Raw genomic sequence first — 56,225 nt, 5'->3', positions numbered from 1 at the left:
AACACGAACGTTAAGCCTTCCAGCGTCGATGGTACTTGGACCGAAGGGTCCTGGGAGAGTAGAACGTCGCCAAGCAATGGATAAAGCCTTAGGATTTTTACGTCTCAAGGCTTTTTTACTTTATACTCTGTTATATTTTTATTGTTGTTTAATCAAAACCGCAATGATAAACGATAGCTTGGAAACTATCGAATTGCAGTTACGATAATTGTGAAAGCAACTCATCAAACCTTGCTCGCCATTCTTTATGGGTTTTCCATTTAATATCCTGATCGTCTCCTTCTCTTCTAGGGACAATATGAAAATGAATGTGGAAAATATCCTGTTGCGCTTCTGTTCCTGAGCTATTGATTATCTGGACATTCTTAATTCCTAATTTTGTGTTATACAATGAAGCCAACTTTTTAACCACGGATATTACATTTTTCATTTCGTCCTCGGGGGTATCAAAAATATCTGAGTAATGCTTTTTGGGAATAACTAATGTATGGTACTCACTTACTGGATTAATATCTAGGAAAGCATAAACATTCTCATCTTCATAAACCTTCCAAGATTTGGCCTCACCTTTAACAACTTTACAGAAAATACAATCGCGACTTGCTTCCCTTTCTTCCACTTTCGTGCCTCCTATTTTTCAAGTAGTTTTGTTTCCAATAAAGGCAGTCAAATCTAGTTTAACATTGCTGCTCGTTAACACAATATCCGCCAACGGTGTACTGCTAATTTTAATAGGTAAAGTGTTTCCCTCATTTCAAATTAAAGTGAGGATAGGAGCATATCCTTAATGTTTTGTTTGCTGCTTCATGCCCACAGCTGTCTACAGAAAAGAATGAAAGGTGCGTTCTTATTGGGTCAGGTTCGCATGCCGCTGCCTTCATTAAAATTTGTTACTCTAATTTATAGCACATATTTTTGCAATTATTTAGCTTTGTTAAAGAATAATCTTGTTTGATACTCTTCCAAATTCTTGATATAATAAAATAGGAACAAACATTCGTAAATGATGCTTGAATTGGCAGAAACTTACCACAGTTTGCGTCTGTTTAAATTTAATGTGTAATTATTGACCCAAAAAGCCGGAGGAAAGAAAACTTATGAAATTAACAATTATTAATGGTGTGCGAACTAATAATTTTAATGATGATCTTTTATTGCAAAAGATTACAGGACTGTGGGAAGAAGCTTTTAATAGTCTGACTAATCGAGATATTATTTTCTATGGTGTCTATCATGATTACGAGAGTGACTATAAAGGGGACTATACTTTAAGTGTTGGTTTTGAAGATAGCACAAGTGAATCTTCAATTGAAATACCAGATAACGCTGAATATGAAATTTTTAATGTGGATTCAGCAGAAGAACAAGGAGTTATAAACACTTGGAAGAAAATATGGGAACGTGAGAATTCTGGTACCTTGAAAAGAGCGTACACATACGATTTTGAGAAATATTATCCCAATGGGGAAATTGAGATTTACATAGCAATTAAGTAAATCAAGCAGGCGAAATTTGCAATTATATGATGGGTAACCCCAAAAGGATGGAGATCAGCTTTTTTCGAAGCCAGCAAAACGTGATGATGGAGATAAGGGAATCAAGTGTACCTATACCGAACACGACCCTTAAGCCATGCAGATCGATGGTGTTTTACCAGAAGGGCCTAGGTAGACTAGAACATCGCAAAGCAAATTCAAGCACTCACAAAGTGGGTGTTTTTTGCTCTTAGCTTCTTTTATTGATTTAAGGATTCCCAACCGGAATTCATTTTGTCGGTCAAACGAAATAATCCCCGAATATTAGGGTAGGTGCCTAAATTAAATTACATAAATTAAAAACGTGCCACTTAGGAAATAATAAGTCCATAGATAAGGCCAATAATAAAATAAGCGTTCTACAGCCGGAAGGCCATTTAACATGCTCAGCTTGCGGACTAGCTGTACAAGGTAAGAAATTGAAGAAAATGTCTGCAGGAGCTAAGTAAAATTTTAAAATCTACTCCCTCGATTATGACGGAAAGCGCCATGAAGATGGCAGTGCGCTTGTCACATCCGGCGAACCGTGGTGTACGGATCGAACACTGTGCCAGAGCTCCCGAGGCTTATCAGCAGACTCTTCGCGTATTCTTTCAAAAAGCTTGATAGTACCAATGAAACCCGATTCTTCAGAAGCGCTTTTTTCTGGGGATTGGGTTATTTTTTTGTTATAAAAATCCTCATTTATAAACGCTATTGACACGACACCAAATGGTGTCATATAATTAAAGCGTCACTAAATGGTGTCCAATTGGCAGTTTGTCATTTGAAAAGCTTGAAGCCTGAACCCGTTTCAATTGAAAATCATTTGGAGGAGGATACAAATGAGTAATGTTATCGGTGCGCAAACAACGGTGAGAGTAGAAACCCAGCCCCGAGGAAAAATAATTGCTTACTGGTCAGTCACCTTATTGCTTGCTGCAGCTGTTATGTTAAGCGGTATCGGACAATTGATGCAATATGGAGGTAACATCGAGCTAGTGACGAGTCTTGGTTACCCTTTATACATTTTGACCATTCTTGGGGTCTGGAAAGTGCTTGGAGCCATCGGTCTTGTCGTGCCAAGTTTTCCTCGGCTTAAAGAATGGGTTCATGCAGGTATCTTCTTTCTCATGACGGGTGCGGCTTTATCTCATGTATTTGCTAGCGACTATGGTGATTACGGGTTTCATATTATCCTCCCGCTTTCATATGCTGCCTTAAATATTGCCTCGTGGGCTCTGCGTCCGAAGAGCCGAATACTTTAATGGGAGGTGAAGTAAAACGGCTATCCCTTTGTATCTACCATTGATTACTACACAGAAAATACGATTTTGGAGGGGGTGCTATGAGCGATAACAACCATTCGCGGGATGTGTTTGACGCGATTGCAGATCCAACCAGGCGCCAGCTCATTCGATTAATTGCAGAGGCCGGGGAGATCCCGCTTCACGAATTAACGTCGCATTTTCAAATGGGTCGTACCGCGGTATCCAAGCATTTGACCATCCTGAAAGAAGCCGGATTGGTACATGACCGAAAAGTCGGCAGAGAAACACGATTTAGGCTTAATGCCGCTCCACTCAGAGAAATTCAAGATTGGGTCGCTTTTTACAGCAGGTTCTGGAGTATGAATATGCTTCGTTTAAACCAACTATTAGAGGAGGAAGAGGAATGAGTTTAGCATTAGCGTTAGATTTTCAATACACGACAACGATCGAGAAGCTTTGGTCCGCTTTAACCGATTCAAGCAAGCTTGCCAAATGGGTGGTCAATATCCACTCAGGTCAGGCAATGGAAAATGATTTTAAACCTATCGTAGGACACCGTTTTCAGTTTCGCACTCAGCCGACTGAATGGTGGAATGGAATTATTGACGGCGAAGTGCTTATCGTGGAAGCACCAAACCGTTTGTCCTATACTTGGGCCAGCGGAGGGGAGAAACACACGGTCACCTGGACACTTCAGGATTTAGGGAACGGAAAGGTAAACCTTCATCTCGATCAAACCGGATTCGCCAATGTTCAAGGACTTGAAGGCGCCAAGTATGGCTGGGGAAAATGGTGCGGCGAGCTTGAAAAGGTTTTGGAGCAATAAACCCTGATCATCATAAACCGGCTGCATGAGAAAATGCAGGCGGGTTTATGTCTGCTTCGGACAATTGTCATTTTGGGCAAAATAGTGAATCCATTGAAGATAGAGAACGTGAGGGGGTGTGCAGCTTAATCATCCAGTTGTAAAAAATGGACAGACCTTAAGTATCTGTACACGATGAATGATACAATGTGAATAGAAGTAAAAGTGAACATATTGGAAGGGCGTGAATCATGAGCACAGCTGATCAGGAGTACATCATAATCTCAGGAGCGAGGGAAAACAATCTCAAGAATGTGTCCTTACGCATTCCCAAACGGAAGATTACCATTTTTACCGGGGTTTCTGGTTCCGGTAAGTCATCGATCGTATTCGATACTATTGCCGCCGAATCCCAAAGACTGCTGAATGAAAACTTCAGCATGTTCGTCCGCAACTTTTTGCCGCGTTTTCCGCAACCGGATGCAGACGCGATTGAGAACCTGAGCATGGCTGTTATCGTGGATCAGAAGCGGTTGGGGGGCGGCTCTCATTCCACGATGGGCACAATAACCGATATCTCTCCTATTCTCCGTCTGCTCTTCTCCCGAGTCGGTCAGCCCTATGTTGGACAAGCGCATATGTTCTCGTTTAACGATCCGCAAGGCATGTGTCCCATGTGCAACGGGATTGGCCGCAGCTTGCGCATCGATATGAGCAAGGCCGTTGACATGTCAAGGTCATTGAATGAAGGAGCGATCTTGCTCCCCGGTTATTCGGTAGATAGCTTGGATTTGACGATGCTTGTGCAATCAGGGCCCTTCGATCCCGACAAAAAGCTGAGTGATTATCCGGAGGAGGAGCTGGACCAACTGCTGTACGGCAAGGCAAAGAAAGTGGCGACACAGTTCGGCGGTAAGACGATGAACATTACGGTGGAAGGCTGCATCGAGAAGTTTACTAATAAGTATATCAAACGTGATGTAAAGACGATGTCCGAGCGGACACAACAAACGGTTACGCCGTTCATCACCGAGGGCATCTGCCCCAGCTGCCACGGTGCGAGACTCAGTCAGGCCGCGCTCAATTGCAGAATCAATGGATACAATATTGCGGAGCTGTCCTCCATGGAGGTCGGGGATCTGATCCGCGTCATTAAGGAGATTGACGACGCGATCGCCGCTCCAATCGTCAAGTCGCTATCAGAGCGGCTGCAGCATCTGGTTGATATCGGACTTGATTACTTAACGCTGGACCGTGAGACAGATACATTGTCCGGCGGCGAGTCGCAGCGCGTCAAGATGGTGAAGCATTTGAGCGGCAGTCTGGTGGATGTCACTTATATCTTCGATGAACCGAGCGTTGGCCTGCACCCGCGTGATGTACACCGGTTAAACGAATTGCTTCTGAAGCTGCGAGACAAGGGCAATACTGTGATTGTTGTCGAGCATGATCCCGATGTGATTAAGGCGGCCGATCATATCGTCGACGTCGGCCCTCACGCCGGCAGCCGCGGCGGCTCCATCGTATATGAAGGAAGCTTTCAAGGCCTGCTGGAGTCAGGTACACTGACAGGCACCCATATGAAGCGGCCGCTCCAGCTGAAGCACAACTGCAGGAAGCCATCCGGCAAGCTGATTATCAAAAAAGCCACACTTCACAACCTTCGGAACGTGAGTGTGGATATTCCAACCGGAGTGCTTACCGTAGTGACGGGTATCGCCGGCTCGGGCAAGAGTACACTGATTAACGAGGTATTCCTTGGTCAGCATCCGGATGCGATCGTCATCGATCAATCGGCGGTAGGAGTGTCAACCCGCTCGAATCCCGCAACTTATACAGGCATTATGGATGATGTGCGCAAGGCGTTTGCTTCCGCGAACAAGGTCAGCCAAGGCTTATTCAGCTTCAACTCCAAGGGAGCCTGTGAGAATTGCCAAGGGCTGGGAGTTGTCTATACAGACCTGGCATACCTAGACAGTGTGAAGCTGCCTTGTGAAGTATGCGGAGGCAGACGTTTCAAGGAAGAGGTGCTTGCATATAAACTAGACGGCAAGTCAATTGCAGATGTGCTGGAGATGACGGTAGAGCAGGCATTGGAATTTTTTCAGCTAAAAGAGGTTGTACGCAAGCTCCAGGCTATGTGTGATGTGGGGCTAAATTATATTACACTCGGCCAGCCGCTCAGCACGCTCTCGGGCGGGGAATGTCAACGCATCAAGCTGGCAAGCGAGCTGCATAAGAAGGGCAGCATCTATGTGATGGACGAGCCTACGACCGGTCTGCATATGTCAGATATCGGTCATCTTCTGGGGATCATGAACCGCCTCGTTGACGCCGGGAATACGGTGATCGTCATCGAGCACAATCTCGAAGTGATCAGTCAAGCAGATTGGATCATCGATATGGGACCGGAAGGAGGAAGCAAGGGAGGTCAGGTGGTATTCGAGGGCACACCTTCGCAGATCATCCATGCGGAGCTATCGATCACGGGAAAATACTTGGGGTAAATTCCACATTAACTGACAAGGTTTGTCAGTGGATTGATTTTATACTTGGATTAAGAAGAGTGAAACATCCTGTAGAGATTTACAATACCGCCGTTTCGAGTGTATGCTAACCCTATTAAAGGAGGAGAAGAATCTATGATAAAACAATTGATTATCGGAGACGCCAAGCAAGAGCTTGCCGCTACACGCCGCATCCTTGAACGCTTGCCTGAGGAGCATATGAACTGGAAACCCCACATGAAATCAATGACGTTAGGCGGATTATCCACGCACTTGGTCAACCTGGTGAACTGGCAAATCGCGATTTTCCTTTCCGCTGAATTAGATCTCTCGACTTTACCGGACCGCCGGGAAGCTTTGGAGAATCGCGAAGACGTACTGAAGGAATTTGACGAGAACCTTGTCAAGCTTGAAGAGCTATTAGGCGAATGCGACGAGAAAACACTCGGGGAGGAATGGACCTTACGACACGGTGACCATGTCATCCTGCGCCAACCGCGGGCGATCGCGCTGCGCACCTTTGGATTAAGTCATATGGTCCATCACCGTGCGCAGCTCGGGGTATATTTGCGGCTGCTAGATATTCCAGTGCCAGGCCTCTACGGCCCTTCGGCTGACGATGAAAGCAAATGAACTACGAAGTGCCTGATAGACGAAGGGTATCGGCTTAACGCTGGTACTCTTTTTTTCGCGGATTAATGCTTCAGTCTCCGGAGGGAACAGAAACCGCTTAGCGAGTGTTTCTGTTTATCTCACGTAAACAAAGCGGCAAGCAGCCCGCATATACCGCTCATCACGGATCTTCACGGACAACTCCGTAATTTCTTTAATAACGCCGCTGCCGACTAGCTCATCGCCGCGAAATACGATAATAGGCGTACGATCGTTAGCAGCCGTATACAGGTGGATTTCGGATGTTAATTCGCGGAACCCTTTATAGAGCTTCGTTCGTTTCAATGGGGGTGCTCCTGACTGTTTAAGGTTATACTTGGTCCATAATGTGTTTAAAAAATAAAAAAGTGCGTTGCCATAGGCATTGCACTTTTATTTGTATGTATGTTTTTGACACGGTTTAATACAACGTAGATGACCTCGCCATCCATAATAGTAGTATAACCGATCGAAAATGATAAGTCTATACTTTTTCCTGAATTTCCCTTATTTTATTTAAGTATCGATGATCGAAAGGAGAAGCATTTACTTTGAAGATTGGACTAAAGGTTTAAAAACGAAAGAATAAATAAGGGAGCTGAGTATGGAAAATAATAAACAAAAGAACTCATACGGGTTTATTAGCAATTTGATATTTATGATTCGCGAGCAGTGGGGTTTCGAAAAGATGGGAGTCTTTGTCCCGTTTATTAGAATTCCTGCAGATATTGCAGTAGCTTTCCTAGGAATATGGATTCCCAAAATTGTGCTTGATGCCATTGTGAATTCTGTTCCCGCTTATGAATTCGTTATACATCTAAGCTTATTGTCGATGGCTATGATGGTTCTGATGTATGTCAGCTATTATACTGAACAAAGCCTATTCATGAGCTCTGTGAGAATATGGAATTTGCATTTCTACGTTAAAAAAACATGGAAAATTGTTGATATGGATTATCCTCATTTCGCATCCCCCGCAGGAAAAACAATAATTGAACGTTCCCACCAAGCGTTAAACAGGAATATCAATGTGAATATGGTTTCATTTTACCCGCATTTTGTCGAACTGATTAAAAGCATTTTTGGATTTGTTTCTTTCTGTACTATTTTACTCATACTTAATCCCATTATCATCCTTTTGCTTATGCTGAGTTACGCTGTCGATGTATTCCTTGTTTTATATATAGAAAAATGGCAGCACAAAACCAAAGATGATCGTGCAAAGATCGATCGTAAGCTTGACTATGTTATCAGCCGAACAAGCAATAGTTCTATAGCAAAAGATATCCGGATTTATAACATGAAGCCCTGGATCAACGGCATGTCGGAGTTTATGATGCAAGAAAAATACAGTTGGCAGAAAAGGATCGCATCGAAGTATTATACACAGCTGCTGTTGGAAGCTCTATTCATTTTTGTGCGAAATGGAGGTGCGTACATTTTTCTAATAGGGAAGATCCTTATTCAAGAGATCTCTATTGGAGAATTTGTGCTTTATTTTGGGGCAATAACAGGATTCGGACAATGGCTTGAACAAATAGTCAGCAGAATCGGGAAACTTTCATCAGCAAATTATAAGGTGGACGATTATCGGTATTTGATGGATATGAGCGATAAAATGAAAAGAAATGAGGGGGTATCGCTTCCGCCTAATGGTGAGCCGGTTGAAATCGTGCTTGAAAATGTCAGCTTCAAATATGAAGGCAGCGATGAACTTATTCTTGATAATATAAACTTGAAAATCCATAAAGGCGAGCGGCTAGCGGTTGTAGGCACAAATGGAGCGGGCAAGACAACATTAGTAAAACTAATTTGCGGGCTCCTGGAACCGGTTTCAGGACGTGTCCTTATGAACGGAATCGATATAAAGGAATTTAACAGAGACGAATATTATTCTCTGATTACTGCTGTGTTTCAGAATGTGTGTTTGCTGCCCGTGAGCATTGCCCAAAATATTACCTTCTGTTCAGACAATGAAATCGACTGGGATAAACTTTATAAATGTACTGAACTAGCAGACATCAAAGATAAAATCGAAAGCTTACCGGATGGTTTTCGCACACAGCTTGTACCTTCCGTGACGGATCATGGTGTTGATCTTTCGGGAGGAGAAAACCAGAAGCTCATGTTGGCACGTGCGCTATACAAGGATGCCCCGTTGATCATTCTTGACGAGCCGACAGCAGCACTTGATCCGATAGCTGAGAATCGCATGTACCTCAAATATGATGAACTGACTGTAAACAAAACAGCCATTTATATATCTCACAGGCTTTCTTCGACACGCTTTTGTGACAGAATCATACTTATTAGCGGTAAAACAATTGCGGAGGCTGGAACGCATGATGAGCTTATGGCACTAAGCGGAAGATATAAGGAAATCTTTGATATCCAGAGCCAGTATTACAAAAACAGCGTAGAGGAGGCAGCAAGTTGAAAAAGGAACCGGGAAAAAGAAGGTTAAAAAAAGATCTGCAATTAATAAAGCGCGGTTGTTCTATGATCAGGCAGATTTCACCGAGGTATTTAGAGCTGACGATGATAAAGTCATTTATTAACGCCATGATTCCTTACCTATCCATCTACATGCTGGCTGTAATCATTGACGAATTGCTGGGAAGCAGAAATCTGCACTTACTTACCCTCTACGTGGGGATAACGGTCGGCGGGACACTACTGATGACCGTACTCTCTGAATGGATATCGAAAAAATTAATGATCAGGAGCGGGATGTTTGAAGCGCAGTTTGAACATTTTCTTAATGATAAAAACCTGACAATGGATTTTACAAAGCTGGAGGATCCGAAATGTACAGAGCTGCGAGAAAAAATTATGGGGAATATGTCTGCTGCGGGAGGAGGGATTACTGCTATCCTTGGCTATGCAGCATCTATTGTTGAAAGTACAATTTCAATAATAATGGCTATCTTGATTGCATCTGAGGCCATAACAGCAACCGCTGCTGCAGGCAGTGGTATAACAGGCGTAGTGAATTCGATATGGTTTTCCTTAGTGCTGATTGTAGGAATCGTAGTTTGCATTGCCCTTACAGTAAAAAATTCGAGGACAGCTAAAAAGAAAGAATTTGAGTTGTTTCAAGACGGGGCAAAAATTAACGGGTACATCGCGTATTATAATTATTTTTACTTAGAAGATGACCAGGCCGGTAAGGATGTGCGAATTTTTGATCAGCGGAAGCTTATTATAGAGGAAGTACTTTCTAAGGGACGCTTGCCCTGGTTGAACATTGTGAATGGCACATACAGCCTGAATCAAAAATATCTCAGCCTTAATTCTGCGATCTCGGCTTTAATAGGAGGGTTTATATATATTTTTATAGGACTCAAAGCTCTCTCCGGTACGATCAGTCTTGGAAGTGTTACACAGAGTTACGCCGCGATATTCAAGCTAGTTGGTGCAGTTGGAAGTCTTTCGGTTTCGCTTTCCAAAATAAGAAGCAACAATAATTATCTTGAATTGCTATACGAATTTGTTGATTTACCTTCAGAAATGCAAGAAGGCACCGAAATTCCTGTCCTATCGGATACAGGATGGGAGATTGAATTTCATAATGTCAGCTTCCGTTATCCGTCTAGTGAAGAATATGCGCTGAAAAACCTGTCATTAAAACTAGCGCCAAACAGTCGTACGGCGATCGTAGGAATGAATGGTTCCGGCAAATCAACCATGATTAAATTACTTTGCCGGCTGTATAGTCCGGAATCGGGATACATCACACTTAATGGAAAAGACATAAAAAAGTATGATTATAACGCCTATGTAAGCCTCTATTCAGTGGTGTTCCAGGATTTTCAGCTGCTTGCTTTTCCAATAGGGGAAAATGTGGCGGTGTCGAAAGAATACGAGGAAGAAAAAGTTTGGCGGTCTCTTGAAAAAGCGGGAATTGCCGATAAAGTACGTGAACTTCCATTAATGATAGAGCAATCTATTTACAAAAACTTAGAAGAGCACGGAGTCGATATTTCAGGAGGCGAGGAGCAGAAGATCGCATTGGCACGCGCCATCTACAAGGATGCGCCGATCGTTGTGCTGGATGAGCCTACCGCTGCCCTCGACCCCATATCCGAATTTGAAGTGTATTCAAAATTTAACGAAATGATTGGATGTAAAACGGCTTTATTTGTATCCCATAGACTTTCCTCATGTCGTTTTTGTGATAAAATAGCTGTTTTTCATGATGGCGAGCTAGTACAATTAGGCACACATCTTGAATTACTAAAGAATCCGACTGGGAAATATTTTGAGCTATGGAACGCACAGGCTCAGTATTATGCGGAAAAGGGCGAAGATATTAGTCTAAACGAGATTAATTGACGGGCAGGATACGTCAGTGGTTTTGTGGAAACTATTGCGTAATGCTTATGGAAGACATTCACGCCATGATAACCTATAGTTTGCTCTTACCAGAATATACAATTTTGGAGGGATAATCCATGAAAATAGGAGCGGCTCGAGAGGCAGCAGCGGAGTGGATCAAGCATTATGCTAGTCAGGAAGCATGGTTCATGGGGGCGTATTTCAGCGGCTCGACGGTTGGTCAGCCGGATGACGTAATGATGTCATTGGGCTCCGACATTGATGTTGTCGTTGTTACCACCGAAGCAAAAGCACCTCTAAAACTGGGGAAGTTCATCTACCGTGATGCGCTGATCGAAATAACCTTCATATCGTGGAACCAGATCGCCTCTGCGGAGGAGGTACTGGCATCGTATCACCTGGCAGGCAGCTTCCGCGTGGATACCATCATTGCAGATCCAACCGGACAGCTGCGCGGCGTGCAGCAGAAGGTATCGCGCCATTTTGCCGAGAGGGAATGGGTGCGGCGCCGCTGCGAAAACGCTAAGCAGAAGATAGAACATGGGTTACAGAATATCGATCTGACTGCACCATGGCATGACCAGTTTATGTCATGGCTGTTCATGACCGGAGTCACCACACATGTCCTCCTCGTCGCAGCTGTACGCAACCCTACCGTGCGGCTTCGCTATCTGGCTGCGTACAAAATGCTTCAGGAGTTCGGGCGAACCGAATTCTATCCGGAATTGTTGAGGTTATTGGGCTGTGAGCACTGGACCCCCCAGCGCACCAGCCATCATCTGAGCGCGCTTGCCCGTACCTTCGACGCTGCAGCAGCGCATGCCAAGACCCCATTCTTCTTCAGCAGCGACATTACAGCCGCTACACGACCGATTGCGATTGACGGCAGTCGCAGCCTAATCCGCGACGGATATCACCGCGAAGCAGTGTTCTGGATCGGGGTGACTTTCGCTAGGTGTCACAAAATGCTCTCTATAGATGCCCCAAAACTACAAGTTGAGCTAGCTCCGGCGTTTGAGCAATTCGTCATCGACCTCGGCATTACTTCATCCGATAGCCTTGTGCGTCGTGCCGAGGACGTGCAGCAGTTTCTACAGCGGCTCTGGGATGAAGCTGAATTAATTATGCAAGCCAATTAATCCGGCACCAAAGTGCTACTAATTGGTGAATGATTTATCTTTCAATTATGATTATCAGACAGAACGAAGCCTTAAGCAATAGTTAACAACAATTAGAATCTACTGTACTTTTATCACCAAGGAGGCATCCACATCCTGAATACAGCTGCGGCCGGAGATGGCTAGCTGCAGCTCGGTTTCAGCGATAAGGTGTTCCAGCAGCTGCACGACGCCCATTTCTCCTGCTACGGCCAACGCATAAGCATAAGGACGGCCCAAGAGTACGGCGGAAGCGCCGAGCGCAAGGGCCTTCATGATGTCGGCGCCCCTGCGGATGCCGCTGTCCAGGAGAACGGGAACTCTTCCTCTAATCGCCTCGGCTATCGAAGGAAGACTATCGAGGGTCGCTACCGCTCCGTCCAATTGTCTTCCTCCATGGTTAGAGACGACGATACCGTCTACACCGTGCTCTACCGCCATAATGGCGTCGTCTGGATGGGTGATGCCTTTGATCAATAATGGAAGCTTCGTTTGCTTGCGAATGAAATCCAGTTCTTTCCATGTAAAACAAGTATTATTTCCTTCTTCAAGTGCCTTTTTGACAGCCGCTTTCTTGTCTTGTTCCGGAGGCTCCTTCAGCAACGCAAGAAATACGGGATCGGTAAAATAATTCCCCATCCCTTGTCCGGAAAGGAAGGGGAGGTAAGCATTGCGAAGATCCGTTTCGCGCCATCCGAGAAGGGTGGAGTCCACTGTGACGACGATGGCCGAGTATCCGGCTGTTTCGGCGCGGCTGATAAAGCTTTTGGTCAAATCGTGATTTTTGGGCGGATACAATTGAAACCACCGAACCGCATCTTTCATGGCATCTGCCACTTCTTCCATAGGCTTACTGGAAACATTGCTGAGAATATAAGGAACGCCAAGCTTTGCCGCTGCTTTAGCAGGACCGAGCTCGCCGTCGGGATGGAGAATCGTATTGACACCGATAGGCGCCAGCAGGAACGGGACCGGGAACCGGCAGCCAAATAGGGAAGTAGTCAGATCATGCTGGGAAATATCGCAGCACACACGGGGCCGGATTCGGTACTTTTGAAACGCCTCCACATTGCTCCGATTCGTATCTCCTGCTCCGGCAGATCCATAAACATATCCGAACGGTGCGGCGGCAAGCGTTTTTTTCGCCCGTTCTTCCCATTCATCAATCGAAATTGGCAGCAGCTTGGCCGCCTCATCCCCGGACTCGTAAATTTTCATCTGAATGTCTTCACTGTGCAACGTCAAATTCCCTCCGCAAACCCATTTTCTTTCAATGATAAGTAAACGTGTTTATCATCTCCGACTTATTCCTTTTTGATTCTCAAGAAAATACTCGATGTCCCCGTTTTCCCAGCAATCGAAGGGCTAAGTAGAGGCCCATGCAAACAGCGAAAAATAATAAACCGCCAATAGAACGGGCCAAAGCGGATTCGGCACCGATATATAGCAGGAAGGCAGCATATGGCTTGTACAGGATACCGACTCCGGCCAGGAACAACGTCCCGATAGCTAAAGGCTGCAGGGGGAAGATACCTCGGCATCGTTTTCTCAGAAAACTGATGTTCCAAACCAGTGCAATGCATTCCAGTGTGAAGACACCTATCGCCGCTCCGGAATAGCCGAATCCTGGAATGGCAACGAAATAATATGCGGCTGCGGCAGAGCCGATTAACCCGAAGAGAAGCCCGAACAGGGGGATCGTCTTTTGCTCGGAGGCCCATAACATTGTCGTCGTTAGCTCCCGTATCCCGGTAATGAGAGGGGCGAAGGCCAAACATCGTATCGCCTCGGCCGCCCCAAGGCTGCCGAAAATTAGATTAGACAGCTCAGCGGCATGTGCATATAGAAACATCATCGAACTGATGCCCAATATCCACCCGATTTCCAGAGATAGATTGGAACGTTCGGCAAACTCTTTGGTCTTGCCACTCTCCCAATCGGCCGTCAATTTGGGAGCAGTTGTAAACGATAGTGCAGCGGTGACCATCGTGGGTAAATAAACGATCGTCGCCGCCATTCCGAAGATTTCTCCGAACATCGCGAACGCTTCCGTTTGACTAAGTCCCGATACCTGCAGCCGATTGGGGATAATTAGGGCATCCAAAACGTCGGAGGCTGGTACAATTAAGCGGGTGAGGGTAATGGCCAGGGAGGATTGAATGAACCAGAATACGCCTGGCCCGATGACCAGCCAGCGGTAGGCGGGGCTTCTAACAGACCTGAAGCTTCCAATAGACGATCCCCTGGAATGGCAGTAAAACCAAATGATAAGAAAACCCAGTGCTATACAAGCACCTGTAAAGGCGCCGAAGACCGCTCCACCCGCAGCGGCATGAATACCATAGTTCATCCATAGGATGACTAGCAGCAGCATCGTGCCGACGCGAATGATTTGTTCTACCATTTCGGATACGGATACCATCCCATAATATTCAAGACCTTGCAGGTAGCCGCGATACAGCTGCAGAAGAGGGACGATTGCAAGAGCAGGCACCATACAGCGGAGCGGAAACGTTAATCGGTCGTCACCAAAAAAATGAGCAAGTTGGGGAGCCAGAACGAAGAACAGGATGCCCAGGCTAGTCCCCAGCATGAAGAAAGGGATCGCTATATTGTGAAAAAACCGCTGTCCTCGTTCCTGATCTTTTGCGGTCATTAGCGCCAAGGAGGTTGGAAATCCTCCGGAAATCAATGTTAGAGCGAAGCCGTATATGGAGTAAACCATCTGGTAAATGCCCGTGCCTTCAGGACCAAGCAGCCGAAATAAAGGAATACGGACTGCCAGTCCGATAAGTTTAATAAGAAAAATAGCGCTAGAACGCAGCGCTGTTTGTTTAATAAAGGCGGGAAGCTTCATCTTTTCACCCCAAAGGATTTGTCCAAATCATTATATGAACAAGCTTCTGGAGGTAGACTTCTCCGCGCCTTTTAATCGTTGATATGAATTAATATATATTTTGTTGTCCGATCCCAGCCCAAGTCGAAGGGCACACGATACCGGTCGGCGGTATGGGAGTTTACCAAAGGGTATCCGTTCGCATCCACTCCGATTACGATGGAGAAATGGTCAGTATCCCCATCCAATACATAACCGATCAAATCGCCCGGCTGTAATTTCGCGATGGCTCCATGAGGATGTTTATCACTGGGCCGGGTAACTTCCGTGAAGGTTCCTTTGCCAATGAGCCGGCCGTACCCGGAGTACAGCACGAAACGTTCAAAGGCATCCGTCTGCACCCAGGATTGGCTTCCCCCTCCATGGTATCTCCATATATTTGACATCGGCAAGCCGCCGCCTTCCTTAGCATCGCCAAGAACTTGGGAGGCAAAATTCGTACAGTCTCCTCCAAGAGGCGTATAATCCCGATATTTCCGGTTATACCGATTGTTATTTCCAGCCCCCCAGGCTAACCCCGCATATTTATTGGCGTAAGCGACCGCGCGTTCCCGATTGTACCGTCCCTTTGTCTGAGAAGCTTCATGATGAGGAGCCAGCTGGGGGAAGCCGGCCGGGGAATCAGGTATTAAATCCGGGTTCTCCTCGAGCGGATCCAGATACCATTCCTTTTTCACAATCCACTCATCCCGTTCCTTGATCAATGTAAGAGCATGCCGTGTACCAATTCCGAACGATTGAGGGGGCAGGTGATGCGATTCGTACTCGTAGGATATTTTTGCCGACTGAACCAGTGAAACCGTGGCTAGGTTGTCGTTCTTTTTGATGCGTGCAATTCGGATAACCGGCTCGGCAGAGACCAGTCGAACGCCGCGTTTCTTGGCCCAGGTCTGGATATATTTTGCACGTTTAAGCTCCATTTGATAAGCATACCTGCTCGCACTTTCGGTTTGATTGTAGTACTTCTGGATAGCTTCGGGCTGCTGATGAATGAGGAGGCTATTGCGATCCTTATACAACTGCTGTATAAATACAGTCACCTCATCCTTAACTCCACTACCCTGTATCGAATTCAAAGCGTAAGCATCCATAGGTGAAGCGATCATGGTGAACAAAACCCCGATTAGCAGAGACAAGCGCAGCACGTAGATAAATCCCCCTTAAGTTCGTTATGCCAAATAACATTCCAATCCCTCGAATCGACATTCCAAAGCAAAGGAAATCCAACATTTATCCTTCCCCGCCTGATCGGTGATATGCTAAGGGGTTCAGACCCTTAATTTGGAAGCGGAAGCTTGAGCCTGATTAAGTATAGAATACCCAGGGGCATTGAATAAACCCTTTGCCTTTATTTATATTGGTTTATCCTAAAAAGTCGGGGGAACACTGTTCATTGTACTTGATCTATTCAAATATCTAATTGGAGTGAGTACTTTGACTTATGAATGTTATTATTGTAAAAAAAGTGCAAACCATCATGATGATACGGCTCATAGTATCACCCTTTATGATAAGGACGGCCTTGAGGAAGACATCGAGCTTTTATGCAATGAATGTTACTCGGATTGGCTATTGTCTCTGAAGGGTTGAACATGGAAGAGTCTGAAGGAAGAGCTTGCCTGCGGCAGGCTCTTTTTAAACGTTACGGATAATATCACCAGGTAATCTATATCAGATGTTGTCCTTATGAAACTGATCAAGAATGATTTATAAATTTTCAGCTGAAAAGCCGCATCCGATGCGGCTTTTTCATTTTGTGGCATCAAGCTTCTGTCATAGACTGCTTATGCCCGAATTATTGATAACACTTGTCTTTGCCTATTCCAGTTCTCCCCTTTGATCATATGGTATGTAGACATTGCTAAAAGGAGGATTTATATGGCAGAACATGTGAGGGTAAGCCCACGATTCAGAAAGCTTTGCATCCAATTTGGAAGAATTTTGGGGGGAGAATCTGAGATCGATCAGGGTCCTGTTTGTTTTGTTACACGAATGACGAATCTTCGGGCGAGGATCTTGGGAAGAAGAACCCTTTCCCCATTAGTTCAAATGCAAATGTTTTCGTTTGAATCTCTTGATGCTTCGGGAAGGGCACTTTGTTTAGGCGAGACTGCGGTACATCAAAATCAGGTTAACCGATTAATGTCGAATCTTCGTAAACGCGGAATTAAAGTCACTGCGGTCCATAATCACTGGTTAAAAGAAAATCCTCGCTTAATGTATATGCATTGGGAAGCCGTTATGAATCCCGTTGTTTTTGCTAGAAGAACCAAAGAATCCATTGCATTCTTGGGTTAATTGCAGCTGTTCAGTATGAGCAGAGGAATTTTATCATAAAAGCGAAAGGAAGGATTCATATGGCTGTGAAAGTAAGTCCCCGCTTTAAAAGACTATGTAACCAATTTTCTAGCATTTTAGGTGGTACAGAGCATGAGATTACAAAAGGACCCGTATGTTTTGTCAGTAGAAATCGGAAAGTTAACGCCTCGATATTAGGAAGACGCACCACATCGCCATTGGTCCGTTATCAGCTGTTCTCTTTTGAATCCTTGGACAGTTCTGGTCGTGCATTATGTTTAGGGGAAACAGCCCTCTTTCAAAACCAAGTAAATCAGTTACTGTCCAATCTTCGCAAAAACGGAATTAAAGTAACAGCAGTTCATAATCACTGGCTGTTTGAGAACCCGCGTCTAATGTATATTCACTGGGAATCGATTGATAAGCCAGTAGATTTTGCAAGGAAAGTAAAACGTTCGATTGCATTTTTGGGATAAACTATCATCAAAAAACATCGCAGCTATTTGAGGCGATGTTTTTTGATCGGGAATGCTGAACTTTTGTTATTCTTCCACCGTTTCGAACAAATGCCTTGAAAGTTTTCGATTTATTCTTCTTTGGTTTTGAAGCTTTAACTGGCGTGCAATTGTGTAACCAATAAGAAATGTGGGAGCCGAGGTATTGCCGTCAACGGTAAAAGGGATAATGGAAGCATCGGCTACTATTAAATTTTTTACACCATGAACGCGACCTCTACGATCAACTACACCGCCGTTCTTTAACGGAGCCATCCGTAAAAAGCTTTGCTGATGATGGTTATGATCGAAATTCTCCTTGATATATTGTTCCAATTTCGAATCGTTATCAATAACGTCGAGTTCAGGCGAAATGAGCTTGTAAGACGGGTCTATTGCTTCTAATTCTGCAGCAATATTTTTTACATATATTCTAAAAATATTTTTTATTGCTTCCATATCCTCAGGATTAGCGATAAATCCTTCGTCCGCAAGCACGATTTTTAACGGGTCGTTATTTTGAATACGAATGCTTCCTCGGCTTTTCGGCCGAAGATATAGAATTGCCAATGTTAGCATGCCCTTCGAACCCAAACCTATGAGTTGTACAGCACGCCTGCCAGGTGCGGCTCCGGTAGGGTCGGGCAAGAACGCTCCTCCAGAGTATAAGCTGTTCGGGTCATTCGCGGGGAGCGCATGATCTCTAGGATTGGCAGAGAATACGGCAAAGTTGAGCGTATGATTTCTTATGCTCTTACCTACGTGCGGATTATTGAAAATCACCGGGATGCCGGCCTGCTTAAGTAATTTACCAGGACCGATGCCGGATAACATTAATAGCTGAGCACTATTGATGCCGGCAGATATAATCACTTTTTTTCTTGCGGAAGCGGTTATGCATCTGCTTTCGTGTAAAAACTGAACGCCAACAGCCTTATTGCCGGTAAAAAGAACCCTTAAAGCCGTCGATTTATATATCACTTTAAGCTTGCGTCCATTTACTCCATGTCCACCGGCAGTCATAATATCGGAAGATAAGAAAGCAGTAGAAGAGCTCTCCCTGCGGCCGTCCGGATTTTGATACAGCTGCCATCGGGTGAAGGGCCCCAGCGTTGTATTCGGATTGTTATAATCGAGAATCTCAGGCAAACCAGTGGCTTGCTCTATTGCCGTAATCAGTTTTCTTGTCATCCCCGTCGGCTCCGTGGGGGTTTGCCTTATGTCGATCCTTCCCTTAAATCCTCTTGCCGCTTTATTGCTGGTTTTGCCGTTGTACTTTTCCAAACGTTTAAAACGTCGAATTGCCCGTCTCGGAGACCACAGCGGACCTAATAGCTGTTCCCATTCTTTTAATACTGCAGGAGTAGGCCGAACATACTGCTCGCCGTTAATGGAAGAGCCGCCTCCCGACAGCCGCCCTGTAGTCCATTCGAAAGCACGATCGTCGAGCCCTTTTTGGGGAACACCTTCTCCTTGCCAAAAATATTTTGGAAAAAAATGTTCTTCAAGCTCCAGGGCCTCAGAAGAATCCCTGATCGCTTTGTCCCGGTCGTTGTTTTCGCCAGCCTCCAATACGAGAACAGATGTTCTTTTGTCATCGGTCAGTGTTTTTGCAAGAACAGCTCCCGCTGGCCCCGTACCCACAATGATATAATCGAATGTTAGTTTCCGGTTCATTTCGATTCCCCTTTCATTGGATAATGTAGGGTATTATCATTGGGCGCCTAATGTGACGATGATTGATGAAAACCATTAATGATAGCCGGATTCAGCCTCATGACTGGGTTGAAGACAGAATCGTGTGCAGTAATGCTCACCATAGCCGTCATTTATCTTCCGCTTCTTTTGGAGGATATCATGAGAATCATGCAAGCACGGAGAGTGCGGGGACCGCAGTACGGAAGATGGGATTTGGCAGGGCGGGGGAGAGATATGGTTTATTGCTGACGCCGTTATTTCTCATGACCTTCAGGCAGGATTGCTTGGGCTGGTACTAGGCTTTAGCATAGCGCGCTCCAAAAACCGGATCCAGGCTGTCTCGTTGTCCGCTCTTGCATTATGGGCCGGAATTGCGCTGCTGTTATACGCCATTCGCTTTCCGCTGCTCGGACCTTCAGTCGCTACGAGCTTCGATATCACTACGGCCATCTATATTTTATTATTTTGTTTGCTTTATAGCGCGATATGGACGGAACTCAGTCTGCGGTTATTGGCGAGATTAAGCAAGTCCGTACACGGGCTATAAAGAACGTAACGACACTGTCACATGAACAGATTAATGGAAGCTTGGCAAAGTTAGCAGCTGCCTGTTATAAACCAAAAAGAACCTGGACAGTTGTACCAGGTTCTTAAATATTGCATATAAACAGACACAATGATATAATCGGACTACGACCGTTTTTTATGGTCAAGATTGCAAAGTAAGATCATCTTACACTTTAAGTGTATCATGGGTACAAAGCTTTTGTCAAATGTTTTTCTCAAATTCATGGTTAGGAGAGATGTTGAATGAGTTCGTTGGTTCTCAGCTTCCAGGAAATCGAAAAGACGCAGCTTTTACTCGTTGGAGGAAAAGGGTTACACTTGGGGGAATTATCAAAAATGGAAGGAATCCAGGTGCCTGAAGGATTTTGTGTTACCACCTTGGGATTTCAAAAAGCCATCGAACAAAACGAAGCGTATCCTGCTTTGCTCAATCGACTAACCATGCTAAAGGCAGAGGATCGGGGCCAGATTGGTGAAATCTGCAGAAAGATCCGACAAAGCATCATGGAAGCAGAAATCCCTTCCGAGGTTGTGAGAGCAGTTACTCACTATCTCTCCCAGATTGGCGAGAAGCATGCTTATGCAGTGCGTTCTAGTGCAACGGCCGAGGATTTACCACATGCCTCCTTTGCTGGTCAACAAGATACCTATTTAAATATCATCGGCAAGGAAGCCATCTTACAGCATATCAGCAAATGCTGGGCGTCCTTATTTACGGATCGCGCGGTAATCTACCGTATGCAGAATGGATTTGACCACCGTCAAGTTTATTTATCCGTTATCATTCAAAGGATGGTATTCCCCCAGGCCTCCGGGATTCTATTCACCGCCGACCCAGTTACTTCCAACCGGAAGCTGCTTTCCATTGACGCCAGTTATGGACTTGGAGAAGCGCTGGTCTCCGGCTTGGTATCCGCTGATTGTTATAAAGTACGGGAAGGGGAAATCGTCGATAAGAGGATTGCCGCTAAAAAATTAGCTATTTATGGACGAGATGGAGGCGGAACAGAGACACTGCAGATCGATCCGGATCATCAAAAGACTCAAACGCTTACTGAACGGCAAATTTTAGAGCTGGCACGTATCGGAAGACAGATTGAAGCCTATTTTGGCTGTCCACAAGATATCGAATGGTGTTTGGCCCAAGATACGTTTTATATTGTCCAGAGTCGGCCAATCACGACTTTGTATCCGATCCCTGAAGCGAATGATCAGGAAAATCACGTCTATCTATCCGTCGGCCACCAACAAATGATGACGGACCCTATAAAACCGCTGGGTCTTTCCTTTTATCTGTTAACGACTCCAGCACCTATGCGTACAGCCGGCGGAAGGCTGTTTGTTGATGTTACGCCTAAGCTAGCTTCGCCAGCGAGCCGAGAAGCCATAATGAAAACCTTTGGACAACACGAACCGCTCATCAAGGACGCACTTATGACCTTAATAGAGCGAGGAGATTTTATAAAATTATTACCCGACGATAAAACAGCACCGATTCCCGGCAGAGGTAATACAGATATGCTTTCTCAAATCGAAAACGCTCCGACTATCGTCTCTGATTTGATGAAGATGAATCAAACTTCATTAGAGGAGTTAAAGCAAACCATCCAAACGAAATCAGGATCGGATTTGTTAGATTTTATTCTAGAAGATATCCAACAGCAGCTAAAGAAAATATTATTTAACCCGCAAAGCTCAGCTGTCATTATGGCTGCTATGGATGCTTCAGCATGGATCAATGAAAAAATGAACGAGTGGCTAGGTGAAAAAAACGCAGCAGATACGCTTTCTCAATCTGTACCGGGCAATATTACTTCGGAAATGGGTCTGGCTCTATTGGAGGTCGCAGATGTGATTCGTCCTTATCCTCAAGTTATTGATTACTTACAACGAGCAAAAGAGGATGATTTCATGGATGAATTGCTTAAGTTGGATGGCGGACAGGAGACCCATGACGCTATCAGTGCCTTTCTCAACAAATATGGAATGCGATGTGCCGGAGAAATTGATGTTACGAGAACTAGATGGAGCGAAAAACCAATGACTCTTGTCCCGTTGATTCTTGGTAACGTCAAAATCTCTGAACCTAATGCTGGACAACGCAAATTTGAGCAAGGGCTACAGGAAGCCCTGGAGAAAGAAGAAGAGTTATTGGATCGATTGAAGCAATTACCGGATGGCGAGCAAAAAGCCAAAGAAACAAAACAAAGGATCGACCTAATCCGGAATTTCAGCGGCTATAGGGAATATCCGAAATACGGCATGATTAATCGCTACTTCGTATATAAGCAGGCTTTGCTCAAAGAAGCCGAGCAACTCGCACAAGCCGGCGTTATTCGAGAAAAAGAAGATATATACTATCTCTTTTTTGAAGAACTTCACGAAGCCGTACGCACCAAAAAACTGGATTACCAGATCATCAGCCAACGAAAAGAGGAGTACAAATTTTACGAAAAACTAACTCCGCCACGTGTTATTACGTCCGATGGTGAAATCATTACAGGCGAGTACAAACGGGAAAATCTCCCGGTCGAAGCCATTGTAGGTCTGCCTGTTTCTTCCGGAGTTATAGAAGGACGTGCACGAGTCATTTTAAATATGGCCGATGCGGATCTGGAGGATGGAGATATATTGGTTACCTCCTTTACTGACCCTGGCTGGACGCCATTGTTTGTATCCATTAAAGGACTAGTCACTGAAGTCGGCGGACTGATGACCCATGGAGCCGTTATCGCACGTGAATATGGCCTGCCAGCCGTTGTAGGCGTGGAAAATGCCACCAAAATAATCAAAGATGGGCAACGAATTCGCGTACATGGGACAGAAGGGTATATTGAAATATTGTAATGGCTGAATACCCATAATGGAGAGTACACCACTGAGCATAAAAATAATGAGGCGGCTGCGGCTGCCTCTTTATTTTTTATCGAGACCTGCCCGTTCTTCCTTAAAATGAAATGATTTTATACAAAAATATAAAAATATCCAATTATGTAATTAAAAAACTTATGAGATAATGACACCGACATTAAGACGAACGGCTGATTGCCGGCAGTTTCGTCTCGAAGAAAAAGGGGGGGGACGGGAATGTAAAACAGCCGAATTTGTATCGAGGATATTTCAGTATGGAGGTGGGAAGCTGCTTGTTTTGGGTAAGTTGTCATTCCAATCTAAGGAGGTTTCTAAGATGATGAGATATTCGAAAGTATGCGCCTTTTTACTTGTATTACTTATTACGGTTTTTGCGTCAATCCCCACATTCGTATTTGCAGAAGCTCAGGGGCCGGTCGCGGATGGCAAAATCATGTATTCCCAGGATTTCGAGCAAAACACGGACGGCACCAAACCTTCACCCTCCGGCCTTCCGAGCAATCGGATCACCAGAGTCACCGACCCCTTAGGCCAGCGTGGGACGGTACTTAAGCTGTTATGGCAGAAGGATGACGATTATCGCACATCCTCGGGTACGAATCCGAGAACAGAAATCAACGTCGAGAACGGCTACGAGTGGCCGCGGGATCAAGTCGTCAGCATCGCATGGGGACAGCGCTTTGATACCTCTGTAGTCAATGCTTCCATCGCACAAGTGATCGGAGATAACGGCCCTTATTGGATGCTTAAGGCTGATGGCACGGGAAAGCTGTCTGTTATGGGCGTGAGCGGCGGCTCTGATGTTAACTACACACTGAAAACGAATGAGTGGAACGATTTTAAGGTTGAATGGAAAGGCTCGGCTTCTAACGCCTATTTTAAATTTTGGATTAACGGAGCGCTTGTTCTAAATAAAACCGGTTTATCTTTCCCGAGGGAAACCGTAAACATGCATACGAAGTTCGGGATTTACAATACGGATGAAGGGGTAAAGGCTAACAATACAAGGAACTGCTATTTGAGTAACATCAGTATCGGCAAGGATCCTGCGTCCACATCCCTGATTACGAATTTATCAGTCAAAGATTCTGCTAACGCTGCGGATTGGTCGATTCAGAAAAATCTGCAGTCCGGTCAAACCGAATACGGGGACCGTGCTTTCACATTTACTTCGGTTCCTTCCCTTGTCGCTGGATCGGATTGGATCCGAACGGCAAACGATTCGAAGGCCTATTCGTCCGACCCGGCTGTAACGTTTACAGTCACTCAAAATGCCGTCGTGTTCGTTGCCGTGAACGATATGATATCCCCCAAGCCTTCATGGCTTAACGGCTGGACAGATACGGGCGAAGATTTGGTCAACAACGAATCAACTCCGCGGACATTCAGCTTATATCAAAAGTCGTATTCAGCCAATTCGACCGTTTCTCTGGGGAATAACGGCAGCACATCGTATGGCATGTACACCGTTATCGTGAAGCCCAACTAGTCGGGCTGCGGCGATTGTCATTTTGCGGAGCTTCCGGTTTTCCGAACGTAGTTTATACGAATATAAGCGTTTCGGCAATATGTCGAAACGCTTCACTTTACTTTTGGTCATAGCTAATCGAACGTTTGAAGCGCACAGCATCTACAAAAAAATATATAATGGGTATGCATTCGGTCAAGATGAGAAAAGTCATTTCCCCATGCTTAAGCAATTCTGTTAGCTCTGGGGCAGTCCGCGCCATGAGCAAGCATAAAGCGATCATAGCTGCAGTCATCGAGAACGAGAATGGTTTATGATCCTCTAATGCAAATGTATGGGTAAGTGCGATGACAGACACGAATAAGAAAAGGCTAATTTTAATAAATAAGCTTGATAACCATACGGATATGAGGATAGGATCTAAATTTTCAAGAAACGTACCGATTCGTACGTAACTGATTAATTCAAGTTCCGGGAAAAACATGTTGGCAGATAATTTGGTTCCAAAAATCAATAGGGTCGGTATCAAATTAGCCAAAATTATAAATACGGATGTTGCCACTGCCCAAATAATCGACTTCATCGTATTATGCTTCTCGGCAAAGTAGGGGAAGAGGAACAAAATAAAGTTCATCTGGCCATAAAGAGCCATGACAATGTACATGCCGCTCCATATCCCTTTGGGTCTAAAATGGTTCGTCAATGCGATCCACATGTCCGGGTTCATAGTGCTGCCGACGAAGAGAGGGACAATTAGAACACCTACAACACTTAAGAAAAAGATGCCTTGGGCAGAGCGGAAAATAGTTTCTACTCCAGATCGCACAGCATAAGCCACGCATAGGCCGAAGAGAGATGCTACAGCCCAATCAGGGGTATTTGGTAAATACACATCGCTGATGAAATCCTGCAGCTCTCTCATTACAAACGATGCTGAGAACAAGAAAGAGAATATCATTATGGCAACGAGCGGATAATGAATCCATCTTCCGATAATTGTATGTCCGTAATGACCAAAAAATTGAGTCGGGCGCTTAAGACCTAATCGAAATGAAACATAGGTAAATCCAATACCTGCAAGGGCACCTGCAATTAAAGACAGCCATGCAGCAAAACCCGCCTTCTCAACTAACGTCCCCATTAAGAAACCGAGAATGGTTGTAAACAAGTATTGTGTAAAGAGCATATATATCTGTAATTGGGATACTCGTCCCAAATAGTTCGTCATGATTTCGTACCACCCCCAGCGATATAATTTTCAATGGACATGAAGATGCTTTGAACGAGTCGAGCCATTGTAAATTTATCCTTGAATATATATAGCGTTTCTGTCCCTAGAAAGAGGAATAGTGCCGTCCCCAGCACGATAAAGTAAGTCCTCTGCTTTCGCTGTTTTCGTTTCAGGTAAAACCATTCGTAACCAATAATGCATCCAAAAGCGATCCCGATAAGTATCATGATCAAGCCCCCGTGTCTTTAAGTGTTTGTATTCGGAGAGGATGCTTTTCCGTACCTAAATGCTTTATGAGAATTCGAGCCTGAATGTCAAACTTAACTTTTTTGGCATAAAGGTAACGCCATTGCGGTTCGATGGTCATCCATTTATTCGGATAATTCCAATCGATATATTGGCCGATTTGGAACGCATCCGAGCCTGCTTCTTGTGATTTTCTTATTGCCATAGACATGCGGTCCTGAACAAGAGTCGCAAGGTCGTGTTCAAGAACGGCCAGCTGCTTCGCGTCCAGAAAGTCGATATCAGATTCGGACGAGATGAGATCAGCGCTAGCTCTGCTTTGGATATTTATGGTGATTTGATCACCGGATAAAACCGGTTTTATCGATGTACGATTATTTTTTACCATGAAGCTAACTTCCTTCCCGTCTATTGTGGAAGGAACCGTGATCTCAGAATCCCTTACTGTCCCCTGTACCCACATTGCTCCGCGCATTTCATTCGTATCCAATGTCCCTACCATCTTTCCAAGCTTGAAAATGGCAGCTCCATCGGTACCCATCCATTGCTGAGTTTTATTTTTTTCACTAGGCACGGTTTTCATCTCAAAGCTAAGCATTGGTATGAATAGATCTCCGCCCGAGTAGGTAGCCATGAGGGCATCCTTAACGGTCGCACGGACGGTGATATGCTGTTTGGCATAGGCCACCAGGATATCTACGGGAAAACGCTCGAATACAACAGGAACTGCCATCATTTTCTTAACCTTACCCTCTGTAACGAACATGCTGGCATTGATATGAAAGCGTGGCTCGCGGGCGATAAATTCTAATACGGGCAAAATCCCTTCTTTAGCCAGAGCATTCCCTATAACGACGATACTTGTTTGTCCGAACGTAATTTTTCTTGAAAGGTCCGATTGAATAAACCGATAGGCCTCCCCGATGTCACGCCCCGTTTTCGTAATATAGGTATAGGGTTTGCCAGTTTGCCCACCGGAACCGCCGGATTGTCCTGGAATGAGGCGATTAGGCAGGGGGAAGCAGAGAGTAACCTCAATTCCAGACTCGGATTTATCAAGCAGCATCATTTTCACGAAGGCCCGGTCATTGATTTCGATAGAATTCCAGCAGCCAGTTAGCAGTAATAAAGGGCATAGCGTAATCAACGTCCATAAAGTAACGTAAGCGGGAAATTTGGACTTAATCATTACTATCCTCCTCCGAATACGACCACTTTCGAGTAACCTTTCCTTGTCTCGTTTTATTCGGTGCAGCCTGCATCGGGCGTTTTTTCATGAGCCACCACGGAGCACGAACTAGAGTATCCTTCAGATCACTCGGGACGAAAGGGGCGATCGGGGATAAATACGGCATTCCGAAGGAACGCAGATTGATAAGGTGGATGTAAAGAAATAACATGCCGCAGGCAATTCCGAACAATCCAAAGAATCCGGCTAATATCATAATTGGAAATCGCAATAAACGAAAGGCCAGTCCCAGATCGTAGTGAGGACTGATGAATGAAGCAATGCCTGTTAAAGACACAATGATCACCATTGCCGCTGACACGATGCCTGCCTGTACAGCTGCAGTGCCAATAATAAGCGCTCCAATAATGGATACCGCCTGCCCGATGGATTTGGGGATACGAATGGCTGCTTCCCGCAGTGCCTCAAAAGAAATTTCCATAATAAAGGCCTCGATTAAGGCTGGAAACGGCACAATTTCTCTGGAAGACATGACGGTGACAAGCAATTTTGAAGGAATAATCTCCGGATGAAAGGTCGTAATTGCGATATAGGTAGACGGCAGAAGCAGCGAAACGAATAGAAAAAAGTATCGGATCCATCGAATCCAGGTCGAAGCAATGAAACGCTGGTAATAATCCTCAGAGGATTGCAGCAGCGTCATTAAGGTAACCGGAGCAATAAGCACAATCGGGGTCCCGTCGACGATAATAGCTACACGCCCCTCAAGAAGTGCTGCAGCCGTGATATCCGGTCTTTCCGTATATTGCAGCTGCGGGAAAGGAGAGAAAGGAGTATCATCCAAAAATTCCTCGATAGTGCTGCTTCCCAAAACGCTATCGATGTCAATTTTCGACAACCGATATTTCACTTCATCCAGTAAATCTTTCTTGCAGAGGCCGTCAATGTAACCAATTAACACCTTGGTCTGGGTTAACGTTCCAATCCGCAGGGTCTCCGTCTTAAATTTTGGCGTTCTCAAACGTTTGCGAATTAAGGTCAAGTTAATACTGGCATCTTCTATAAAAGCCTCTCGTGGTCCCCTGATACCGGATTCGTTGGGCGGCTCTTCAATAGCACGTTTTGAATACTTGGATAGAGGGAGTTCAATTATTCTTTGTTCACCGTCTATAATAAGAACGGCCTTGCTATCCAGAATAGACGATATCCCCTCCGAAAGCGTGAACAGGAATCGGTAGTCCGAAACCGACAATTGCTTACGGTCGAAGAGCTGCTTGCGGAATTCATCGGCATTCGCCGCATCCATACGAAGAACAATCTTAAGAACATCCTCCTGCAAAGTGGTTAAATCGATCATTCCGCGCAAATAAATAATGGCGCACTCCACCACTGGACCTGCAATAAAGTTGTGGTAAGCTACATCTGAATTGTCGATCAATTGCCTACGAATCCAAGCTAACCGTTCTTCAATCGGATAAGTATCGGCCTCCACAGGCTCAGGTTCAATTTGACCGTGGTTCATATCGTTTTCTTCGCGGTGCTCAGGGTTCTGTTTCATAAACCAATGGAAATAGGTCATAAAGTACCTCACACTGATGTATTATCGGTATTAACCAATTTTTCCATTTATCGTTATTTTAAACTAAACATAAATAATCAGGTGTCTAATATGAAAATGAACAATAAGCGCTGAACGAGAACGACCAAGGGTCAGGTTTGAGATTTTCAATAAGGTCATTTATTTATGTTGGTAAGGTATTTGGGAGCCGGCTATGGTAAAATCCTCATATAAGTAATAACCGTTTATTATATCACTGAAGAGAAGAAGCGGGGGAAATGGTATTGTAAAACTCATTCCTGCAAAATAATCGAGAAAGAGGCTGCCCGATGACAACCTATTGCAAACGTTGCGTCAGCGACGAGGCTTTGGCCGATGTCAGTTTATTTGCTATTGAGAACCGACGTGAATTGCACCCTTCTTATGGTACCTTGGACATGGTCTCCCTGTTATGTTCTCATATTACGCAAGGCCATCTGATTTACATCACGAATACTGACAATCAGGTGCTCGGAATGATGACTTACTATCATGGAACGCCTGAAAAACAATTCGAGGATAAGGAAATTGCCTTCGTAAACTTTGCCATTATGGACAAAGCATACCGGGGGACACGCCTCTTTGTTAAAGGACTGTATTACATGATTGAGCTGATTATCGAAGCCCATCCGGATGTAGAGGAGCTCAGATTCAACGCCTTAACGGAAAATACATACTTATGCAGACTTTATTCCAAATTTGCGATTGCCAGCCATACCCAGGAGGGTATCCTTGGGGAAGAGACCGTATTTTGTGCTAAAATTCACCATTTAAGGACTACCTTAACTCGATATATCAAGGTATAATTGAGTAAAGAATACATTTTTTTGACACGAAATGGAGGATAACACATGTTTTTGCCACCACCTAATATCGACAAGAAAACTGGCGGTAAATTGGGGAGATTCGCTATTCTCAATGACACCCTAAGAGCAGTTCCGCAAATCCAGCCACAGCCACAACCACAACCGGCTAAGTAATGTTTTTTTTATGCCGGCCATGCACCACGGAACTGGATTTCGAGATTTATGTGAAGTTTCTGCTCCGGCATCACGCCGATTTGAACTTGCCGTACGCATTTGCCGTAAAGCTCAGCTTTATAAGTAGTCCGCTCATTTTCGGTAAGGCGATGCTGATCCTCTCGGAAGAGGACTACGATGTGGTTGGAGCTGCCGGTTTCGTCTATGGAACCGGTCCCAACGGCTATGAGGATCGGCATATCTGTCAAGTGGAGGTCGCGTATCTGCGTCCGGAATATCGGCGTACGAGCTTGTTTATGCAAGGTCTGATGAATCTTCTAAGCGAGATAAAAGCGGGCAACCGGGATGTTGAGAAAATTCAGTTTTGGGTTACAGAGGGTCAATCGGAGGAGGAAAGGCTCTTCTCCAAATGGAATGGCTTACTGGGCTCAAAACGCTTTCTCGTGAACGGTCTGATGTGTCATCAGGTGCTTTTTCACGAGCTGGAGGACTATTGCCTCAGGTTCAAAAATCGCTTCCAGAGGATCGAAGGGACAACTTGAATTTCACTTATAGAAAGAAGGCACTGACTATACAGATCAGTGTCTTTTTGCTGTATATTTGGCCCGATAACGGCCAACATTTGCTATTTGCCACAGCCGTTTGTGTAAAAAAATGCAAGATGACAACAATATGTAAGGGTATAGGCTTTTACACATTGTAGATCAATACAAATAGGATAGTACTTTCCATAAGAAAGGAGAAAAGTACAATGAAGTTACATGTAGTGATTGAAGGTAAAGAGTTTCCGATTCAATATGAGCATGCGGATAGCTTTGAATTAGTCGATTTTGCTCCCGACGGGGAAGAAGCCCGTTATCTCGTATTCAAGGATGACTGTATTCTTGGTAGGGACGGCAATCTGCATGCGGACGATTTCCAAATAGACGCCAAATATTAATCTATAAGGCTTCCGGTTTTTGGTACACTAATAAGTTTATCAAAGATCGGTTTTTTATTATGTATGATTTAGAAATCCTATCGGGTTTACTTGAATTTTAAAAATGAACAACTTATAATTCAAATATTCACTTGAATAATGAATGGCGGTGGTTCTAATGGAAGATGCTCAATTAGCACAAATATATAAAGAACAATTATTTTTACAATATGCCCGAATTGGGAAATGCCTTTCCAGTGAGAGAAGACTCGAAATTTTGAGTTTATTATCCAATGGTTCAAAATCGGTAGAAACGATAGCTCATCAATCTGGAATGAACCTTGCCAATGTATCTCGTCATCTTCAAATTTTGCTGGATGCTAATCTGGTGAGATTTACAAAAAAAGGGACTTATGTTATTTACTCTTTGGCAAATCCCATGGTCGCAGAGTTTTTGACGTCTTTATGGAAAATCTCTGAACATCAGCTTTCGGACGTTCCCCGTCTCAAGCAAAATATATATCAGCATTACAATAACGTTCATACAATATCCAAGAAGGAAGTATTGGAGAAGATGAAATCGGGAAATTTCCTTATATTGGATGTTCGTCCTAAAGACGAGTACGAGACGGAGCATATTGAAGGAGCAGTATCTGTTCCAATGGAAGAACTTGACAATTATCTTCAAAATTTGCCGAAAGATACCGAAATTGCAGCCTATTGCCGAGGACCGTATTGTGTATTCACCACGCAAGCCGTTGAGCAGATGCAGAAAAAGGGATTCAAGGCTTATCGCATTGAAGAAGGCGTACATGAATGGCAGACAAGTTCATAGGGTTGTTCTTGAGAAAAGCGCAGCATTTATGCTGCGTTTTTATATATCCTCATTTCAAGTTATGGAAAGGTTATCATTACTTTTTAGAACAGTACTCATTGTATATTATTCAATTATACAATTGAATAATATACCTTTTTATTCTATACTAAGGGAGTTCCATAACCGGACTGTAGGAGGAGGAAAGATGCAATGAAAATGATGAAAGCTATGCAAATTCCGGCCAAGGTGAAAAATGAAGCTGGTCGAAATCCCGGTGCCTCAACCTGGAGAAGGGCAAGTGCTTCTACGTGTAGAAGCATACGGGGTATGTCATGGGGACTCGGTGACTATTAGAGGTGCCGCCTCAGAGTATCCGAGGATTCCTGGGCATGAAGTAATCGGTATCGTGGAGGAGCTTGGGGCAGGTTCGACGAAATGGCGAATAGGGTAGCGCGTCGGTATAAGCTGGCACGGAGGTCACAACCATGAGACGGGTCTAACCCGGCCCAAGTGTTAAAAGCTTTAGGCGGAGCCAAAGTCATTCTTGTTGCTGCGCCTAATGCTAAAGTAAATCGCAGGTACAGAAACCGCTAATGAACAGGGCGGACACCTGGAAGGTCACTTCAATCTGCTGAACGAGCGGTGTCAGAAATCATTAAGCTATGTGAAACGAATGGATGATTCCATCAACAGATCGAAAAGATCTATGAAGCAGTTAACTAAGGAGAAAACAAATGCCAGAAGGTAATTTACCGCTTGAAGATAAGATAAAAAGTCTTCCGGAGACGCTAAAGGAATACGCAGTCTCTCCCGAGAAGCAGTATCAGTTGTACAAGAGAACCATGAGAATCGTCATTGCTTCTCAAATTTTTGGCGGTGCAGGTTTGGCTGCGGGAATCACGGTTGGCGCACTGCTTGCCCAAGACATGCTCGGCACAGACGGGTATGCAGGAGTTCCTTCCGCGTTGTTTACGTTAGGTTCCGCTGCCGCAGCGCTTTTAGTCGGCCGGCTTTCCCAGCGTATGGGCCGCAGGGTGGGGCTTGCCGCCGGTTTTTTGACAGGGGGGATTGGAGCATTAGGTGTAGTTCTCGCAGCAATTCTCCATAATGTGCCGCTGCTCTTCATTTCTTTGTTAGTCTATGGTGCCGGCACAGCGACCAACCTGCAGGCTCGTTATGCAGGTACGGATTTGGCACCGGCTACCCAGCGGGCCAAAGCAATTAGTGCCGCCATGGTCTTCACGACCTTTGGTGCGGTGGCCGGGCCGAATCTGGTCAATGTCACTGGCAAGGTAGCGTCATCCATGGGAGCTCCTGCATTAACAGGTCCGTTTATGCTGGGTGCCGCGGCTTATATTTTTGCCGGGCTGGTTCTTCTCTTGTTTCTCCGCCCCGATCCCCTTGTGGTCGCCAAGGCCATTGCAGATGTAGAGCGGCTTAAGGCTGCGCAAGGCAGCGGATCAAGCAGGCATGAGGCAGAGCTGCGTGTCCATAAGCCGGGGATTATAGTGGGGGCAACCGTAATGGTGCTTACCCAAATCGTTATGATTGCCATTATGACGATGACGCCGGTTCATATGAAGCATCACGGCCATGGACTTGGCGAGGTGGGTATCGTCATAGGCATCCATGTTGCTGCGATGTATTTGCCTTCCCTCGTTACCGGCGTGCTCGTCGATAAATTCGGGCGCACGATGATGTCCTATGCCTCCGGTGTCACGTTGCTATTGGCAGGCTTAGTAGCTGCTTTTGCACCTGGTGATTCAATGGTTCTGCTCATTCTGGCGCTAACTCTGCTTGGTTTAGGCTGGAATTTCGGATTAATTAGCGGGACAGCGGCCATCGTCGATGCGACGCCGCCGCAAATCCGGGCGAAGACGCAAGGCACGGTTGATGTGCTAATCGCTCTAGCTGGTGCCTCCGGAGGTGCGTTGTCCGGTATGGTTGTAGCCCAATCCAGCTATTCCACACTCTCTTTGATCGGAGGGATCCTATCCTTACTGCTTATTCCGGTAGTCGTCTGGTCACGTAAGAAGCGGAATGCAGTCTCTAGCGGAAGAACAGAAAGCATGTAGATTCTAAAACATGTTGAGGCTGGAGGCCGAGGAATCCGCATCCAATCCATGAATCAAAAAATGACTATTTCCCCTCTTATAATGACAATCAAGCCTTGTAAGCCGCTGCTGCAAGGCTTTTTTCGTGTTTTTGCAATTACGTACCGGAATGACTATGGACGGCAATGAAAGCATTACCCTATGATGCAGAGGTGACAGCAAGACTCGGTTCACCGGTGAATCAACTCTGCAGCTTAGTGGAGAGCATCCACGGCATAATCCATTGAAAGAAAGGAAGGGGCGTTATGACCACGGAATCGGCCGCAGCGGCCATCAAGGTATCAGGCGATACGTTGTACCGCAAGCAGCGCATTCGACGTATGCTGCGCAATCGCTGGCTTTACCTGATGCTGCTTCCCGGCATCCTTTATTTTCTTATTTTCAAGTACATTCCAATGTACGGAGTATTGATCGCTTTCAAAAATTATCAGCCGTTTCTCGGTTTTTGGGATAGCGAATGGGTAGGAATGAAGCATTTCAACCGGTTTTTCGGAGATCCTCTCTTTTGGAGATTGCTTAAGAATACATTTGTCCTGGCGATTTACAATATCGTCTTTTTCTTCCCGCTGCCTATTGTGATCGCGCTAATGCTGAATGAGCTGCGCCTGGAGCTGTTCAAACGGATGATCCAGACGGTCGTGTATATTCCCCACTTCATGTCGTGGGTCGTCATCGTATCTATCGTCTATTTGTTCTTTACGACCGAAGGCGGACTGGTGAATGAAGCGTTGAAGTCGCTCGGAGCCGAGAAGATCAACTTTCTGCTCAGCGCCGACTGGTTCCGGACGTTTATCACCGCAGAGGTGATCTGGAAGGAGACCGGCTGGGGCACGATCATATTCCTTGCGGCCCTGGCTGGCGTAGACCCGCAGTTATATGAAGCGGCCCGGATCGACGGGGCTAATCGGCTTCAGCAGCTTCGTCACATTACGGTGCCTGCGATTCGTTCCACGATTGTCATTCTGCTTATTTTGCGGCTGGGACACTTTCTCGACACCGGCTTCGAGCAGATATGGCTGATGCTCAATGCGATGAATCGCGAGGTCGGCGAGGTATTTGATACGTACGTGTACTCGACGGGCATCACGGAAGGGCAGTACAGCTACAGTACAGCCGTCGGACTGTTCAAATCGATCGTCGGTTTGGTGCTGGTCGCAGCCTCTAATTTTATCGCCAAGAAAATGGGCGAGGAAGGGGTCGTATAACACATGGAGAGGAAGGGTAGGCATGGTTAAAGACCGCACCTTCGGCAGCCGGTTATTCGATACGGTGAATGTCACCGTCCTGGTTTTGTTTGCTCTTGTTACATTCATTCCATTCATCTATATTATCGCCGGGTCGTTCGCGACCCAGAAGGAGCTTCTGGAGCGGGGATTCATCCTGTTTCCGACCGAGTTTACACTGAGCTCCTACGAATACATCTTTTCCACCGGGACGCTGCTCAAAAGCTTGGGAATAACCGTCTATATTACATTGGCCGGCACGCTCATCAATATTTTCATGACCTGCTTAATGGCGTATCCATTAGCACGCAAAGATCTGGATTACCGGACGCCGATTCAAATGGCCGTTATCTTTACGATGCTGTTCAGCGGTGGGATGATCCCGACGTTCCTTGTCGTCAAGCAGCTGGGCATGATCGATACCTACTGGTCTCTGTTAATACCCGGTGCGATAAGCGCCTTCAATCTGATTATTCTTCGTAATTTTTTTCAGCAGCTGCCCGACGGTCTTGAAGAATCGGCCAAAATAGACGGCTGCAACGATCTCGGCATCCTGTTTCGAATCGTCATTCCGTTGTCGCTGCCGGCGATTGCTACGTTTTCCCTGTTTTATGCCGTAGGGCATTGGAACACGTTTTTCAGCGCGGTGCTCTACATCAATGATGCAGCCAAATGGCCGATTCAGGTGCTGCTGCGCCAGATTGTCATCATGGCGGATGGCGGCGGGCTGGGAGATTCGACCTCGCTCGCTTCGGACTTCGTTCAACCGCCGGAGCAAAGCATCAAAATGGCGGTCATTGTCGTCTCGACGCTGCCGATTCTCTTGGTCTATCCGTTCCTGCAAAAGCACTTTGCCAAAGGCGTGCTGCTAGGCTCCGTCAAAGGATAAACGGTTTACTCCGTTTGCCGATATCGATATGATGAAATAAGGGGAGGAAGTTTCAATGAAACAACAATTACACAAATCTATGCTTATGGCGTCCGTGTTGACGCTGACGGCTAGTGCTGCTGCTGGCTGCGGCGGCACTAAGGCAACTGATGGGGGAGGACAGCCGGCTGCAGCCGGCGATGCTGCGAAGACAGCTGCACCGTATAAAATGTCGATTATGCTGCCAAGCTTCAATCCGGAGCCGATGTCTACCGACGGAGAAATTTTCAAAAAAATTCAATCGGCAACGAACACCGAGCTGAAGCTCAACTGGGTGCCATCCGCTACCTATTCGGATAAACTGAGCGCTACCGTAGCCTCCGGCGAGCTGCCGAATGTTATCACGGTATTAAATCAAAAAGCGCCGTTCATCGTCAACTCCGTACGATCCGGGATGTTTTGGGAGCTCGGACCCTACCTGCAGGATTACAAAAATTTAAGCCGCATGAATCCGATCGCCTTGAACGCGATTTCCATTGACGGCAAAGTATACGGGATTTACCGCGAACGGGATCTGGCGAGGGACGGGCTGACACTCCGCAAGGATTGGCTCGACAATCTCGGCTTGAAGGAGCCGAAGACGATTGATGAATTTTACAACGTTTTGAAGGCGTTTACGTATAATGATCCGGACAAAAATGGCAAAAACGACACCATCGGCCTCGTCGAGCAGCAGGAGCCTGCAGGCTGGAGAACTATGCTGGCGTGGCACGGTGGCCCTGCCGACTGGGAAGTGAAGGACGGCAAGCTGAGTCCGGCCCACCTGTCCCCGGCTTACTTGGAAACGATGAAGTTTTATAAGAAGCTGTATGATGAAAAGCTGATGAACCTGGATTTCGCCGTGGTGAAGGACGGGCGTCAGGTGATGAATAAAGGGACGGCGGGAGCATGGGTCGCCAACTTGAATGATGCCAATGGCATCGAGGAGCAGGCGAAGAAGGTTGATCCTAAGGCCGAGATGACCCTGATCGGTGCTCTGGAGGGGCCTAAGGGCTTGCGCAGCATCGCCGGGACGGGATCTTACGGAATCTTCATGATTCCGAAGACATCGGTTAAAACGGAAGCCGAGGTGAAGGCCATCCTGAACTATTTCGACAAGCTCTCGGATAAAGACATGCAGAATATGCTGTACAACGGCATTGAAGGACGACAATACACGGTGGAGAACGGTCAGTACAAGAAAACAACCGATCCCAAAATGCTGGTCGAATACGGCATGGGCGATTCCTCCCAGCTGGCGGTGCTGAGAGACCAGGTCACGACCTTCGGCTCCCCGCTCGTGCACCTGCGTGACAAGGTATGGCAGGAGAACGCAAAACGGGCGATTGAAAATCCGGTGAACGCTTTTATCTCGGCTACCTACAGCGAGAAGGGTAAGGAGCTGGATAAGCTGATTGATGATGCGCGCACAAAGTTTATCATGGGCTCTATCGATGAGAATGGCTGGAACAAAGCGGTGGAGCAGTGGAAGCAAAATGGCGGCAGCAAGATCATGGAAGAATACACCGCCGAGTATAACAAGAGCGCAAAGAAGTAACCATTCACGTCCAGCAAAGCCGTGTAGCGGGAGGTCTGTGATTTTTTCCCTCGGCGCTGACCTCTTTTTTGCTATACTAAGGGCATTAAAGACTTAGTACATTGACGTTCCGAAGGAGAAGACATCAGGCATGAGGACACATTCCTATTTCCGCAAATTGATATTGCTAACGCTTGCAGTGGGGGCTTTTCCAGTTCTCATCCTGGGCTGGTATTCGTATAACTATTCTTCCCAGACGGTGCTGGAAAAGGTAAACGAAAGCAACGCGCAAATATTGCGGCAGACACAGCTTCGGGTGGAGCAGACGTTAAAGACGATCGATTATTCCGCCTCCCAGCTGCTTAATACTCCTCTCGTCACGGCGGCTATTGGTAAGCGGCTTACAGCAGCGGATTCGGAAATGATTACCGACGTCTATGACAGTCTTATCGGCATCCAAACGTTTGAGCTAGGGATTAAGGACGTTCTCTTGTACAGCTTGGAAAAGGATTGGATCATCAGTAATTCCGGGATCGACGAGCATAGCCAGCCCGGGATGAAGGGTCTTCTGAAGGAGTTTGCAGCCATGCCGCAAGGCTCCCGGTGGGTCAGTATGGATCTGACCGGGCAGTACAATACTGATCAGGAACCGCTGACGGCTGCAAGCAAACAGACTATAATGATTGTAAAAAAGTGGCCCATCAATTCCTTGCATCCGCAAGGAATGATGGCCGTCATGCTGTCTGCCAAGGAGGCGAATCGTTTTATCGATCTTGAGGACAGCAACGGACAAATCATGATCGTCGACGAGAACAGCCGCATCATAGCCCATAGTGATGATAGCTGGGTAGGCAGGGATGTATCACAGGAAAACTTTATTCACTCCATTGCAGACTCGAAGGAGCCTACAGGATTGCTGCAGTCCGCCATAGGGGACGAGGATATGTCTGTCTCTTATCGCAAATCCGCATATAACGGCTGGATATATATTGCGGTGCTGCCGATTCACGAAATGACGAAGCAGGCGCAGAGCATCGCTTGGACATCCCTGTGGGTCAGCATTCTCGCGTTGGGCATCTCGGTGCTCATCGCTGTTCTAGGCACACGCAGCGTGTACAGCCCGGTCCGCCGTATTTACCGCGTTCTTGCAGATCACCGGGCGACTCGGGAAGGTAAGGACGAATTCGGAGTCATTGCCGATGGGATTCAATCGCTGCTGTCCAATCAATCGAAGCTTCAGTTTCAGCTGGAGGGCCAGCAGGAGCATATGACGGAGCTGCTTGTCCGCAAAATGCTGACAGGCGAGGAAAAGACCGCGACGCTGCAGGAAAGGCTACACTATTACGGCCACACGTACGACTGGGAGAAGAAACGGGTACTTTTGTTCCAGATCGACGATCTGGAGAAGAGCCGTTTCGAGGAGAAGGACCGTGACTTGCTGTTGTATGCGATGAGCAACATAATCTCCGAGCTCGTACCGGGGGAGGAGCGTCTCGTCCCGATTATTTACCGGGACGCGGTTGTACTGATCATCGGTAAGCAATCGGGGACGGATGATGCGTTCAAGGAGCGGTTGTTCCGCATAGCCGAATCCATTCAAGATGCGGTGAAGCGGTACATGTCCATCGAAGCGAGCGTAGGTATCAGCCGGGGCTTTGAGGAATGGGCCGGGGCCGAGCAAGGCTACGAAGAATGTGCAGCAGCACTGAAATACCGCCTCCAGCTCGGGAGGGAGGCTGTCCTGTTCATCGAGGACGTGCAGCCTGACATAAGCAATGAGCCAACGTATCCGAAGGAAGCGGCGGCGCGGGTGCTGGATGCGATTCAGTCGTTAGACCGGGAACGGGCGGGGGAGGCCTTGGCAGGATTTATGGAGAGCGTTTCCAGCCAGGGAGGTCATCCGAACGACTACCAGCTGGCTTTAGTCCGGCTATTCGTAGAATTGATCCGTCTCCTGCAAGATGCCGGCGTCTCGATCTATTCGCTTACCCGCAATGAACGTTCGCTGTTCGATGAACTGATTCAGCTGCAAACGGTAAGGGATATCGAGTCGTGGTTCAACGGGCAGCTTGTCGAACCGGGCATCGCGCTGCTCGAGCAGCGGCGGGAGAAGCAGTTCCGCACGATTTCCGAAGAGGTCAAGCAACTGATTGCTGAAGAATTCGATACCGATCTGACGCTGGAAAAGTGCGCCGCCCGAATCAATTACCATCCGCAATATATTAGCCGTGTGTTTCGACAGGAAACTGGCATCAACTATGTGGATTATTTGGCCCAGTATCGGCTGGACGTCGCCAAGCGCTGGCTGAGAGAGACCGATATGACGGTCACGGAAATCGCCGAGAAGCTGAAGTATAATAATCCGGCCAACTTTATCCGGTACTTCCGTAAAATGGAGGGCATGACTCCTGGACAGTTCAGGGGGAAGGCTTAACAGGAGCAGGCAAGGAGTGTTCCAATAAGCGCTTTGCTCTCCATAGTGCGGTATTGCCTGCAAATTCATGCTCAGGCTAGCGTCAGACAATGATTGATCGTTGTCTGATGCGGCTGGCATGATGGCTGCAGCCTCAATACAAATAAATAACCCATTATTACAATGCGAAAAGGGGGAATAAAACGTGAGGAGAGGCAGAATTAGTATCGCCTATTGGCTGCTTGTTCTCGTCCTGCTGGTTTCGCCAGTCACCGCCTATGCGGAGCCGTCAGGCACCATACTGGCACCGATCGGCGAGCGAAAGCAGGGTGAAGCCTTCACCATCCAAGGAACGACCGGCTTGCCTGAATTGATCGTTCAGATCCTGAGGCCGAATCAAACGATTCTGGAAATGGATCAGCTTACTAAGGAGCAGTTTCTATTCGGTAAAACGGTTACGCTTCCCGCTGACGCTCTGGTGGGCGTCTATACGGTGAAAGCGGGAGCGGGCAGCGAGGCTGCCGTAAGGGATTTCAATGTGGTTGCCAGGAATGGCGGTGGAGAGCCGGGGACGGAACCCGAACCGCAGCCTGCATTAGAGTTAAGCGCGATCAGCTCAGTCGAAGCAGGTGGCGCGATGCGTATTCTAGGCACGACCAATCAGCTTGCCTTACTGTGGAGAGTGTTAGCTCCGGACGGGACGCTGCTCCATGAGCAAGCGATAACTGGAAGCGAGCTGGAGCAGGGCTATGTCTATACGATTCCTGCGGATGCCGTAAGAGGCGAGTATACGCTCAAGGTTGGCAACGACCGAGTGTCGAGGCAGTTTACGTTTCAGGTGACGCGAAACGATACCGGAACGCCAGGAGGCCGACCTCCGGGCGGAAGCGGCCGCAATCACAGCAGCCGAGGCAGCGCGGATATTTCGGCACCGGTGAAGCTGGAACCGCAGCAGGACGGCTCGGTTGCGCTCCTGCTTCAGCCCCAAGGGCCGCCAGATACAGCGGGAATGGTTCAAGTTATTGTCACGCAGGAGATCATTGACCAAGCCATGGCAGAGCTCCAGGCAGGAGCCTTGAAGCTGCGCATCGAGGCTGCGCCAAAGGATGACGCGAAGGCCTATGCCTTTCAATTGCCCGCAGGCGTCCTGCTTGAAAATAGCAAAAACCTGCAATTCGAGCTGCTCACCGAATTGGCCAGTGTATCGTTTCGGACCAGCCTGTTCGCACAGAGCCTAACGGCCGATGCTCAGACCGCTTCTATAACAGTAGGAGAAGCTCAAATGAATGCGCTTTCCCAAGGAGTGGCGGCAGCCATTGGCACACGCCCGGCGGTCATGGTGCAGGCGGCGCTGGATGGGCAGGCGATCAATTGGCCGAGGCTTGATTCGCCGGTCGTCGCCATTCCGTATACCCCGTCGGCAGCTGAGCTGGCCGTTCCGGATGGAATCACGGTTTGGTCTATCGACCGCTCAGGCAATCCGTCTCCGGTACCTAGCGGACATTATGATAGCTCCAGCGGCAAAGTGATCTTCCGTGCGGCACATCCTGGTCATTATGCCGTCATTTATGTGACAAAGACGTTCACTGACCTAGCGGGCTATGCTTGGGCGGAGAAGCCGATTCGGGCGCTCGCAGCTAAGGGCATCCTGACGGGCATTTCTCCGGAAACATTCGCCCCGGAAGCTCCAATCAAGCGCGCTGACTTCGTGCTGCTGCTGAGCCGCACGCTGGAGCTGTCAGCATCTTTCGAGGACAACTTCGACGACGTGCGTCCCGGAGCCTATTATTACGACGCGTTGGGCATTGCTCGAGCACTTGGCGTCACCGACGGAGCTGGCAATAACCGTTTCCAGCCGGAACGCTTGATTTCCAGGCAGGAAATGATGACGCTTACAGAACGGGCACTGCATACGCCAGGACTGCTTGCCGAAAGCAGGGGGACTGATACCCGCTCTGAACTGGAAACATTTGCAGACGCCTCGCAGGTGGCGGACTACGCCGCATCCAGCGTTGCGGCTTTGATTCGTGAAGGGTTGATCGAGGGCAGCGGAGGCTCGCTCCGCCCACAGGATAACACCAGCCGTGCGGAGACGGCTGTCATGCTGTACCGCATAGTACAACACATCGCAGGAGGGATGTAACGATGGCTATTGGAACATCATATAGGCTGCGTCAGGCATTGAACCGATCCTGTATCGCGCTTGCGGCCAGTGCCTTGCTGGCATCGGCTGCAGCAAGCTTCACCGCAGGAACGACTCATGCGGCACCCGTGAATCTGGAAGCGGATTATGCCTTAAGTGAAGGGCAGCTTGTCCGCACGGAGCAATTCAACAATACGAATTACACGCCGCTTCCGGTTCATGTCGTCGATGAACTCAAAGGGATCCGGACCAAGGTCGTAAGAGATTTTGTTAAAATTAATTGGTACTACAACAAGGATGAGGCGAACAGCGATTATTTGGCTTATTCCATCGACGACCCGCGTAACGCGACGAACCCGGATTTACAGCATGGCCGCAAGGAAACGTATGATTTCATGTCCCAGTTTACCGATGGCATTCTCCTATCTCTCGCTTATTCCTATGGAGGTGACGCGAATCCGCAGAAAAACCGCCTCCTAGCCGGCGAGACCGAAATGAACTGGCCTGAATTCGACAAGGCGATGAAGAAAATCATTTATACGTTGAAGGAGAAAAATCCGAAGATCGAATATATCGAGGTGGGCAACGAGCCGAACCTGGAGCCTGCCTATTATGGACATGTGAAGGATGATATTCCCGGCTACATGCGCATGTATCAGGGCATGTCGGAAGCGGTAAAATGGGTAAACGCACAGGGCTTGGCCGGGCAGCCGCTGAAAGTAGGCGGACCGGTATTATCCGGCTACAATTTCGAGAAGCAGAAGCAGTTCGTCGATCTTGCCTACGCCGCAAGCTATCAGGTCGATTTTGTGTCATGGCACCGATACCAGGAGGACGTGCGGATGAACGAAACGCAGGAAATCGAAATGAAAAGCTATCTGCACAAGTTTTATCCGAATGCTATAACCATTGTTAGCGAATACGGCTGGAAGGGGGGCGGGGGCTTAAGTGATCCGACGAACAACGTCGGACTGGCGAAGCAAGCGGCGTTTATGACGGACTCGGCATCCTATTATGCCCGTGGAGGGACGGATATTCCGATGAACTGGGTAGCGGTCCATACACTGAATGCGTATTTCAAGAACCAGTTCGATGTCGACTATGCTTTAAGCAATGGGGATACGACGAATTGGCAGACATTTATGAATCCTAATCCAAGGGCTTTACAATATTTGAACCTGCGCGGGTGGAGGGAGTCGGCATCGACCTCCAAGCCGATGAAGATCAAGGAAATTCGTTTTTTTGACAGCAGTAACAACCCGATTCCAATCCCGAATCCGGCAAACGACCCGAATATTGCGGCGGTTACGGACGGTGACGATGCGACGCAGTTTATCCAAGCAGACTACTGGACCTGGCTCAAGTTTGATCTGGGGCCATCGGCTCCCGGGATTGCCAGGGTTGATATCAAGTGGGGGAATCCCGATATCAACACCTTCCAGCTCATTGGCACTAGTGATAAATTGAAATATTACGAGGCGCTGGGCCGCACTTTCTACACCCCGTATTTTAACACAATGCGGATGTTCGCCCGGCTCGGGGACACCCGGGTGAAAGCAACCGGCGGCAGCAGTGACATCTATGGGACACGGATGCTGGCGACGAAGAACAGCGATTCCAAAGCGACGATGATGGTGTGGAACAAACAGGGAGACGGGGCGGCCTCATCCAATGTCAGCATCGATGTGAAGCATCTGCCGCCAGGCTTTGAAGGGAAGAGTGTACGGATCAAAAAGTATTTGGTCGACGAGACCCATAGCAATTATGCCTACAACAAAATCGACGAGCTCCAGTTGTTCGACGAAACCATAGCGAACACGGCGGACAATCTGACGATTAACGCTACGTTGAATAGAAATGCGGTAATGCTGATAGAGCTGGAGGCGGTTGATCCTAGCATCCAAAATATCGTGTCTGCCGGCAAGGAAGTTACCTCTACGACAGGAATGACGAATATGCCGGCGCTGGTGGACGGCAATAGTCTGACTGCTGCTGTCGCAGCCGATAGCAGCTATCCGCAAACTATACAAATGGATCTCGGCAGACCCTATGAGTTATCAGGGATGCAAATCGATTGGACGAACAGCGCATCGAGAGATTTCAGCTACGCAATAGCGACGAGCTTGGATGGCACGTCGTACCATACGGTAGCGGATCAAACCGACCCGGCTTCCGCAGTCCCAAGAGGGAACAGTTTGGACTGGTTCCAAACCAAGGCGCGGTATGTGAAGCTGACGGTGACGCGCTCCACCTTCGATGGCCCGCTATCGATTAACGATGTAAAGGTTTTTGCCGAAGCGCTGTACAAAAACGGGTTCGACACCACCGAGGATAAGAATGCGATGGCGGCATGGACGACGGTTGGCTTTGGATCGAAATCCACCCCATGGACCACCGTGACGGACAGTGTTTACCATAACACATTCGTGCAACCGATGGACCTATTCAGCACGACACCTAGCTTCGCCATTTTTGGTGACAGTCTTAAGGATTATGGAGTGGAAGCGCGGGTCAGAACTACGGACAGTGGAAACGTGCAAATGGGGCTTATTGCCCGAGCGACCGATTACAATAACTTGTATTACTTCAAGCTGTACCGAAGCAGCTCCGCGCATCAGGCAGTGCTGGAGAAGCGCGTCAATGGAACGACAACCGTGCTTAAGTCGGTGGATTTGGCTGATCCGATTCAGTCGAACCGCTGGTATAGGCTGAATTTGGAAGCTGTCGGAACAACGCTGCGAGCTTCTATTGACGGTGTTCAGGTTATCGAGCTTACGGATGCCAGCCGGGCTTCCGGTAAATTCGGGCTGCGAAGCCATGAATCCATCGCCGGCTTCGACGATGTCAAAGTGTATCCGATTGTTCCGCTGCTTGGCGATATTAAGGTGAACAGCGTATCTATTGAGGGCTTCCATCCGCATTTGAACAACTACACTGTACTTGTCCCATCGACGAGCTCTGCAGTAACCGTGACGGCAACCGTCTACGGTACGGCCAATACCGTGGCGTCCCCGGCCTCCGGGCAGGTGACCTTCGACGCGGTTGGCCAAGAGAGGTCGTACACAGTAGCTGCGCTGTCGACTGAAGGCAATGGGGCGAATTATTACAAGATAAACTTGCGGACGGCAAGCGCCGATACATCGCTTAGCAACCTGAGGCTGTCGGTCATTACGGACGCTCTGACAGCCCCGGGCCAACAATTACCCGAATCGATCGTTGCTCTGGTTCCGGGTCAAACGGAATACACGATTCACGTTCCTTCCCGTACGGCTTATGTCAAGGTGGTAGAGGCGATCCCGACGGTAAGCAATGTGGCTTCAGTTCAAATCACTAACGCAACTTTGGTGAACGGCTCGGGTACCGCAACGGTAAAAGTAACCTCCGAAGCCGGAACGACGGCGGAATATATGCTGAATATCCGGGCGAACCCGGAGGCGGCTGCCGGGACGGTGCTGTACGAAGAAAATTTTGAGAGCGGAGCTTACAATCAAGACGCAGCGACCGGTTGGAATAACGGTGCCGTACCGAATGGTGCAGCTTCACATCTACGCGTTGCGGATGAGGATCAGGGCAAGGTGCTGGAGAAGTATACGACGACCAGCATGGCCTTTACGGTCGGTCAAAGCGGTTGGACAGATTACGATGTAAGGGCCAGAGTTAAAGCGCAGGCCAGCCCGTCACTGCCAGGCATTATTGCGCGCGCATCCGACGATGCCAAAAACTTTTATATGCTGCGCATTCATAACGGCACGAATGGACTGCCTGGCGGAAGCACGGGGTATGTCATTCTTGGCCGTGTCGTGAACGGGACGCTCCGCGAGCTGGACAGCAAAAAAATCCCATACCCGTATGTGGTCGGTAACTGGTATCAGCTTCGTCTTGTCGTGGATAGTAATCGGATCAAAGGCTATGTGGACGATAGCCTGATCTATGACGAAGTAGATAACGGATCGTTATTCCCGACGAATCCTCCTGCACTGATGCAAGGCAAGGCGGGGATCCGGGTGGCAAACCAGGCAGCCCGCATCGATGATTTTCAGGTATCCCATCTTGCTGCCCTACCCGCAGATTCGGTGAAGCCGGTGATAACCCTGAACGGGCCGGCAGTGGTTGAAGTATTGGCTGGCAGCACGTATACGGATGCAGGAGCGACGGCGGCGGATGATGTGGACGGCGATCTGACAAGCCGCATTCAAGTGAGCGGCAGTGTGGACACGTCGACGCCAGGAACGTACACGCTGGTCTATACCGTAATGGACAACGCACATAATGTAGCGGACCCGGTTGTACGCACTGTAACGGTAACCGCTGCGGGGGATAAGCCGTTTACTGTCATTGCAAATGGCGGGCTGAACCGGACGAACGGTTTGAGTGCTAAGGTCGACGTTACCCGCACACCCGGCTCGGTAGATCATGCGGGTAGGGAAGTCGTTTACTTTCAGCTTCTTAAGGGCAGCACTCCCGTATCCCATGTTGCGTTGGAAAGCGAGCTTACGAATGGCGGCAGCCTGACAGGCCATTTCGATGTGCCGGATGCTGAAGAGGGCACTTATACGGTTCATGTGTTTATCATCGATATGCTCGACTCTATAGAGGGATCCTTGCCGATTCCGTTATCGAATAAGGTGATCGTGGAGTAGATTTCTGCAAGGAGGCAGCCCTTAGCTGGGAGGGGTTTCCTTTCCATTAAGTCAGCATATAGAAAACAAGCCACTCCTTGCAATGGAGTGGCTTGTTTTGATAGTTCATCTCTTTTGATGATTTGTTATGTCCTGCTTAATATTGTCCTTTAATTACAAAAAACGAGCCTCGAATCGTTCCGGCCAATTTGGATTTCTGCCTGGCAAACTTAAACTTGCCTTCTAACTCCTTGGGAACGTCCATTCCCTCAGAAAGCTTAAAGCCAACAGCCCGCTTCTTAGGATCGTCAACCGTATACATGACATTGAGCCCAAGACCATCCTCATAAAAAACGTAGGTGAACAGGATATTTTCGACTTGAAAGCGCGATGTTTCCAAAGGCTTGGCCGCAAACGCAATATCCCGTTCCTCCTTCAAGATTCGGTTCACATAATCAAGGATCTCCTGACTTTCGCCAGCTGGCACAACCGTAAATTCATGCTTGTATTTGTTCATAAAGTAACGGGCTTCGTTAGCACGTAAACCAGCGAGCGCTTCCGCTACAGGTGAAGATTCCAAACCTACCGTAGACACATTTTTAAAATCAACGATATACGACATGTCCATCCCTCATTTTCTCTTTATTCCCGAATCCTCTTAAATATTTACATAGATTGGTATTGACAAACGACACTTTAAATATACTACATTGCTACGTCAAAACCCTTCATTTTGAGGAATAGAAGCCATGCCAAATCAATATCGTGATTTTCGCTGCATCATCTATGAAAATATATCGATAAGCATTGTTTTCATTTAAAGTCGTCGCCCGTCAAATAGTTGTGGAACGGACGGTCTACCCAGAACTTATACGTGCTGACTTTGACACTCGGGTCGATTTGTTTGAAGCCGGCGACGATGCCGTCCGACTTGTCGTTCAGCGAGAACGATTGCGCATAATAAGGACCGGCTGCAGTGGAGATTTTATTATTGGTAATCACATCGTAATCGTTCAGTTCGGTCAAGGAATAATAGAGCGGCTGCCACCAGGAACCGGCGATCAAGCCGGATGTGTCTTCACTGTTTTTCTTGGCGTATTGCAGTACGATCGGCTGGAATTTTGCTTTGTCCGACGTACTCGCGAATTCGAAGGCGATGTCGTACTCCTTCGCCAAGGCGATATAGTTGCCGTTGGCCAGCTTTTGATAGCGCGTCGTGCTGGACGGTGTCGGCTGACCCCATTCGATCAGATGTACGAAAGCGGATGTCTTCGGCTCAAACTGCACTTTGGCTTCAATACCCTCGCTGCGCAGCAAGCCGATCAGCTGAATCGCGTGCTTCAGATCGGAATGGCCGTACGTCAGGGATAACGAGTCGACGAAGTTGGAGCTGAAGCGCGAGTCCTTCAAATTATAGCCGGTGACCAGCCCTTGCTCCAAAGCGGTGTTGACAACTTTCTCCAGTTCAGGCGCCTCAATGATATCCGATGTATTGTAGGCATCGGTCAGCTTCGCATAGATATTGGGATCGGAGGTTTGGCCGATGTAGTGTTTATAGTGTCCCTGAGTTTCCAGCACGTGTCCGAGAAGCTGTTCCGCCAGCCGCTTGGAGGCGTTCGCGCCCAGCCTCAGATCGCCGTACAATTCCGGGTCGACGAGTCCGGCATCCTTAGCTGCAGCGATCTCCTGGGCAGCCGATAGAGAGACGAAATCATCGACGTTGAGCGCCAGCGGGGCGAGCGATTGGGACACTTTTGACTGCGGATAGGAATAGGCCAGCTCGGTGAGGCCCGCTGCTTTTACTGCGATGAATGCGGCTTGCAGCGCTGAGAGCGGCTGATCCGCTGATACGGACGTCGAGGTCAGAATTCCTCTCTGATACAGTGCTGCGGCCGAGGCATAGAACGGGCTGGACGCCGATAGATCGCTGAAAGCGACGGTCGTTGTACTCTCCGGCGTAAAGTTCAGCGAGCGGGCGACAGCGGCGATAAATTCCCCGCGCGTCGGTGTTTCCGACAGCGACACTTGGAATTTCTCCTGCAGAAATACGCCGTATTCGCTCAATGCCTGCTGAGTTTGTACAGCGGCAGTCTGAATGGGAGCGGAAGCTTCCGCTGGAGCTTCAGCGCCGAATGCCGCGTGCGCTGGAACCGTAAATAGCAGGGAGGCGGATAGGGCTGCTGTGAGCAGTCCATTCGGTACGGAAATTGTCTTGAACATGATGCATTCCTCCAACCATAGTTAAAATGGAAAAATATAAATCCGAGTAATTATGTAGGATTTTCCTATGCATTCTATCATTCGTCAGAAAACCTGTCAATAGTAGAAAACCAAGACGAGATCAAGTGGAAGGGGAGACCGTCCAATTGAAACGTTGAAAGCAGAAAGCATGTTCAAAGTTGAAATGTGAAATGCATTATGCTACAATCACTTTTAGTATTCAAGGGGAGATGATGAGAATAATGTAAGTTTTCTTGCTATTTTACGAATGATAAAACAATATCTGTTTTATTTTTTGTTGAGCAAGAAAGTTACTTATTCTCTACACTCAAATAAATTTATCTGTCCCACGAGGTGGGTTAGATTTCAGCATTCATTTATTTGAGCTACAAGAAAGGGAACTTTCTTGTAGCTCTTTTATTTTTGTTTTTTATCTTGAGGAGGTTGAAAATCGATGTTTGAAGTTGTAAATGATCATGTGAGCCGCTCATTGTCCGTTGGTACGGTTCACGATCAAACAAAACGGATGCCGGAGCATTATCCATCTATTGATAGATGCACGTAGCGATTCTAGCTGCAAGCTTCGTGGGCTTTCATAGGGTTGGTTAATGTGCTTATTAAACACCAACAAAAGGGTTTAAAGGCTTTTTCTCCGGCTCAAGAGGAGAAAAAACATGAAATCAACTTCGAAATACGAAATGATTCAACATATATTGACAGAATGGAAACAACCCGCCTATCGGTTCCAGCAAATTACGGATGCGATCTTTAAGCAAAGAATCGGGGAGTATGACCGAATGACCGTACTGCCCAAGAGGATAAGAAACGATTTCATCATGGAGCTTGGCGAACATGTTTTGAACTTAACCCCTGTCATGCAAAAGACATCCAGTCAAGTGAATAAAGTGCTCTTTGCCATTGAGGGTGGCGAACGGGTGGAAGCCGTTCAGCTGAGCTATGAGCGCGGGTGGAAATCCTACTGTATTTCCAGTCAGTGCGGATGCGGGTATGGCTGCCGCTTTTGCGCAACAGGCACAATCGGCCTGAAACGGAATCTGACTGCCGATGAAATTACCGATCAATTGTTATATTTTCATTTAAACGGTCAAGCCTTGGATAGTGTTTCGTTTATGGGGATGGGAGAGGCGCTGGCCAATCCTAATATCTTCGACGCGCTTAAGCTTCTAACCGATTCCCGAATCTTCGGCTTGGGTCATCGAAGAATAACCGTTTCCACTATCGGTATTATGCCGGGGATCGATCGTCTGACGCAGGAATTTCCGCAGGTAAATCTGACCTTTTCCCTGCATTCTCCGTTTGACGAACAGCGGAGCGAGCTAATGCCCATTAACCATCGCTTCCCGCTTCATGATGTAATGAATAAGCTGGACCAGCATATTCGCACTACAGGCAGAAAAGTATATATTGCGTATATCTTGCTTCGAGGAGAAAACGATTCAACGGAACACGCAGAAGCGATTGCCGCCCTGTTGAAGAATAGAGGTTCTTGGGAACATTTATATCATGTCAATTTGATCCCCTACAATGCGACCGATGTGACGCCCGAAAGCTTCCATCCATCGGACAAAGACCGGGTTCAACGGTTTGTTAAGATTTTAAAGTCCAGAGGAATTCATGTCACCGTGCGAACCCAATTCGGAACGGATATCCAAGCAGCATGCGGCCAATTATATGGACATAACAAGTAAAAAAAGCTAAAGGAGGGATAACATGAGTACAGACACCGTGGTTACGCATGATTTACTCCGTATAAGTCGATAATAACCATTAAACTTATACGGAGTAAAATGAGACTGGATGGATATGTACCGACTTTTTATAAAGAAGCAGTGTGGTTATAAAAAGGAGGAACTTTCAACATGTCAATGATACAAGTGCAAAACCTGACGTTTTCTTATCCAAGCAGCTTTGATAATATTTTCGATGATGTTAGCTTTCAACTCGATACGGATTGGAAGCTCGGGTTTATCGGCCGCAACGGACGGGGCAAAACAACGTTTTTCAATCTGTTGCTGGGCAAATATGAATATAGCGGGAAAATTATTTCTTCGGTCGAGTTTAATTATTTTCCCTATCCCGTCTCGGATAAAAGCAAACTCACCTATGAAATATTAGAAGAGATATGTCCCCAGGCGGAGGATTGGGAGTTTCTTCGGGAAATCTCTTATTTGGACGTCGATGCCGAAGTGATGTACAGGCCCTTTGAAACCTTATCGAATGGGGAACAAACAAAGGTTTTGCTTGCCGCGCTTTTTTTGAATAAAGGGCAGTTTTTATTAATTGATGAGCCTACCAATCACCTGGACACCGATGCACGAAAGAGGGTTTCCAATTATTTAAAAAGAAAAAAAGGGTTCATTTTAATTTCGCATGATCGAAATTTTTTGGATGGCTGTGTTGACCACATTTTGTCCATCAACCGGGCGAATATCGAAGTTCAAAGCGGTAATTATTCTTCCTGGAGGCTCAATTTCGATAGACAGCAGGAGCATGAGGAAGCAGCAAATGAGCGTTTACAAAAAGACATTGGAAGGCTGCAGCAATCTGCCAAACGTTCAGCAAATTGGTCAGATCAGGTAGAAGCTTCCAAAAATGGCACAACGAATTCCGGTTCTAAATTGGATAAGGGGTTTGTGGGACACAAGGCTGCTAAAATGATGAAACGTGCAAAGAATATTGAATCCCGGCAGCAGAAAGCCATTGAAGAAAAGTCACAGCTGCTCAAAAATGTGGAAAAAACGGAGTCATTAAAGCTAGAACCATTGGAATACAAATCCGAAGAGCTGATTCGTTTAACGGATGTATCCGTTATGTACGATGGTGAAACCGTGAATAAGCCCATAAGTTTTCATGTTAAGCAAGGAGACCGGGTTGTGCTTGACGGAAAGAATGGCAGTGGAAAAAGCAGTATTTTAAAGCTCATCCTGGGGGAGCCCTTAAAGCATACAGGCACTTTGAATGTTAGTTCAAGCCTTGTCATTTCTTATGTACAGCAGGATACTTCTCATTTAAAGGGAATGTTATCCGACTTTATTGAAGAACATCAAATTGATGAACCGTTATTTAAATCCGTTCTGCGAAAAATGGACTTTGAACGTATCCAGTTTGAAAAGGATATATCCCATTATTCCGGCGGGCAAAAGAAAAAGCTGCTTATAGCCAAAAGCTTATGTGAAAAAGCTCATTTATACATTTGGGATGAGCCGTTAAACTTCATTGATATTTATACACGCATGCAGATTGAAGAGCTTATTCAAGGCTTCAATCCAACCATGGTGTTTGTAGAGCATGACCAGGCATTCCAAGAACAAGTCGCTACGAAAACGGTAGCCTTATAATGAACCTTCAGTACTGAGAAGTAAACCCGTTCCATAATTCCGGAGCGGGTTTATTTTTGTTTTTTATTTGGGAAATGGATGAGTTTCCTCGACCGTGATACCGGCCGCTTTCAAATGCCCGTAGGCAATGATTTTGCTAAACTGGGATGCAACTTCATCTGCAGGAAGGGCGTTATCGTTTTTAACCCACCAAATTACAATCCCCATAAAAGCTGATACGAGGTATTCGAGCAGCAATTCCTTGGATATCGACGAAGGGGAATTTCCCTTAGCAGGATTCCATCCTTCATTCAGTTTATCTTTAATGATATTCTCCATTTTCGCTCGAAACGGATAGATTCTGTTCTCGCCAATTAACATAGCATAGTAAAAGGTAGTGTGACGCGAAATATGTTCGAGTATAGTTTGCATGACTATTTCAAGTACAGAAATACTGTAAGGATTCGTACTGATGGGACAAAGAACGATGGCATCCTTTAATTCGCTCAACAGTTCATTCATGCATGTATCTAATAAATCAGGTTTATTTTGGTAATGGAGATAAAAGGTGTTGCGATTAATCATTGCCCGATCGGCAATATCCTGTACCGTAATCGCTTCGTAACCTTTTTCCTGAATAAGATCATAAAACGCCTTGCGAATCGATTGTTTCGTGCGCAGTATTCTTAGATCCGTTTTCTTGCTCATGGTTTCGTTCCCCCAAAATGGATTTAGTCCGTTTAGCGACAAACTTTTATAAGATGTCTTTTATCTTTCAAAACGAAAAATATTGAATATTGAACATGATAATAACCTCCATTATAATGAGCGACAGATAAATAAACAACATGATGTTCATTATTTATCAAATGACCATTTACTCTAAGGAGGATATTCCAATGAAATTCAACCATCAACATGAGCTTGTACTTAAAGCAATCGCCGTTCTGGAAAGTTTAGAAAGCGGGAACCCCGAAGCGATTACGGCTTACGTTCATCCGGAACATTATATTCAGCACAATCAGGCCTTACCCAATGGTCGTGAAGCCATGCTTGGCGCACTCGGTCATTTAAAGGAAATGGGTACGAAGGTAAGCATTAAGCGTACATTTGTTGACGGGGATTACGTCGCTCTTCATTCTTTATATGATTTTCACGGACCTAAAGTCGCTTTTGATATTTTCCGTTTCGAGAATGGACTCATCGTCGAGCATTGGGATAATTTACAAGAGATGGAGGGCAAGACGCCAAGTAATCATACGATGATTGATGGACCGATCACCATTAAAGATATCGACAAGACAGATGCCAACAAAGTATTGGTAAGAAGCTACGTCGAGAACATCTTGCTTGGAAAGAACCGCGACCTGCTTGCCGCTTATTTTGACGGAGATAACTACATTCAGCATAGTCCACATATTGCGGACGGCCTTTCCGGACTTCATGCTGCATTGCAGGCGCTGGAGGAGAAGCATATTGAGTTTCAATATACTCATGTCCATCAAGTCATAGGACAAGGCGATTTTGTGCTTACAATGAGCGAAGGTCACTTCGATCGTCAGCCTACCGCTTTCTACGATTTGTTCCGCGTAGAGAACGGAAAGATCGCCGAGCATTGGGATGTTATCGAGCCCATTCTGCCGGCAGAAAAACGAAAGAACTCAAACCCTAGATTTTGAGGAAATTTTGCAATAAATCAAAAAGAAAAACCCGGCATTCACGCCGAGCTCGTAGTTGTATATAAGGAACAGTGTCTTCAGGATAGTCGAGTTAATGGACTGCATCGCGACGATTCCTTGCGACGACGGGAGCCGCGCAAGAGCGACCATGACGAAGGTCGAGAATGCGAAAAAAATGCCCGCGATCCACAAGCAAAAAAGGAGCGGAAAAAGAACAGGAGGCGCCGTACGGAAGGGATTGTGGTCCTGAATGGAATGCGTGAGTACAATAAGCATAGGCCTACTGCTTGCTGCAGTAGGCCTTGTTTTACAATCCTATTTCTAATCATGTGAAGGAGTAAACAATTATTTCTTAAGCTCTTCAGGGACCTGAGGACGATGCCACTCAAAGCTAAACGATGTAGGTACAGTAATAAAAGCAACACCAACTAGCATGGTATTCAGAATTTTCGCGATACCTTTTTTCACCATAGTCAATAACTCCTCTCAAGTTTAAATATTTTTTCAAACCAAGGTGTTAATGAAAATGCTTGTACTACTATAATAGAGGATAATAGAGAATTTTGTAAGTAGAAATTGGAAAAAATAAATAATAAACTGCAAATTTTTATGATCCATTTTTTACGTAAAGAGACCTTCCTTATTACATCAATTCCTTTTGGCGCATAGATTGCAAAAACAAATAGAGAAATAATATCAAATGTGAGCCCCAGGTAATTATAAGGATACTTTACGAAAACAAGAAGCAAAAATACAATAATGGTAAAGATACAACAGGACAACGAAGAATTTAGATGCGCTCCGCCTGTAAAGTACCTTAATACGGTTAATATCAAGAATACTACGAGCCAACGTTCCAGGTTCCCGGCAGCGGCGCAAATAACGAAGGATACCAAGAGGGCGGTAAGGGTGTTAATAGTAATAATTAGCGAATAGGTTAACAGCTCCTTTGAGGAAGCTTTAGGATGATTCTGCCTGATAAAGTCAGCTATTTTTGAGGCTAACTCATCGATTGGATTCATTTTTTACCCACTCCAGTAGTGTTTAAGTACTTTTTATCTACCGCGTTTTTGTTTCTTCTCCAGGCAATTATCAAAACGATGATAAGTAATAATGCGATTAAAAAAAATATAATCGGATGGATCATGCTGTGTGTAGCCGTGTACATAGACAGCCTGCTTGCTTGAATTGCACAAACAATTAATATGAGTAGAACGCCAAAAATAACATTGAGCGGTTTCAAGGCTTTACGACCGTAAAGCTGTCTTGCGAGGAACATGAATCCAAACTTCCTGTAATTGAACAAAGCTGTTAATAGTAGAAGCAATATACTAGTACTTATTTGAATAATGGACATTTGGATTAATGAATTACTAATACCCATATAAGTGGTTAAACCTATAAGCTGTGCAATGGAAGCAATTAAGTATTCCGCTAGAAATCCTACAATCGTATAAATGATGGAAATTAGGAATGAATATGCAATAGGCAGGTTAAACAGCACCGTGCAAGATATAATCAAAAATGTCGGCAGGAAGAAGATGGTGATCCCTTTCATAGCCGCTACTTCTGATAAATAATAGGAGAGCAGACTCATAATAGTAGTAATTGATAATATTTTATAAAGATTACGGCCGAACAAAAGCCGAAAAATAGAAAAGGTGAAGAGTCCTGTTGCACCATATTCCAGTAAGTATAGTAATATCCGACTTACAGCAACCACAAAGGCACCAATCTCTCTTGTTGTATAATTGTTAATAGTTATTAAATAAGAATTAACATATTTTTGTTCATTTGTGTAGTCTTTTTTCAATGTGAGATAAATAATGCCCAGTTTGTACTGGCAACAAATTATTGACAGGAAGATATTGTAATTATAAGATTGATCGGATAGTTGGGCTTAATGACGTTAAAACGGCATATGTGTTCTTGCGGATGATTACGTTCATGGGCCTGAGGGATTTATTGCGGAGCTGGCTGAGAACATAAAAAGGAGAAGGTGGCCTGTGTTGAACAAAAAAACAAAGGGTGCGGATGTGATCGGATACTGCTGCATGAGATTTCCAGTCACCAATTTGAAGAAATCGGTGGATTTTTATTGCGATGTATTGGGCTATGAATTGATTTCAGCAGATTATTCATTTGGAGAGGCACATGTCGGATTAAAAAATGGCAATGGACCGGGTATTTTTTTGATGGAAACGAAACAGGAAGAAGTCACGCCAATGAAGTTTGTATTTCCCCGTTCCTTCTTTATTACTAGCAGCACAGGGCATGTGACGATGATTGAGCTATTAACGAATGATTTGCTTGCTTTGCATGAACGGGTTAAACAAGCTGGCGCTCCTATTGATAAAGAGCCTGTATTTACTAATGATTTCGGTTATTTCACCTTTTATGATCCGGACGGGCATTATTTTCGGGCGGTCGAAGAAGCATAACAATCGAGTAGGAGGGGGTGATTAACCCCCGTCCTCTCACACCACCGTACATGCGGGTCCGCATACGGCGGTTCCAA

Annotated in this window: 47 protein-coding genes and 1 rRNA gene; 33 read left to right on the top strand and 15 right to left on the bottom strand. The window is 46.4% G+C overall.

What is annotated here, in order from left to right; translation table 11 throughout:
- Window positions 1-75 (top strand): 5S ribosomal RNA (gene rrf, locus B1728_RS37520); the annotation flags it as partial.
- Window positions 76-199: 124 nt separating this feature from the next.
- On the opposite strand, the gene B1728_RS35095 is transcribed toward rrf, so the two are convergent.
- Entirely contained in the window at window positions 200-619 is a 420-nt protein-coding gene (locus B1728_RS35095) for an HIT family protein (RefSeq protein WP_144028110.1), read from the bottom strand.
- Between the two features lie 478 nt (window positions 620-1,097).
- On the opposite strand from B1728_RS35095, the gene B1728_RS35090 reads away from it, so the two are divergent.
- The 6 genes from B1728_RS35090 (at window position 1,098) to B1728_RS35065 (ending at window position 6,730) form a co-directional block, all read left to right on the top strand.
- Window positions 1,098-1,496: a GyrI-like domain-containing protein gene (locus tag B1728_RS35090; RefSeq protein WP_079915059.1), complete on the top strand. Its 399-nt coding sequence runs from the start codon at window positions 1,098-1,100 to the stop codon at window positions 1,494-1,496.
- An 863-nt stretch (window positions 1,497-2,359) separates the two neighbouring features.
- Entirely contained in the window at window positions 2,360-2,782 is a 423-nt protein-coding gene (locus B1728_RS35085) for a DoxX family protein (protein WP_079915058.1), read from the top strand.
- Window positions 2,783-2,862: 80 nt separating this feature from the next.
- On the top strand, window positions 2,863-3,192 hold the full coding sequence (locus B1728_RS35080; protein ID WP_079915057.1) for an ArsR/SmtB family transcription factor: 330 nt from the start codon (window positions 2,863-2,865) through the stop codon (window positions 3,190-3,192).
- The gene (locus tag B1728_RS35075) at window positions 3,189-3,611 is read left to right on the top strand and encodes an SRPBCC family protein (RefSeq protein WP_079915056.1); all 423 of its coding nucleotides are present in this window, start codon (window positions 3,189-3,191) and stop codon (window positions 3,609-3,611) included. The genes B1728_RS35080 and B1728_RS35075 overlap by 4 nt, the downstream gene beginning before the upstream one ends.
- 230 nt (window positions 3,612-3,841) lie before the next feature.
- A complete protein-coding gene (locus B1728_RS35070; protein ID WP_079915055.1) occupies window positions 3,842-6,097 on the top strand; it encodes an ATP-binding cassette domain-containing protein in 2,256 nt (751 codons plus the stop codon).
- A gap of 135 nt (window positions 6,098-6,232) precedes the next feature.
- Window positions 6,233-6,730, top strand: a complete 498-nt coding sequence (locus tag B1728_RS35065; RefSeq protein ID WP_079915054.1) for a DinB family protein — start codon at window positions 6,233-6,235, stop codon at window positions 6,728-6,730.
- 114 nt (window positions 6,731-6,844) lie between these two features.
- Here the strand turns inward: B1728_RS35065 and B1728_RS35060 are convergent, their stop codons facing one another.
- Window positions 6,845-7,054 carry a hypothetical protein gene (locus B1728_RS35060; protein ID WP_079915053.1) on the bottom strand — a complete coding sequence of 70 codons (210 nt, stop codon included), beginning with the start codon at window positions 7,052-7,054 and terminating at the stop codon, window positions 6,845-6,847.
- 298 nt (window positions 7,055-7,352) lie between these two features.
- Between B1728_RS35060 and B1728_RS35055 the strand changes: the two genes are divergently transcribed.
- The 3 genes from B1728_RS35055 (at window position 7,353) to B1728_RS35045 (ending at window position 12,225) form a co-directional block, all read left to right on the top strand.
- Window positions 7,353-9,185, top strand: a complete 1,833-nt coding sequence (locus tag B1728_RS35055) for an ABC transporter ATP-binding protein (RefSeq protein ID WP_079915052.1) — start codon at window positions 7,353-7,355, stop codon at window positions 9,183-9,185.
- A complete protein-coding gene (locus B1728_RS35050; RefSeq protein WP_079915051.1) occupies window positions 9,182-11,083 on the top strand; it encodes an ABC transporter ATP-binding protein in 1,902 nt (633 codons plus the stop codon). The genes B1728_RS35055 and B1728_RS35050 overlap by 4 nt, the downstream gene beginning before the upstream one ends.
- A 119-nt stretch (window positions 11,084-11,202) precedes the next feature.
- Window positions 11,203-12,225, top strand: a complete 1,023-nt coding sequence (locus B1728_RS35045) for a hypothetical protein (RefSeq protein ID WP_079915050.1) — start codon at window positions 11,203-11,205, stop codon at window positions 12,223-12,225.
- 99 nt (window positions 12,226-12,324) lie between these two features.
- On the opposite strand, the gene B1728_RS35040 is transcribed toward B1728_RS35045, so the two are convergent.
- From B1728_RS35040 to B1728_RS35030, 3 genes are all read right to left on the bottom strand, one after another.
- A complete protein-coding gene (locus B1728_RS35040; protein WP_079915049.1) occupies window positions 12,325-13,488 on the bottom strand; it encodes an alpha-hydroxy-acid oxidizing protein in 1,164 nt (387 codons plus the stop codon).
- A gap of 76 nt (window positions 13,489-13,564) precedes the next feature.
- The gene (locus tag B1728_RS35035; protein ID WP_079915048.1) at window positions 13,565-15,100 is read right to left on the bottom strand and encodes an oligosaccharide flippase family protein; all 1,536 of its coding nucleotides are present in this window, start codon (window positions 15,098-15,100) and stop codon (window positions 13,565-13,567) included.
- A gap of 71 nt (window positions 15,101-15,171) precedes the next feature.
- Window positions 15,172-16,284 (bottom strand): amidase domain-containing protein, encoded by a 1,113-nt coding sequence (locus B1728_RS35030; protein ID WP_079915047.1) that lies wholly within the window; start codon window positions 16,282-16,284, stop codon window positions 15,172-15,174.
- Window positions 16,285-17,017: 733 nt separating this feature from the next.
- On the opposite strand from B1728_RS35030, the gene B1728_RS35025 reads away from it, so the two are divergent.
- Together B1728_RS35025 and B1728_RS35020 are read left to right on the top strand one after the other, a co-directional pair.
- Window positions 17,018-17,437 (top strand): DUF1259 domain-containing protein, encoded by a 420-nt coding sequence (locus tag B1728_RS35025; protein ID WP_079915046.1) that lies wholly within the window; start codon window positions 17,018-17,020, stop codon window positions 17,435-17,437.
- A 59-nt stretch (window positions 17,438-17,496) separates the two neighbouring features.
- Complete coding sequence (locus B1728_RS35020; protein ID WP_079915045.1) at window positions 17,497-17,913, top strand: DUF1259 domain-containing protein; 417 nt, start codon at window positions 17,497-17,499, stop codon at window positions 17,911-17,913.
- 66 nt (window positions 17,914-17,979) lie between these two features.
- Here the strand turns inward: B1728_RS35020 and B1728_RS35015 are convergent, their stop codons facing one another.
- Complete coding sequence (locus tag B1728_RS35015; protein ID WP_079915044.1) at window positions 17,980-19,608, bottom strand: GMC family oxidoreductase; 1,629 nt, start codon at window positions 19,606-19,608, stop codon at window positions 17,980-17,982.
- 65 nt (window positions 19,609-19,673) lie between these two features.
- Between B1728_RS35015 and B1728_RS36010 the strand changes: the two genes are divergently transcribed.
- From B1728_RS36010 to B1728_RS35005, 4 genes are all read left to right on the top strand, one after another.
- On the top strand, window positions 19,674-19,928 hold the full coding sequence (locus tag B1728_RS36010; RefSeq protein ID WP_256865630.1) for a hypothetical protein: 255 nt from the start codon (window positions 19,674-19,676) through the stop codon (window positions 19,926-19,928).
- Window positions 19,910-20,176: a hypothetical protein gene (locus B1728_RS36005; RefSeq protein WP_144028108.1), complete on the top strand. Its 267-nt coding sequence runs from the start codon at window positions 19,910-19,912 to the stop codon at window positions 20,174-20,176. Before B1728_RS36010 ends, B1728_RS36005 begins: the two co-directional genes overlap by 19 nt.
- 263 nt (window positions 20,177-20,439) lie before the next feature.
- Complete coding sequence (ppsA, locus tag B1728_RS35010; RefSeq protein ID WP_079915043.1) at window positions 20,440-23,043, top strand: phosphoenolpyruvate synthase; 2,604 nt, start codon at window positions 20,440-20,442, stop codon at window positions 23,041-23,043.
- A 340-nt stretch (window positions 23,044-23,383) separates the two neighbouring features.
- The gene (locus B1728_RS35005) at window positions 23,384-24,556 is read left to right on the top strand and encodes a heparin lyase I family protein (protein WP_079915042.1); all 1,173 of its coding nucleotides are present in this window, start codon (window positions 23,384-23,386) and stop codon (window positions 24,554-24,556) included.
- Between the two features lie 97 nt (window positions 24,557-24,653).
- Here B1728_RS35005 and B1728_RS35000 read toward each other — a convergent pair whose 3' ends face one another.
- From B1728_RS35000 to B1728_RS34985, 3 genes are all read right to left on the bottom strand, one after another.
- Window positions 24,654-25,763, bottom strand: coding sequence for a GerAB/ArcD/ProY family transporter (locus B1728_RS35000; RefSeq protein ID WP_079915041.1), 1,110 nt, complete (start codon window positions 25,761-25,763; stop codon window positions 24,654-24,656).
- A gap of 232 nt (window positions 25,764-25,995) precedes the next feature.
- Entirely contained in the window at window positions 25,996-27,201 is a 1,206-nt protein-coding gene (locus tag B1728_RS34990; protein ID WP_079915039.1) for a Ger(x)C family spore germination protein, read from the bottom strand.
- A complete protein-coding gene (locus tag B1728_RS34985; protein ID WP_079915038.1) occupies window positions 27,194-28,780 on the bottom strand; it encodes a spore germination protein in 1,587 nt (528 codons plus the stop codon). Before B1728_RS34985 ends, B1728_RS34990 begins: the two co-directional genes overlap by 8 nt.
- Before the next feature lie 308 nt (window positions 28,781-29,088).
- Between B1728_RS34985 and B1728_RS34980 the strand changes: the two genes are divergently transcribed.
- The 12 genes from B1728_RS34980 (at window position 29,089) to B1728_RS34925 (ending at window position 46,491) form a co-directional block, all read left to right on the top strand.
- Window positions 29,089-29,604: a hypothetical protein gene (locus B1728_RS34980; protein ID WP_079915037.1), complete on the top strand. Its 516-nt coding sequence runs from the start codon at window positions 29,089-29,091 to the stop codon at window positions 29,602-29,604.
- 224 nt (window positions 29,605-29,828) lie between these two features.
- The gene (locus B1728_RS34975) at window positions 29,829-30,320 is read left to right on the top strand and encodes a hypothetical protein (RefSeq protein WP_144028107.1); all 492 of its coding nucleotides are present in this window, start codon (window positions 29,829-29,831) and stop codon (window positions 30,318-30,320) included.
- A gap of 209 nt (window positions 30,321-30,529) precedes the next feature.
- A complete protein-coding gene (locus tag B1728_RS34970) occupies window positions 30,530-30,718 on the top strand; it encodes a hypothetical protein (protein WP_079915035.1) in 189 nt (62 codons plus the stop codon).
- A 157-nt stretch (window positions 30,719-30,875) separates the two neighbouring features.
- A complete protein-coding gene (locus B1728_RS34965) occupies window positions 30,876-31,532 on the top strand; it encodes an ArsR/SmtB family transcription factor (RefSeq protein ID WP_079915034.1) in 657 nt (218 codons plus the stop codon).
- Between the two features lie 235 nt (window positions 31,533-31,767).
- Window positions 31,768-31,965: an alcohol dehydrogenase catalytic domain-containing protein gene (locus B1728_RS34960; RefSeq protein WP_256865629.1), complete on the top strand. Its 198-nt coding sequence runs from the start codon at window positions 31,768-31,770 to the stop codon at window positions 31,963-31,965.
- A gap of 283 nt (window positions 31,966-32,248) precedes the next feature.
- Complete coding sequence (locus B1728_RS34955; protein ID WP_079915033.1) at window positions 32,249-33,589, top strand: MFS transporter; 1,341 nt, start codon at window positions 32,249-32,251, stop codon at window positions 33,587-33,589.
- A gap of 284 nt (window positions 33,590-33,873) precedes the next feature.
- Complete coding sequence (locus B1728_RS34950) at window positions 33,874-34,833, top strand: ABC transporter permease (RefSeq protein WP_079915032.1); 960 nt, start codon at window positions 33,874-33,876, stop codon at window positions 34,831-34,833.
- A 22-nt stretch (window positions 34,834-34,855) separates the two neighbouring features.
- Window positions 34,856-35,740 carry a carbohydrate ABC transporter permease gene (locus B1728_RS34945; RefSeq protein WP_079915031.1) on the top strand — a complete coding sequence of 295 codons (885 nt, stop codon included), beginning with the start codon at window positions 34,856-34,858 and terminating at the stop codon, window positions 35,738-35,740.
- Between the two features lie 55 nt (window positions 35,741-35,795).
- Window positions 35,796-37,316 carry an extracellular solute-binding protein gene (locus tag B1728_RS34940; RefSeq protein ID WP_079915030.1) on the top strand — a complete coding sequence of 507 codons (1,521 nt, stop codon included), beginning with the start codon at window positions 35,796-35,798 and terminating at the stop codon, window positions 37,314-37,316.
- Between the two features lie 130 nt (window positions 37,317-37,446).
- Window positions 37,447-39,729 (top strand): AraC family transcriptional regulator, encoded by a 2,283-nt coding sequence (locus tag B1728_RS34935; RefSeq protein WP_079915029.1) that lies wholly within the window; start codon window positions 37,447-37,449, stop codon window positions 39,727-39,729.
- A gap of 184 nt (window positions 39,730-39,913) precedes the next feature.
- Complete coding sequence (locus tag B1728_RS34930; protein ID WP_079915028.1) at window positions 39,914-41,851, top strand: S-layer homology domain-containing protein; 1,938 nt, start codon at window positions 39,914-39,916, stop codon at window positions 41,849-41,851.
- Window positions 41,852-41,853: 2 nt separating this feature from the next.
- Window positions 41,854-46,491, top strand: a complete 4,638-nt coding sequence (locus tag B1728_RS34925; RefSeq protein ID WP_079915027.1) for an immunoglobulin-like domain-containing protein — start codon at window positions 41,854-41,856, stop codon at window positions 46,489-46,491.
- A gap of 136 nt (window positions 46,492-46,627) precedes the next feature.
- Here B1728_RS34925 and B1728_RS34920 read toward each other — a convergent pair whose 3' ends face one another.
- The gene (locus B1728_RS34920; protein ID WP_079915060.1) at window positions 46,628-47,092 is read right to left on the bottom strand and encodes a phage tail protein; all 465 of its coding nucleotides are present in this window, start codon (window positions 47,090-47,092) and stop codon (window positions 46,628-46,630) included.
- Window positions 47,093-47,283: 191 nt separating this feature from the next.
- Window positions 47,284-48,690: a hypothetical protein gene (locus tag B1728_RS34915; RefSeq protein WP_079915026.1), complete on the bottom strand. Its 1,407-nt coding sequence runs from the start codon at window positions 48,688-48,690 to the stop codon at window positions 47,284-47,286.
- 674 nt (window positions 48,691-49,364) lie between these two features.
- Between B1728_RS34915 and B1728_RS34910 the strand changes: the two genes are divergently transcribed.
- Both B1728_RS34910 and B1728_RS34905 read left to right on the top strand, forming a co-directional pair.
- Complete coding sequence (locus B1728_RS34910; protein ID WP_079915025.1) at window positions 49,365-50,399, top strand: Cfr family 23S rRNA (adenine(2503)-C(8))-methyltransferase; 1,035 nt, start codon at window positions 49,365-49,367, stop codon at window positions 50,397-50,399.
- Window positions 50,400-50,570: 171 nt separating this feature from the next.
- Window positions 50,571-52,049, top strand: coding sequence for an Lsa family ABC-F type ribosomal protection protein (locus tag B1728_RS34905; protein ID WP_079915024.1), 1,479 nt, complete (start codon window positions 50,571-50,573; stop codon window positions 52,047-52,049).
- A gap of 63 nt (window positions 52,050-52,112) precedes the next feature.
- Here B1728_RS34905 and B1728_RS34900 read toward each other — a convergent pair whose 3' ends face one another.
- The gene (locus B1728_RS34900; protein WP_079915023.1) at window positions 52,113-52,736 is read right to left on the bottom strand and encodes a TetR/AcrR family transcriptional regulator; all 624 of its coding nucleotides are present in this window, start codon (window positions 52,734-52,736) and stop codon (window positions 52,113-52,115) included.
- A gap of 191 nt (window positions 52,737-52,927) precedes the next feature.
- Here B1728_RS34900 and B1728_RS34895 point away from each other — a divergent pair, with 191 nt between their 5' ends.
- Together B1728_RS34895 and B1728_RS36500 are read left to right on the top strand one after the other, a co-directional pair.
- Window positions 52,928-53,707 carry a nuclear transport factor 2 family protein gene (locus B1728_RS34895; RefSeq protein ID WP_079915022.1) on the top strand — a complete coding sequence of 260 codons (780 nt, stop codon included), beginning with the start codon at window positions 52,928-52,930 and terminating at the stop codon, window positions 53,705-53,707.
- A gap of 94 nt (window positions 53,708-53,801) precedes the next feature.
- Complete coding sequence (locus B1728_RS36500) at window positions 53,802-53,957, top strand: hypothetical protein (RefSeq protein ID WP_179136326.1); 156 nt, start codon at window positions 53,802-53,804, stop codon at window positions 53,955-53,957.
- Window positions 53,958-54,052: 95 nt separating this feature from the next.
- Here the strand turns inward: B1728_RS36500 and B1728_RS34885 are convergent, their stop codons facing one another.
- Genes B1728_RS34885 through B1728_RS34875 form a run of 3 tightly spaced genes read right to left on the bottom strand, consistent with a single transcriptional unit; the run spans window position 54,053 to window position 55,520 of the window.
- Window positions 54,053-54,178 carry an AgrD family cyclic lactone autoinducer peptide gene (locus B1728_RS34885; RefSeq protein ID WP_079915020.1) on the bottom strand — a complete coding sequence of 42 codons (126 nt, stop codon included), beginning with the start codon at window positions 54,176-54,178 and terminating at the stop codon, window positions 54,053-54,055.
- Window positions 54,179-54,180: 2 nt separating this feature from the next.
- Window positions 54,181-54,729 carry an accessory gene regulator B family protein gene (locus tag B1728_RS34880; protein WP_079915019.1) on the bottom strand — a complete coding sequence of 183 codons (549 nt, stop codon included), beginning with the start codon at window positions 54,727-54,729 and terminating at the stop codon, window positions 54,181-54,183.
- Window positions 54,726-55,520 (bottom strand): hypothetical protein, encoded by a 795-nt coding sequence (locus B1728_RS34875; protein WP_144028106.1) that lies wholly within the window; start codon window positions 55,518-55,520, stop codon window positions 54,726-54,728. The genes B1728_RS34880 and B1728_RS34875 overlap by 4 nt, the downstream gene beginning before the upstream one ends.
- A 196-nt stretch (window positions 55,521-55,716) precedes the next feature.
- On the opposite strand from B1728_RS34875, the gene B1728_RS34870 reads away from it, so the two are divergent.
- The gene (locus B1728_RS34870) at window positions 55,717-56,148 is read left to right on the top strand and encodes a VOC family protein (protein ID WP_144028105.1); all 432 of its coding nucleotides are present in this window, start codon (window positions 55,717-55,719) and stop codon (window positions 56,146-56,148) included.
- Window positions 56,149-56,225 lie beyond the last annotated feature (77 nt).

This window comes from Paenibacillus sp. 32352 (assembly GCF_002042965.1).
GTDB lineage: Bacteria > Bacillota > Bacilli > Paenibacillales > NBRC-103111 > Paenibacillus_S > Paenibacillus_S vulneris.
The sequence above is the reverse complement of the archived record's forward strand: the minus strand, read 5'-3'. Positions and strand labels throughout refer to the sequence as shown.

Excerpts from the sequence above, each read along its gene's own strand:
- B1728_RS35015 (WP_079915044.1), bottom strand. The coding sequence starts at position 19,608 with ATGAACCGGAAACTAACATTCGATTATATCATTGTGGGTACGGGGCCA.
- B1728_RS34965 (WP_079915034.1), top strand. The coding sequence starts at position 30,876 with ATGGAAGATGCTCAATTAGCACAAATATATAAAGAACAATTATTTTTA.
- B1728_RS34925 (WP_079915027.1), top strand. The coding sequence starts at position 41,854 with ATGGCTATTGGAACATCATATAGGCTGCGTCAGGCATTGAACCGATCC.
- B1728_RS35000 (WP_079915041.1), bottom strand. The coding sequence starts at position 25,763 with ATGACGAACTATTTGGGACGAGTATCCCAATTACAGATATATATGCTC.
- B1728_RS36500 (WP_179136326.1), top strand. The coding sequence starts at position 53,802 with ATGGACTGCATCGCGACGATTCCTTGCGACGACGGGAGCCGCGCAAGA.
- B1728_RS34900 (WP_079915023.1), bottom strand. The coding sequence starts at position 52,736 with ATGAGCAAGAAAACGGATCTAAGAATACTGCGCACGAAACAATCGATT.
- B1728_RS35070 (WP_079915055.1), top strand. The coding sequence starts at position 3,842 with ATGAGCACAGCTGATCAGGAGTACATCATAATCTCAGGAGCGAGGGAA.
- B1728_RS35090 (WP_079915059.1), top strand. The coding sequence starts at position 1,098 with ATGAAATTAACAATTATTAATGGTGTGCGAACTAATAATTTTAATGAT.
- B1728_RS34895 (WP_079915022.1), top strand. The coding sequence starts at position 52,928 with ATGAAATTCAACCATCAACATGAGCTTGTACTTAAAGCAATCGCCGTT.
- B1728_RS36010 (WP_256865630.1), top strand. The coding sequence starts at position 19,674 with ATGAAAACCATTAATGATAGCCGGATTCAGCCTCATGACTGGGTTGAA.
- B1728_RS34955 (WP_079915033.1), top strand. The coding sequence starts at position 32,249 with ATGCCAGAAGGTAATTTACCGCTTGAAGATAAGATAAAAAGTCTTCCG.
- B1728_RS34940 (WP_079915030.1), top strand. The coding sequence starts at position 35,796 with ATGAAACAACAATTACACAAATCTATGCTTATGGCGTCCGTGTTGACG.
- B1728_RS34950 (WP_079915032.1), top strand. The coding sequence starts at position 33,874 with ATGACCACGGAATCGGCCGCAGCGGCCATCAAGGTATCAGGCGATACG.
- B1728_RS34905 (WP_079915024.1), top strand. The coding sequence starts at position 50,571 with ATGTCAATGATACAAGTGCAAAACCTGACGTTTTCTTATCCAAGCAGC.
- B1728_RS35020 (WP_079915045.1), top strand. The coding sequence starts at position 17,497 with ATGGCTGTGAAAGTAAGTCCCCGCTTTAAAAGACTATGTAACCAATTT.
- B1728_RS35080 (WP_079915057.1), top strand. The coding sequence starts at position 2,863 with ATGAGCGATAACAACCATTCGCGGGATGTGTTTGACGCGATTGCAGAT.
- B1728_RS35075 (WP_079915056.1), top strand. The coding sequence starts at position 3,189 with ATGAGTTTAGCATTAGCGTTAGATTTTCAATACACGACAACGATCGAG.
- B1728_RS34990 (WP_079915039.1), bottom strand. The coding sequence starts at position 27,201 with ATGATTAAGTCCAAATTTCCCGCTTACGTTACTTTATGGACGTTGATT.
- B1728_RS35025 (WP_079915046.1), top strand. The coding sequence starts at position 17,018 with ATGGCAGAACATGTGAGGGTAAGCCCACGATTCAGAAAGCTTTGCATC.
- ppsA (WP_079915043.1), top strand. The coding sequence starts at position 20,440 with ATGAGTTCGTTGGTTCTCAGCTTCCAGGAAATCGAAAAGACGCAGCTT.
- B1728_RS35035 (WP_079915048.1), bottom strand. The coding sequence starts at position 15,100 with ATGAAGCTTCCCGCCTTTATTAAACAAACAGCGCTGCGTTCTAGCGCT.
- B1728_RS34885 (WP_079915020.1), bottom strand. The coding sequence starts at position 54,178 with ATGGTGAAAAAAGGTATCGCGAAAATTCTGAATACCATGCTAGTTGGT.
- B1728_RS34970 (WP_079915035.1), top strand. The coding sequence starts at position 30,530 with ATGAAGTTACATGTAGTGATTGAAGGTAAAGAGTTTCCGATTCAATAT.
- B1728_RS34910 (WP_079915025.1), top strand. The coding sequence starts at position 49,365 with ATGAAATCAACTTCGAAATACGAAATGATTCAACATATATTGACAGAA.
- B1728_RS35055 (WP_079915052.1), top strand. The coding sequence starts at position 7,353 with ATGGAAAATAATAAACAAAAGAACTCATACGGGTTTATTAGCAATTTG.
- B1728_RS34935 (WP_079915029.1), top strand. The coding sequence starts at position 37,447 with ATGAGGACACATTCCTATTTCCGCAAATTGATATTGCTAACGCTTGCA.
- B1728_RS34960 (WP_256865629.1), top strand. The coding sequence starts at position 31,768 with ATGAAGCTGGTCGAAATCCCGGTGCCTCAACCTGGAGAAGGGCAAGTG.
- B1728_RS35065 (WP_079915054.1), top strand. The coding sequence starts at position 6,233 with ATGATAAAACAATTGATTATCGGAGACGCCAAGCAAGAGCTTGCCGCT.
- B1728_RS34985 (WP_079915038.1), bottom strand. The coding sequence starts at position 28,780 with ATGACCTATTTCCATTGGTTTATGAAACAGAACCCTGAGCACCGCGAA.
- B1728_RS34880 (WP_079915019.1), bottom strand. The coding sequence starts at position 54,729 with ATGAATCCAATCGATGAGTTAGCCTCAAAAATAGCTGACTTTATCAGG.
- B1728_RS34980 (WP_079915037.1), top strand. The coding sequence starts at position 29,089 with ATGACAACCTATTGCAAACGTTGCGTCAGCGACGAGGCTTTGGCCGAT.
- B1728_RS34945 (WP_079915031.1), top strand. The coding sequence starts at position 34,856 with ATGGTTAAAGACCGCACCTTCGGCAGCCGGTTATTCGATACGGTGAAT.
- B1728_RS35045 (WP_079915050.1), top strand. The coding sequence starts at position 11,203 with ATGAAAATAGGAGCGGCTCGAGAGGCAGCAGCGGAGTGGATCAAGCAT.
- B1728_RS35085 (WP_079915058.1), top strand. The coding sequence starts at position 2,360 with ATGAGTAATGTTATCGGTGCGCAAACAACGGTGAGAGTAGAAACCCAG.
- B1728_RS35005 (WP_079915042.1), top strand. The coding sequence starts at position 23,384 with ATGATGAGATATTCGAAAGTATGCGCCTTTTTACTTGTATTACTTATT.
- B1728_RS34920 (WP_079915060.1), bottom strand. The coding sequence starts at position 47,092 with ATGTCGTATATCGTTGATTTTAAAAATGTGTCTACGGTAGGTTTGGAA.
- B1728_RS34915 (WP_079915026.1), bottom strand. The coding sequence starts at position 48,690 with ATGTTCAAGACAATTTCCGTACCGAATGGACTGCTCACAGCAGCCCTA.